Raw genomic sequence first — 40,471 nt, forward strand, 5'->3', positions numbered from 1 at the left:
CGAATAGACCGCACTGATCACCCCAACTGAGGCAATCGCATAGCGCCAGCCATTTTCACCACCGAACATCAGCGCCACTGTTGGCAGCGTCATCGCGGCTGCCGCCGAGCCAAAATTACCCCAGCCACCGTAGATACCTTCAGCGGTACCAACCTGGTTATGCGGAAACCACTCACCAACCAGCCGGATCCCTACCACAAAACCTGCGCCGACAAAGCCCAGTAAAAAGCGGAATAAGGCCAGGGCATCATAGGTATTGGCAAAAGCAAAGCCGATACAGAGCAAGGCCGAGATAAATAACAACACCGAATACATAATACGCGGGCCATATTTATCCACCATCATTCCCACTACGATGCGCGCCGGAATGGTCAATGCCACGTTTAATATCAGCAAAGCCCGGATCTGGGCATCGGTTAACGCCAGCGCTTCTTTGATATGCATCAGTAAGGGCGCATGAGCAAACCAAATCACAAAGGTAAGAAAGAACGCAAACCAGGTCAGGTGTAACATTTTTATTTTTTGTTCAGCAAAATTAAGCAGATTGAGTTTACTGCTTTGCCCTGCCGCAGACGCTGCGCCAGCCATACAGACCTCCTGAAAGAGTCATAGAATGATATTCCAGTACAAGTCTAGGGGTTTTTAGGCCGGAAAAATTGATCTGGCACAACAGCCGCCAGCCCGCGCCGGGCCTGCACTGAGGGCCGCTACCTCCTTTGGAGTAGCCAGCAATTTAGCGCTAAAAGCCGAGCCCAACGCCATCACTACCCCCTATGAGGTAGCCTGCCTTGCCGCAGCCTTAGCCGCAGAACTTAGGGGGTACTGCTTTTTGGCCGGGCAGGCCGCTAAGCTTTTCGCTATGCTAGGCGCAGTGAGTCTTGCGCCTGGTACAGGCGCTTATTTGGGGAGTAACGCATGCAGGCAACCCATCCTCTGGCGCGCCGGGCGCTGCTACTGGCTACCCTGGCTTTTGCCGGCTGCTTTTCGGTGTGGACGCTATACGCGGTGATGGGGTTGGATATCCAACAACAGCTGGCCCTGAGCGCCACCGAATACGGTATTTTACTGGCAGCCCCCATTTTTAGCGGGGCGCTACTACGTATTCCATTGGGAATGCTGGCAGATCGCTATAATGCCCGACTGCTGTGGCTGGGGTTAATGCTCAGCTGCATTCCGGCGCTGGCATTGCTGCCACTGGTAAGCAGCTTTTATGGTTATCTGACCACCGGCCTCTGGTTTGGTTTAAGTGGCGTTTCCTTTACCTTCGGCATCCGCTATGTGACCGACTGGTTTGCCTCGCGCCAGCAAGGCCTGGCGATGGGTCTGTTTGGCGTAGGCAATGCCGGCGTCGCCATCACCTTTATTCTGGTGCCCATTATTGTCGCCTGGTGGGGCTGGCAGTGGGTTGGGCCTGTGTATGCCGTTGGGCTGGCTTTATTGCTGGTGTTATTCTGGTTGTTGTCACCGCCCTCGCCAAAAACTGCAGGCCCCACCGCCAGACCACTGACTCTGCGTCAGTTAGTCAGAGATGCCCGGGTCTGGCGCTTTTCACTGTATTACTACTTTGTATTTGGTGGCTTTTTAGCCCTGTTGCTGTGGTTACCACAATATTATATGCAGGCCTATGCGATGAACGCCCAGCAGGCAATGGCCTTTACGCTGTTTTTTGTCGCGACTTCCAGTATGGTCAGGGCATTAGGTGGCTGGTTTGCCGATCGCTATGGTGGCCGGGCCGTAAACTGGAGTGTGTTCTGGGTCTGCCTGGTGTGCTTGTTCTTTCTGAGTTACCCCCCCACTACCCTGATTATTCATGGCCTGGAAAAAGATGTCCAACTGGAGATCTCCGTTAATGTCTGGTGGTTTACGGCCCTGATCTTTGTCATTGGCGTAGCTCAGGGTTTTGGCCGCGCCAGCGTGTATAAAGTGATTCACGATTACTACCCTAAGCATATGGGTGCAGTCGGTGGCTTTGTTGCCGCCATTGGCGGTCTGGGCGGTTGTACCCTGCCGGTGCTCTTTGGCCTGGCGCAGGATGCACTGGGTATTGTCACCGGCTGCTTTATGATTCTGTATGGCGTGCTGGCGCTATGCATGATCACCATGTTTTTCGCCAATCAGGCAGCGCAATATCAACAGCGCCTGCAGGATGCCCGTAGTAATAATTTTTTATTGGATGACGACGAATGATGCAAATTACCGATCTGGCGACCGAGCAAAAGCTGTTGCCGCTATTGCGCCAGGCATTCCGGCCGCTGTTTTTATTCGGCGCCGCCTTTAGCGCTATCGCCATGCTGTTGTGGGGGCTGATCTTGGGCGGTCAGCTGCAGCTGCAACCTGTTGGTCAGGTATTATTCTGGCATAGCCATGAAATGATCTTTGGCTTTGCCTGTGCCATCGTCATCGGCTTTTTATTAACTGCGGTGCAAAATTGGACCTCACTACGCGCACCGCATGGCCCGACGCTGTTATTGCTAACACTGCTCTGGCTGGCCGCCCGTCTGCTTCTGCTCTTTGGCGAGGCGCTGCCCCTGTGGCTGGTCGCCCTGGTGGATCTGAGCTTTTTACCACTGGCCGCCTGGTTACTGGCGAAACCACTACTGGCGGTACAACAATACCGCAATTTGTTTTTTGTACCAGTGTTACTGCTGCTAACCGCCTGCAACCTGATCATGTATCTGGGACTTTTTCTTGGCCGTTATGACTTACAGCAACTCGGTAGTTTAAATGCCATCTGGCTAATCACCCTGTTAATGGCCATTGTCGGTGGCCGGGTGATCCCGATGTTTACTGCTAATGGCACCAAAACGCCAAAAGTTGAGGCGCTGCTCTGGCTTGACCGCGCTGCTTTGGGCAGCCTTTGGCTGATCTTTGTCTTGCATTTTTTCAGTCTGGCGCCGCTGTTACCCGCTAGCCTGTTAAGCGCCCTCTTTGCCCTGAGTGCGCTGCTGACCGCTATCCGCTGCGCGCGCTGGAAAATCTGGCTGACATTTAAAGTATCCCTGCTGTGGTCGTTACATCTGGCTTATTGGTTTATCCCGCTGGGCCTGGCGTTATTTGCGTTACGTTATGCCGGCTTTGCCATCAGCCAGAGTATCGCACTGCATGCGTTAACGGCTGGCGCCATGGGATCAATGATTCTGTCGATGATGGCCAGGGTCTCGCTTGGCCACAGCGGCCGGCTGTTACAACCAAAGCAGATTATGGCTTGGGCTTTTCTGCTGGTGGCGCTGGCCGGTATCAGCCGTACCTTACTGATTTGGTTACTGCCAGCGCATACGTTTAGTCTGCTCTGGCTGGGGATTGCTTGCTGGGTGTTGGCCTATGCCTGTTATGTGCTGGTGTACTTACCGGTATTAACCACGCCCAGAGCAGATGGCCGGCCGGGCTAGCCGGCCTTACCCATGAAGGGGTAAAGCTGGTGCCGCTTTGATTTATATCAAGCTGCCGACGCAGTGGACTTCTAAACTTCAGCTATCGCAAGTTTTAGGAAGCCACATTATGAGTCATAGTTACGAAACAAAGCCGCTGGTTTATGCCTGTTCTGGTTGCTCCAATGTGGCGCAACTGGCGAACGATCTAGCCGTGGTGATGGATCGGGAAGGCCTGGCGGAGATGTCCTGTATTGCCGGCGTAGGTGGCAAGGTTAAACAACTGGTTAAGGTTGCGCAATCTGGCCGGCCGATTCTGGCAGTCGATGGCTGCCCGCTTAACTGTGTTAAGCAAACGCTGGCCACGGTAGACGTGGTGCCGACCTGGCATCTGGAGCTTACGGCTTTGGGTTATAAAAAGCGCGATCATGAAAACTGTGATCTGGGCGATGCTTACCAGTTGTTGCAAAAAGTGCATAGCGACGTGCTGCCGCAACTGACAAAACAGCAAGGAGCCAGGCATTAACGCCGCCGGCATACCGGACAATCAGGATCCACGGTTAACTGAAACTGCTGCCACTGACCGCTTAAGGCATCAAACAACTTTAACTGGTGATACTCGGGTTCACCAACCGCAGCCAGAATCTTTACCGCCGCCAGGGCCTGCATTACCCCTAACACGCCGACTACCGGCGATAGAATCCCGGCCTCCATACAACTAAGTTGCTGTTCACCAAAAAAGCGGCTTAAACACTGATAGCAAGGATCGCCAGGCTGATGCCGTAAACTCAAGAGCTGGCCCTCAAAGCGAATAGCGGCAGCTGAAACCAGCGGCACACCGGCGTGAACACAGGCGGCATTGATGGCGTTGCGGGTGCTAAGGTTATCAGTACAGTCCAGCACCAGGCTATAGCCGGGAATCAGTTGTCCTAGCGCGGTTTCATCCAGCCGCTGCGCCAAAGCGGTCAGCTTAATGTCACTGTTTAATTGTTGCAGCTGCTGCAAGGCAATACTGACTTTTGGCTGGCCAATATCCTGCTCGCGATACAGTATTTGCCGCTGCAGATTACTGCGATCAATGTTATCGTCATCCACCAGGGTAAGCTCGCCAACGCCACTGGCCACCAGGTAAGGCGCCGCCGCGCAACCCAGCCCCCCCATGCCAACCAATAGTACTTTGCTGGCTAATAACGCTTCCTGACCACGAAAGTCCAGCGCTGGCAGCATTAACTGCCGGCTGTACCTCAGTGCCTGCTGCGGGTTGAGTATCTCAGTCATCTGCTGTCTCCTGTGGCTGTGGCCGCCGCCATAGCCAAACGGCTACCAGCAACAGGCAACCGGGTAAGATAGTTTTTAATAACAAAGGCGCTGTCGACAACCACAGTAGCAGCATACTGGCCAGCATCATGCCGGACGCCAGCCATTTCGCTCGCCGCGACACGGCGCCCTGCTGCCGCCATTGTCGGATCGACGGGCCAAACCTTTGATGCGCCAGCAACCACTCTTCAAACTGCGGCCAGCCCTTACCGGCAGCCCAGGCCGACAACAACACAAAAGGCACTGTGGGCAAACCCGGTAACGGAATACCCACGAGGCCCAAAGCCAAACTGCACAGGGCTAATAACCGGTAGCCAGTAGTTTTTAGCATGGTTATTTTAATCCCAACCGTTGCGCCAGTTTATGCAGATTACTGGCATCCAATTGCAGTGCCCGCGCCGCCTTCGACCAACATTGTTGATGTTGCTCCAGCGCCTGCAGAATCAATTGCTGCTGATACTGGTTTACTGCCTCTTTCAATCCCTGTGCCGGCAAGATTGTCGGTGCCGGCGACAATGGCGCCCTTAGCGTTTGCGGCAAGTCCAGTAACTCTGGCTGCAGGATCACGATATCACTGCGCTGTGCGCCCTGGCTGAGTGCCTTAATTGCCGCCCGGCTGATCACATGCTCCAGCTCGCGGATATTGCCGGGCCAGTTATAACCCAGCAGCGCCAGCTCAGCGGCCGGCGCCAGGCGCAAACTGCGTAAACCCAGCCGGCTGCGGTTTTGCTCTAAAAAATGCCCGGCCAGTAACGGCAAATCTTCGCTGCGTTCACGAAGCGGCGGAATGGGGATCGGATACACCGATAAGCGGTGATAGAGATCAGCGCGAAATTCGCCCTGCTTGACCTGTTGCTGCAAATCACGATTGGTCGCTGCCACCAGTCGCACATTAACCCGCTGTAGCTTATCCGAGCCCAGGCGTTGAATTTCGCCGTTTTGCAGCACGCGCAGTAATTTCGCCTGCACTGATAACGGCAATTCGCCCACTTCATCCAGAAATAAGGTGCCGCCATCGGCGGCATCGAAACGGCCAGCGCGCTCACTCAAAGCGCCGGAAAAGGCACCTTTGCTGTGCCCGAATAATTCACTTTCGGCCAGACTTTCCGGCAGGGCGGCACAATTCACATAGATCATCGGTTTGTCCGCACGCCCGGAGCGACGGTGTAACTGACGGGCAAACAGCTCTTTACCAACCCCGGTTTCACCAAGCAGCAACACCGGTAACTCCGAGCTGGCCACCACATCCAACTCCTGCAAAATACGTTGCAACGCCGGACTCTGGCCAATAATTTCATACTGCTGCGCAGCGACAGTACTGGTGCCGGCGGCCGGTAATTCGCCCTGACGCAAAGCCCGGTTTGCCTGCTCCAGCTCGGTAATGCGAATGGCGGCCTCTACCAGCAAGCTGAGTTGCTGTAACTGTAAAATGGCCAGCGCATCAAAACTGGCCGGCGACAGGGCGTCCAGCGTTAAGGCGCCCCAGCAGCGTCCTTCAACGTATAACGATACGCCCATACAATCATGCACCGGCACCGCTTCACCCGGGGTTTCCGCCAATAATCCATCATAAGGATCAGGCAGCTCGCTGCCAGGTGGAAAGCGCACCGGCTGGCGGCTGGCTAAAATAGCCGCCAGCCGCGGATGTTGTGCCACCACAAAGCGCCGCCCCAAGGTTTCACGCAATAGTCCCTGCACCGCGACCGGCTTTAACTGTGCTTGCTGCAGCTGCAATAACGCAACAGCACCACAGGCAAAATGATTGCGCAAGGTGTTGACCAGCCGCTGTAAACGCACAGCTGCTGGCAGCTCTGTCACTAAGTCGGCAAATAAGACTGCATCCAACATGGTTGTTTTTACCCTTATGGTGAAACTCACCCGAAGCAATTAGGGTTCAATTTACCATTCGCTGCAAAAAACTTATATAAATCAAAGGTGGTAGTTCTGGCATCCCGCTTGCTCTACAAGGATAACCGCCTGCTACAGGCAAACCTTTGATTAGACAGGAGTACGCTATGTTACTGGAACAACCTTTAGGCCAACTGGCCACCCGTATCGCCGGTGCGACGGCCGTCTTCCACCAATTTAAGCTGGATTTTTGCTGCGGTGGTCAGCAAAGCCTCGGTGAGGCCATCGCCAAGCGCGGTTTAAACCAACAACAAGTGTTGGCGGCACTGGAAAAACTACAACGCCAGCCACAGGCCGCTGTTGACTGGCATAGTGAGCCTACGCCAAAACTGGCCGAATATGTACTGACCCGTTTTCATCAACGCCACCGTGAACAACTGCCCGAGTTGATCCGCCTGGCGCGACGGGTTGAAACCGTGCACAGTGACAGCCCACATTGCCCGCATGGTCTGGCCAATCATCTGGCTGATATGCAGCAAGAGCTGGAAAGCCATATGCTAAAAGAGGAGCAGATCCTGTTCCCAATGCTGGTGCGCGGCGTCTATCCGTTCGGCCCAATCAGCGTGATGCTGGAAGAGCATCAGGAGCATGGCGAAGCGCTGGAGAAGCTGGATAAATTGAGCTTTGAACAGCAGTTACCACCCGGCGCCTGTAATACCTGGACCGCACTGTATCTGGGGCTGCGCGAACTGAAAGAAGATTTAATGCAGCATATTTTGCTGGAAAATGAAATTTTGTTTGTCGAACCCAAACGGCCAGGCCACGGCGATCAAAGCTGCTGTGGCAGCTGCCAGTAAGATGGAGCGCAGCGCTGCCCGCCGTTAGTCGGGCAGCTCTGCTAAATGCTGGTGCAGGATACGCCGCAACTCCAAAATGGCGGAGGACGTTTCCTGTACACTATGACCAGAGCGAATCACCATCTCCGACTGGGCACCGGCTAGCGACGCACTTAAATAAGGTACAACACCGTCAGATTGCTGCTCAACCGGTAACGCCGGTTGCTCGACTCCAATAATAGAGTGGTAGCGCACTGCCGGGTTAATCGGCAAACCGGCAGTCGCCTTAATAAAGGGATCCTGATCGCTGAGGTTTTCAATACTGGTAAAGCGCACCGGCCGGCTATTGTCCGAAGTGTCAGGATCGATCAGTAACTCGGTGACCTGCGCCAAACGTTCCAGCACCGTAACCGGCAAGGTGATTAAGCCGGCCAGCCAGCGCGCCAAGCGGTAATCGGCAACGGCGGTACCACGATGCGGTGCGGCAATAAACACCGCCCGACTGACACCCGGCAAAGCCGTTAACGTGAGATCCTCGCGAAAACGTTGGAAAAACTGCTGCCGGCGCTGTGCATCCAGCCGGCGCTGCTCACTAATCGTTTGCAGCAGACTATCGCCGGAATCGGATACCAGAAAGCGCGTTAATAAACCACCCATGCTATGGCCTATCAGCACGATATCGCGCGATGCCGGCGCAGTGCCTGTCGGATCAAAATGCTGTAAGGTACTGAGAATGCGCTGGCGGATGCTCTGTACATTAATAATCAGCGGTAAGTTCGTTGGATAATACAGTTGCCACAGCTGATATTGCTCCCGCAGGGTTTCATCGCCTAACACCTCGTTTGCCGTATTCACCCAGGCTTCCGGGCTACTGGCAATGCCATGCAACATAATGATAATTTTACGATTCGGATCATAGGGCTGCAGCATAAACAACTGCGGCTCGGCCAGCGCATCGCTGGCGCCCATCAAATTCCAGAAGGCCTGCCGCGAAAAGTCTGAGCGCGCCAGCCACAAGCCGTAACCGGCAGTAAAGTTCGCGGCCAGCGGGATCGGATTACCGGCAATCCGCACCTCACGCTGTTGTAATGGGTCGACTAAATGTAGTGTGGCCTGATCACTGGCCAATACCTCATCAAGAGTTGTTCCATCGAAACTTAGCAGTGCCGTCACCACCGGTACCGGCAATTCGCTAAAACCGCGTTCATTGCGGGCAACACTGACATCCTGCCCCACCGCAACCAGTTCAGCGCCTAAGCCATCACGACGGTATTGATTGCGCAGGCCCTTAAATGACAGGCTACTGGCGGCCAGCAATTGCTCTGGCAGCGCTTGTTGTCGAAACCGTTGATGCTGCAATAAACTGCGTACCTGCCAATTCTGGGTTTGCAAACGCACGTCCGGATCCTGTAACCAGCGGCGCTGTGACTGCGCGAACAACAACGTCGCCGCTTGTTGTACCGCAAAATTGTAGTAATCCCGCACCTGGGTCTGGCGATCAGTAAACAGCCGGTTGTATGGCGCGATGCCAGAGTAAAACAAATAGGCATAGGCGTAGCGGGCACTCATCAGATAGGCATCGATTTCCGCCAGTAAGTCTTTGTGCCGGGGTTTTGCATACCAGAGCGCCTGATATAGCCACAGCTCCGCCATGGTCGACAGCCGCTGCTCGCTGGTCAGCCCCATTGCCGTGGTTAACATTTCCGCACATTGCGCCGCCTGACGCCGGCAACTGCTCTCGTCCTGACCAAGAATCTGTAGCACAGTACCGGTATATAAGCTCAGCTCACCGGTGGTCAGGACATCACCACGGCGCTGCTTTACATAATCGCGGCTATCAACATTCGATACTGACACCATGGCGCAGCTGGTCAGCAAATTTAAACCCAATAATAACAATAAGATCTGCCAGTAATTAAACTGCCTGGGGCTAATGCGTAACGCTGCGCCTGTGTAATGCAACAAAATCCCCACCCGGCAACGGCCGGCTAAAATAGAAACCCTGATAATGATAACAGCCCAGTGCGGCTAACGCATCACGCTGCGCGGCGGTTTCTACGCCCTCAGCAATAACGCCCAGTCCCAGAGCCTCGGATAACGCTATCACGGTACTGGCAATGGCGGCATCGTTCGGGTCATTTAAATATCATCAACAAAGCTGCGGTCGATTTTCAGCTGCTCCAAGGGTAACCGCTTTAAATAACTTAGCGACGAATAGCCGGTACCAAAGTCATCCAGCGCGAAGCCAATACCATAGTTTTTCAGCAGATTCATCTTCGCTACCACTTCATCCACCCTTGATACCAGGATGCTTTCGGTTAGCTCAAACTGTAGCCGGTTGCGGGCCACACCGTAGCGTTCTAATGTCTGAATCACCTGCGGTAAAAAGTTTTCCTGGTGAAATTGCCGCGCACTGATATTAACCGATAATTTAAGCTGCAAGGCCTGGTTGTTTTCAGTCCAGATCGCCAGCTGCCGGCATGCTTGTTCGATCACCCAGCTACCAATTTCAAAGATCAGCCCGCTCTCTTCGGCGATGGGAATAAATACCGCTGGGCTGACCGTACCTAATTCCGGATGAAACCAACGTAGCAGTACCTCGGCCCCTAATAATTTACCCTGACCATCATGCAACCCCTGAAAGTACAACTGTAATTGTTGCCGTTTGATCGCTTCGCGCAGCTCGCTTTCCAGCCGGGTGCGCTCAGAGGCTTTGACCTGCATCGCCACATCAAAGAACTTAATCATATTTTTGCCAGCAGCTTTCGCCTGATACATCGCTAAATCAGCCTGCTGCAATAATTCGTCTATCGAGTTGTTATCATCTGAAAACAACGTAATGCCGATACTGGGGCTACTGACATAGCTGAGCTGCTCCAGCTTAAAAGGGGTATTCAGCGCCGTGCGCACTTTCTCGGCAACCAATTCGGCCTGCTGTAACGCGACCTGCTGCACCGGCGAGAGATTATGTAGCAGAATAATAAACTCATCGCCGCCTAAACGCGCCACCAGATCATGCTGCCGTACGCTCTGCTGTAGACGGCTGGCGACCTGGCGTAACAACTGATCACCGGTGCCATGCCCCAGCGAATCGTTCAGATGTTTAAAGTTATCCAAATCAATATATAACAAGGCCCCCAGCTCCTGGCCCGGCTGGCGTTGTTTTAGGGTTTCCGCCAAACGTTGTTTTAACAGGCGGCGGTTCGGCAGCTGGGTTAAAGGGTCATAAAACGCCAGTTTCTCGATCAGCACTTCAGCCCGTTTACGCTCTGACAGATCGCGTACCATGCCAATAAATTTATAGCTATCAACCCGCTGAATGCGGCTGATCCTCAGCTCCATATTGAACAAGCGCCCATCTTTACGCTGCCCTTTCGTCTCGCGACTTTGGCCAATAATCTTCGCCTCGCCGGTGCGTTGATAAGCATCGATATAATGGTCATGAGCGCTACGATAAGGCTCTGGCATCAGCATGGAGACATTTTTGCCAATCACCTCCTGTGGCTGATAGCCAAAAATCCGTACCGCTGCATTATTAAAGGTTTCAATTAGCCCGGCTGCATTAATGGTAATGATGGCATCGATAATGTTATCGACAATTTCGCGGTGCTGACTGGCGTATTCAGCCAGTGCCAGCTCATTCTGGCGGATACTGCTGATATCGTTGATATAGCCATGCCAGAGGATCCCGCCCTCGGCATCGCGCCGTGGCGTAGCATTGCCTTCAAACCAACGATAGTCACCTGCCGGGTGCTGATAGCGGAACTGTAAACTCCAGGGGCTAAGGTACTGTGCCGAGTGCTGAATAGTCTCGCGCAGATCATCAACATCGTCCGGGTGCACCCGGGCCAGCGCAGCTGCACTATCTTGCCCGAGCTGTGGTAAGGCGATACCCAGCGCTTTACCGGCACTTTCCGATACCAGTTGCAGCTGAAAACTGCCCTCGGGTTTACGGTAGAGCTGAAAAAAGAACCCCGGCACATTTTCAGAGAACAAATTCAGTAGCTGCTGTAGCTGTTGTTGCCCGGATACCAGCATGACGTCTCCTTATGCCTGGCTGCGCTGTTTGGCCCAAAATTGCCGGGTTAAGGCATCAAAGCCCTGAGTCACACCATGCATCTCATCACTGGCTGACGCCGTATGCTCAGCATTGCTCAGGCTACGGCTCGCCAGATCGCGGATGCTGGTAATATTTTGATTAATCATCTCGGCGACATAACTTTGCTGCTCTACCGCCGCAGCGATCTGCTGGTTTTGTGCTGTAATGCTGTGGATTGCCGCCAGAATGTGCTCCAGTTGCTGCGCAGTACTGGCACTGAGTTCAGCACAGTGCAACGCCCCTTGCTGACTTTGCGCCAGCGCAGCCACCGCATCGCCGGTGCTTTGCTGCAAACGGGCAATTTTTTGCTGAATATCGGTAGTGGCACTTTGTGTGCGGCTGGCTAACTGCCGGACTTCGTCGGCTACCACGGCAAAACCGCGACCGGCATCACCGGCACGGGCGGCTTCAATAGCCGCATTCAGCGCCAGCAGATTGGTCTGCTCGGCAATACTGCAAATCAGCTCCAGAATTTGATGAATATCCTGACTACTGTGCTCTACCGCCTGCAGCAGTTTTTAGCTCTGGCTAAGTTGCTGCTGCAAATTGGTCGCTGCAGTCTGGCTTTGCGTGGTAACGGTTTTACTGCTTTGTGCCTGACTCAGTGCATTATCTGCCGCATCTGAAGAGTGGCGGGCACTGCCAGCCACCTCCTGCACACTTACCGATAACTGATGGATCGCACTGGCCACCTGTTCGGTTTCAGCAAACTGGGCCTGAATTTCCTGCCGGGAACCATTAACGGAATGCGTGAGCTGGCCAATACCCGCTGCCAGTGCCTTGGCCGAATCGGCGACCCGCCCAACCACGCCGGCAGTTTCGGCTTCCAGACTGCGCAGCACTAATTGCAACTGGCCGATATCATCATTGCGACCGGTATAAACATAACGCGCGACAGCATCATCCGTCAGGTTACGGCTTTGCTGGCATAATTGCTTAAAAGGCTGTAGCCATTGCCAGCACAACAGAGCCGACAAGCCTAAGCCCAGCAGTGGAAACAGGGTCGGTGCATAGCTAACCGGATACCAAAAACCTAACAAGATCGCGGCCAATACCGGCACCACCAGCAACAACAGTAACTGTGTACCTAATGACAGCGCCGGTTTTAATTGTTTTAAACTGCGCCCATTATTCAACGCCTGATACACCCGCTCAGCACGCAGCACCTGCTCGGGTTTGGCTTTACGGCGCACCGACTGATACTCGGTAATCTGGCCGTCATGGCTTATCGGCGTAACATAGGCATCGACCCAATAGTGATCGCCATTTTTGCAGCGGTTTTTCACCACCCCCATCCACGGCTGGCCGCTTTTAATGCGCTGCCAGAACTGCCGGAATACCTCCGGCGGCATTGATGGATGCCGCACAATATGGTGGTTTTGCCCCAGTAGCTCGGCGCGCTCAAAGCCGCTGATCTCAACAAAAGCGGGATTTACGTATTTGATTTTACCCTGTAAATCAGTAGTCGACAGGATATTGGCATCGGCGGGTACGGGTTGCTCCCGGTTGGTTACGGGTAAATTCTGTTTCATACGGCTCCCTGCTGGCGTTCTTATTATTGGCACATAACCACAATCTTGTTGTGGTTATATAATGTCCAGTGAATGCCGTCAATACCCATTTTGGTGAGATCAACCACAATCGGTTTTTAATTCTATTAATAAACCAGAGTGTTAAGATATAACGGCTAAATTATGTTTCACCTTTCTTTGATCCAGATAAAGAAAAAGACTGTCCTGCGACAGCTAAGAGGTCATAGTGCCATTGATCATTTTATTGCCGGTACTGTTGTTACTGGTTGCCCAAGGGCTGACGCCGGAGCTGGCACTCTTTCAGTTACTCCCCTTTCCGCAAACCAGTTATCTGGCGCTGAGCAGTGTCTTGTTACTGGCACTGTTATTACGCCAAACAGAGTGGCTTTACTGGCTTGGTATCCTGGCTACCCATTACTGGCTTGCCAGCTCAACCAACTTAACCGCGGCGGAGTTTGCTAATAGTCTGCCGCTGCTTAGCGCCAGCCTGTTACTTCTTTTGGCGTTAATACCTAAACCCTCACCTTTTAAAGTCAACGGGCTGTTGCTTCTTATCAGCCCGCCATTACTGCTGTTACTCAGTCAGCAGCTGCCATTGGCAACCTGGCTGGCCTCAGCGCAGCTACCTGCCATAGTATTTCAGCCCGTGTTGGCGGCAAGCCCGATTAATTGGTTGAGTGCCTGGTGGTTCAGTATTCTGGCTGGGATCTGGCTTATTGCCATTAACTTAAAACCACCGAAGGCGGCCAATTGGGGGGAGTTTGGTCTGTTCCTGGCCCTGCTACTTAGCACGGTTATTCCGCCCGGTACTGCTGTCGCCAACTGGACGCTGGTTGCGGCCTGCCTGTCGGTGTTGTTGGCCTTAGCCTTCCAGATGTTACACCTGGCATATATCGATGAGCTGACACAATTGCCGCAGCGCCGCGCGCTGATGGCGCACCTGAACCGGCTGGGACGAAACAGCGCGATTTGTATGCTGGATGTCGACCATTTTAAGAAATTTAACGACACTTACGGCCATGATGTTGGCGATCAGGTATTAAAGTTACTGGGCTCTATTCTTAGCAAGGTCAAAGGATTAACCGCCTACCGCTATGGCGGTGAAGAATTTACGCTGGTATTTGGCCATAATAAAAAAGCGCTGCTGGAAGAAAAACTGGAAGAAGTACGGCTGGCAGTTGCCGAGTACCCGCTGGTGATCCGTAACGATAACCGACCCAAAGACAGCAGCAGCGGGAAAAAAGCCCGCGGCAGCAGCGGTGCGGAGAAAACCGTCAACGTTACCATCAGCCTGGGTTGCTGTGTTAAACAAAAAGGCGAAACGCCAATGCAGCTGTTAAAACGTGCCGACGAAGCTTTATATGCCGCCAAGAAGGCCGGCCGCAATACCTTTGTATTAAAGATTTAGCCTTAAAAAAAGCCCCGCTTGGCGGGGCTTGGTTATCAGCTTAAGTTTACTTCTTCAGATCAAAGCGATCTAAGGTCATCACCTTGTTCCAGGCGGCCACGAAGTCGCGGACAAACTTCTCTTTACCATCGTTCGCCGCATACACCTCGGCTACGGCACGCAGTTCAGCGTGTGAGCCAAACACCAGATCAACCGGCGTAGCCGTGTACTTACGTTCGCCACTCTTGCGGTCAAAACCGTCGTATAAGCCTTCCTGCTCAGCTTTCGCCCAGCGGGTAGACATATCCAGCAGGTTAACGAAGAAATCGTTACTCAGCTGGCCTGGCTTATCGGTGAACACCCCGTGCTTGCTACCGCCGCTGTTGACATCCAGCACCCGTAAACCACCCACCAGCACGGTCATTTCTGGTACTGTCAGGGTCAGCATGTTGGCACGATCAACTAGCGCTTCGGCAGGTGAATACATGGCATCGCTGCTATAGTAGTTACGGAAACCATCTGCTTTTGGCTCCAGCACGGCGAAAGACTCAGCATCAGTTTGTGCCTGAGTTGCATCGGTACGGCCCGGAGTAAAGGGTACGGTAACATTAAAGCCGGCGTCTTTCGCCGCTTTCTCAATCGCAGCAGCACCACCTAACACGATCACGTCAGCCAGGGAGACCTTCTTGCCACCGCGTAAGGTTTTGTTAAAGTCAGTTTGCACTTTTTCCAGCACCGCTAATACCTGCGCCAGCTCTTGTGGATCATTGGCGGCCCAGTCTTTTTGCGGCTCTAAACGTAAACGGGCACCGTTAGCTCCACCGCGCATATCGGTACCACGGAAGCTGGCGGCTGACGCCCAAGCGGTTTTCACCAGTTGCTGTACAGTTAAACCAGATGACAGCAGCTTGCCTTTTAAGGCGTTAATATCACGGCTTTCAATCAGCTTGTGATCTACCGCTGGGATCGGATCTTGCCAAATCAACACTTCTTTTGGCACTTCAGCACCCAAATAGCGGCTCATTGGTCCCATATCACGGTGGGTTAATTTAAACCAGGCTTTAGCAAAGGCCAGTTCAAACTGCTTCGGATCTTCTTTAAAGCGCAGCGCAATTTCACGGTAAATTGGATCTTCTTTCAGCGCGATATCGCTGGTAAACATAATAGGTGCATGACGTTTACCTGGGATATGTGCATCCGGTACTAAGTTTGCAGCCTGACCGTTAGCCGGGATCCACTGAATCGCACCGGCCGGGCTCTTAGTTTGTACCCAGTCAAACGCAAACAGGTTATCCAGAAATTGCGTAGTCCAGGCAGTTGGGTTAGCAGACCAGGCACCTTCTAAACCACTGGTCACCGTATCTTCAGAATGGCCTTTACCGCACTTACTGGTCCAGCCTAAACCCTGCTCTTCAATATCTGCAGCAGCCGGCTCTTTACCGGTACACTCAGACGGCTTGTGGGCACCGTGTGCCTTACCAAAGGTGTGACCACCGGCAATTAACGCTACAGTTTCTTCATCGTTCATTGCCATGCGGCCGAAGGTTTCGCGAATTTCTTTCGCTGAGGCCAGCGGATCCGGCACGCCATTCGGACCTTCCGGGTTAACATAAATTAAGCCCATCTCGGTTGCGCCCATTGGCTTTGCCAGCTCGCCTTTTTCGTTGTAGCGTTTGCTGTCGAGCCACTCTTTCTCTGAACCCCAGTTTACAATTTCTGCTTCCCAGTCGTCAGTACGGCCACCGGCAAAACCAAAGGTTTTAAAGCCCATAGATTCCAGCGCCACGTTACCGGTTAATACCATCAGGTCAGCCCAGGAAATTTTGCTGCCGTATTTTTGCTTAATTGGCCACAGCAGACGACGGGCTTTATCCAGGTTGGCGTTATCCGGCCAGCTGTTTAACGGCTCGAAACGTTGCTGACCACCATTGGCACCGCCACGACCGTCGAAAATCCGGTATACGCCGGCGCTATGCCACGCCATCCGGATCATAAAGGGACCGTAGTGTCCCCAGTCGGCCGGCCACCAATCCTGCGAAGTTTTTAGCAGAGTTTCGATATCTGCTTTAACTGCTGCCAGATCAAGAGTTTTAAACTGTTCGGCATAGTTATAGCCGGGGCCGTAAGGGTTATTCTCAATACTGTGTTGGCGCAGTGGGGCTAAGTTTAATTGCTCTGGCCACCAGAACTGGTTGTCAGTCATATTGCCTTTCGCCATGACAGCACCTGAACTCATTGCCAAGGTTACCGCGAGGGTGAGAGCCGATAAAATAGGACCTTTTTTACTTTGCATTTTTGTCACCTCTGGATTACACAGCGCCAAAACCGGCGCAAGTTAAACACCTGATAAGTATTAAAAACTGGTCAACACCCAGCCGGCAGCTTATGCCGGCGCCGCCTTGGGTCTCAGTGTGTAAAGCCTAGTTGAAGTGAAAAAAAGGACAAAATAATTAAAAACGATTGAATCAATCTAAAAAAATGATACTTAAGCAAATGATGAACAATAATGCTGGCTCCAGCCCATTTCTGTTTCAGCGCCTGGCCAAAAAGCAGTATCTTTTTAGCTATCAGCCTGCAATACCACAAACTCCCTGGCACCAAGCTCTTTGGCCAGCGCGCGGATTTCACTGGCCTGTTTTACCGGGGCATAAGCAAAGCAGCTTACCTGTAATCCCGCTTCGGCTGCAGTATGGATAAACTGACACACTTCGGCAAAGCCGTATTGCTGTGGCTGTACTGCCTGTTGATAGGCCGGTGGATTCGCGGCCGGTAAATAGATTTCCAGCCGCTCGACTTCCAGCGCCACTAACTGCTGGCATAGCTGCTCTGCCTCTGCAGCCGGCACCAGGCCATAAGTCACCAGCGTAACCGGCACACCATGGCGCTGTGCTTTAAAAGCCGGTAATACTTGTGACAGCAGCTCCAGGGCCAACAAAGGATCGCCGCTGCCGGCAAAAGCAATACCTTGTAGTTCAAACTCGGTTGAGGCCTGCTGCTCATAGCCATCCTGATAGGCTTGCGCTATCGCTGCCAGCAGGGCAGCGGCATCAGGCTTGGGATTGAGCATCGCCTCAAGCTCACCCTGTCCAGCTAACTGCAGTAAAGACTGCGCCGCCGGCAAGGCTGTGCCACTTTGTAAAGTCAGACGTTGTTGCTGGAAGTAACTCAATATACTCATTTTTTCTATTCCGGCATTAAGCCATATCGGATTAACGGGTAAGTAGCTTGTTCAGTTCTGCTGCCAGCAGCGGCGCCATACTAATGGCATTGCTGGCATGGGCGATACAATCGGTACTCCAGACTTCGCCAACACCGGCGGCTTTAATCACCTCCAACGCATCGCCGGCAAAGAGCGCATGGGTAACGGCCACATCGACTGAGGCAGTGCCAGCAGCTAATAACTTGCTACAGGCGCCCGCCAGAGTCCGGCCGGAGCTGGCGACATCGTCCATTAGCACCACATTGCGGCCCTGCACCCTGATATCGGGTAAGGCAATATCAACCTGCGTATCACCATGCCGCACCTTGTTACAGACTGCATAATCACAGTGAATGTGTTCAGCCGCCAGCGCCACCCATTGCAGGGCTTCGGCGTCGGGGCCAATTAACAGCGGCCGGCTATGTTTGCTGGCAATCAGCTCGGCTAATCGCGGCGCACCGCTGAGTGCTATCGCCGCACCTTGTGGAATGGCTTCGCTTAATTCGCTGATGCGGTGCAGATGCGGATCGACAGTAATAACGCCATCAAACAGCTCGGCTAAAAACTGGCCGATAATCTTTTGGCTGACAATTTCACCCGGATTAAACGCAATATCCTGCCGCATATAAGCCAGATAAGGTGCCACCAGCCAGATTTTCTGCACCCCCTGTAACCGGGCATGGCGGGCGATCAGCAGCAGCTCCACCAGTTTATCGTTAGGCTTATCCAGGCTACGGTACAGCACCAGCTCGCGGGGTACAGCTTCGGCAAACGGCAGGGTAAGTTTTAACTCGGCATCGGGAAAATGATGCAGCTGATAACTGATTAACGGTAAACCGGCGGCGTCGGCTAAACGGTTCGCCGCCTGCACCTCATCCGGTGCGCATAACACAAATACCGACATACTTTAATACTCCAACTGCAGTGGCAGCAGCAACTCAGGGGCGCCAATCCGGTAACCCAGGCTGCGCTGACAAGCCTGGCGGGCAAAGGCTAACTCGGTGGGGTAAGCCGCATACACCCGGTATAGCGCTTGTCCCTGTTCCACCTGCTCACCTAGTTTTACCAGTAAATCGACCCCTGAACCTTTGGCACGTGGCGCCCCGGCCGAGCGGGCGATGCGGGCCAGCTGCACATTATCGATTTCTACTACCGTACCGCTGTGCGGTGCGGCGACATCAAAACTTAACGGCGACAGCGGCGGTTTATCCGGGTCAAAGTCTTTCATACCCTGCGCCGCCATAATGGCCTGCATTTTTTGCCAGGCCCGACCGGAATCCAGAATATCGCGGGCGATAGCAAAGCCGTCACCGCCACGCACATCAGGGTCAAACTCCAGCATTCTGCCGGCTAACCGCAGCGACTTTTGCCGTAAATCATTCGGCGCCAGCGGATGATTCTTAAGCACCCTAATCACGTCGCGGGCTTCCAGCGCCGGGCCGATACCATTGCCAATCGGCTGCCGGCCATCGGTGATCACCACCTCGATCGCCAGCCCCATCCGTTTTGCAACAAACTCAAACAATTTGCGCAGCTTTTGTGCCTCGGGCATGCTGCGCACCTTGGCCGAAGGGCCAATCGGAATATCCAGTAATAAATGGCTGGAGCCGGCAGCGACTTTTTTCGACAAAATCGACGCCACCATCTGCCCCGGCGAGTCGATAGACAACGGCCGTTCAACCGAAATTAACACATCATCCGCCGGGGATAAATCACTGCTGCCACCCCAGGCTAAACAGCCGCGATGCCGGTGTACAATGTCAGTCAGCTGGTCAAAAGGCAGCTCCACCCGCGCCAACAGCTCCATGGTATCAGCGGTACCGGCCGGCGACGTAATAGCCCGCGACGAGGTTTTCGGGCATAGCATGCCATGCGCGGCCACGATCGGCACCACCAGCATCGAGGTACGGTTCCCCGGAATGCCGCCAATACAGTGTTTATCGACGACCGGGTGTTCCTGCCAATCCAGCCGGCGCCCCACTTTACTCATGGCATCGCTTAAAAAGAATACCTCTTCGCGGTCTAACTCGCCCTGATTACAGGCCACCACAAAGGCTGTAAGTTCAATTTTCGAGTAACGGTGGGCGGCAATATCCTGCACTATGCTGGCAAAGTCATCACGGCTTAGCCGTTCACCGGCAATTTTACGGTGCAGCGCCGGGATAGAATGCGGCGGCTCGGCCGGTGATACCGTAACGGCTTCACCATCCAGCGCACCAAGGTTAACAAAGGCCTCTTCCGACAGGCCGAGCTGCTGACAGCCGACAATACTGGCATCGTCTACCACATTAAGGCTGGCTAAAATGCGCTTACCGCGCGCCTGCACCTCAATTTTCGCCAGCGCCTGAAAACCCTCGGCGCGGTAAATGGCACAGTCGCGGTGTAAATAGGCCACGTTTTCGCGGTAGGTATCAATACCTACCCGCTTCAGGCTCAGGGTAGTGGTTTTCGAAGTAGTGGCAAGCTGGGCTTCAGTTGCTGCTTTGGATGCGGTCATAAAAACTCACCAAAAACGATATCGAGTTTAATCTACTCCTGCTGCTATGGCAGTGCCAGTATTTTTGTCGCGCTAAGCTTGTGCCAGATCAGGATATGGCGGCTTACCATTCAGCGACTTGTAGCCGTTGTTTAATACCGACCATTTGTAGTTGCATCGCATGCAGCACTTCGGCGAAATCCCGACAACCCGGGCTGATATTTGGCAGTGATAGCCCTGCTTCGATAAAAAAACGTTGTTGTTCTGCATCAGTTTGCCAGGCTTGCCGCCACCAATCCTGGATATGATTGGCACAATGCTGCATCCGGCTTTGGCTCGGTAGCCGATCGCGCTTTTTACGATTTTCGGCCTGACTGGCCGGCAGCAAATTCCACAGATCATTATTTGGCCAATAGCTGAAGGGTACACAGTGGTCAATATCAAAACTATAGAGTGGTGCCCCACTCCAGACACTGCATACCTGAGCACCGCTGCTGCGCAGTCCTGCAACTTTCTGCCGCACCAGTCGGGTATCATGCTGCTGATCCAGCCAGCGCAGCTGGTTATGGTAGCTTTCGAGAGAGATTTGCCGTTCAGCATTACGTTGATACTTTTGCATCTCGGCAATCCATTGCTGAACCAGTAACGGCTCAATCCAGCAGCCGTACTGGCGGAAGCAATTCCAGAGGTCCTCGCTTAAAACAAAGCAACCGAAACTTGCCAGAAAATCGCGATCAATTAATACATGGCTGCGTTTTGCTACTTTATGGCGCTCCATCCGGAACAGCGTATTACTTTTATCGCCCTGCCAGATATAGGTAACAGGCCCCGCCTTTATGGTGCTAAGCGTATCCGCGAACAGTTGTTGCAACGCCAGAGCTTCCTCGCCGGTATAAAAGTTACCGATCGCGAAATCATCAGCGGTGAGTTTGGCAAGCTTGCCCCAGCCATCCGGCTTTACGAAACCTAAGCCTTTCGCCGGATCAGCGTTCTGTTGCATATCGCTATCGACTAGACGCTTAAACAAGCGGATCCAATATAAGGCAACTAAACCCAGTGCAATGCCTACCTGCCCATCTTGCCGGTCAATAACGGCGCCCGGATGCGCCTCGGCGATCCGCACCAAGGTACGTAATAGCGCCAGCTTGTAAGTCGAAGATTTGTTGTCGTTAACTACGATATGCCGCACTTTACTGAGGCTGCCACTACCGTCATCCGGTAGCATCAGTACCAGCGTCTGCCATGCAACATCAACCCGACCGCCAGCATCGGCAGTTCGCGCGGAGAGATGTTTAAGTACTAAACCAAATTTGCTGGCCAGCTCGTTGATTTCATCTACCGAAACCGGATAGGCAACCCGATGATCGCTAAAGTCGCCATAGCGCAGGCTGAGAATAAAGTGGCCGCCGGGGGCCAATAAGTTGGCTATTTTTCGAAAGGTGCGCTGCCGCTCTGACGGACTGATATGCATCCAGACTGCGCTCAGCAAAATCGTATTAAAACGCAGATTGAGCTGATAGGTCGCTTTCAGCTCCGGCAAACTATCAGAGAGCCATTGCACTTTGGGAGCCAGCGCGGCACGGGTTTTTAACTGCCCCAGCCGGCGCAGATCCTCTGCCGGCTCCACGGCGATAACCTGGTTGCCTTGCGCGGCCAGCCAGAATGCATCCCGGCCACTGCCGGCACCGATATCGAGCACCAATTGTTCTTTCGGCCAGTAAGGTTGCCAACTCTGATGCACCTGCTCAAAACTTAGCGCATCATACTGGGCGGCAAAAAGCTCAGCTTGCTGATGATAAATATCGATAGTTTTGCTCATTGAGGATAGCTAAGCCGTTGTTGTCGCTGCTACTTTAGGTCTTTGTAGCAGCTACGCCCAGTCAGCGCAATCTTAACAGGTAAATTTACCGGCTCACATTAAGAATGCCGCATCTGCTTTGCCGCAAACACACTGGCCAGCACTACCACGGCGATGGCAAGGCCAAAGTACAGGGTTTCCAGCGTAGCGCCGACTTCTACTGCTTGTTCCAGAAACAGAATCACCATTATTACGCTGGCGACCTGCATCAGGGTAATTTTTAGATCATGGAAGTTTTTGATATCCATGGCTTTGAGTAAGCCTTTGTCGAGATTGTCCACATCGCCCAGAAACAGCCGGTACAGGCCGGTGGCAATAATCTGAAAGGTCAATGCGATCAGTAAGGTATCCAGTACTTTCAGCAGTTTTACTGCCAACCTTTTGCCTAAATCGGCGGTATCGGGCAGTTGGCTTAGGGTTTCCCAAATAATGTTATACACAATCACCGCACTGCTCAGATACAGTAAACAAGCGGCGGCAGCACAAACCACTATCGTCAGTAGCACCAGAATACGGCTGCTTTGTAAGATTTTTTCCATCGGTTTTACCTTTAACATAGGCTTGCTCCATTTACTGACGTTAGTGGTAACTTGGAGTGATGGCGGTGTGACAAGTTCCTTGTGATAACGCTCACTGCTCTGATGTCATGGCCGTTTTTAATTGACCACTGGTCGCAATCCACAATACGGCCTCTTGTGCCGCTGCCCTGCTGCGCCTAAGGTAAGCAAAAAACACGATAAACTTCCGGGAACCTATGCGCTTATTTTATACCAGCTTGCTCTCTGCCAGTTTGGCAGCCTTACCTTGTGTTGCCTTAGCTGCTAACATAAGCACCGCCCAGCCGGTGCCGTATTTTCCACAAAGTGATTACCGGCCGGATATCAGCCCAGTGCCGGAATTACTGGGCCATCAGTTTGGCGAGCGCATTTCAGAGCCGGCGGCGATATCCCGCTTTTTTGAGCAACTGGCCAGCCGTTATCCGCAGCAGGTTAAGCTGGTGCACTATGGCAAAAGCTGGCAGGGCCGGCCGCTGTTTTATGCGGTAATTGGCAGTAGCAGCAATATCAGCCAGCTGGCCGAAATTGAAGCCGGGATGCGTAAACTTGCAGCGCCTGCAAGTCTGAGTGAGCCAGAAGCCAAACAGCTGATCGCCAGCCTGCCGGCCAGTGTCTGGATTGCCGGTAGCCTGCACGGCAACGAAATTAGCCCGGCCGATGCGGCCATGGCGCTGGCTTATCATTTACTGGCTGACCAAAGCGCCCTGACCCAGCAAATATTAAGCAACACCCTGGTCTATATTGACCCGCTGCAAAATCCGGATGGCCATCACCGTTTTGTAAGCCGTTACTATGCCACTGTTGGCCTGGAACATTCGCCGGATCGGCTGTCGGCCGAGCACAACGAACCCTGGCCGAATGGCCGTACCAACCATTACCTGTTTGATATGAACCGCGACTGGATTTCGTTAACCCAACCGGAAACCGCCAGCCGTGTTAAAGCACTGCAGCAAATGTATCCACTGCTGTTTGTCGACTCGCATGAAATGGGCGGCGATATGGGATATTACTTTAGCCCCGAGGCCGAGCCCTACAACCCGCATATTCAGGCCAGCCAGCGCCAGGTGCTGAATAAGGTGGGCCAGAATAATGCCAAATGGTTTGACGAGCTGGGCTATCACTACTTTACCCGTGAGATTTTCGATGCCTTTTACCCCGGCTATGGCGCCAGCTGGCCGCTGTATTACGGCAGCGTATCGATGACGTATGAGATGGCCTCGGCACGCGGCCATCATTACCGGATGCAGGATGGCCAGATCCTGACGTTTGCCGATGGTATTCAGCGTAATTTTGTCGCCTTTAAAGCCACGCTGGAAACCGCCAGCCAGCAGGCCAGCACCTTGCTGCAAAATTTTTATCAGTACCGCAAAACTGCGGCGGCACAGGGCGAAAAAGATGGCCTGCGTAGCTTTATTTTTGCTGCCGAGCGCGATCTGGCCGGCCATCAGAAACTGATGGGCGTGCTAACCCAGCATGGCATTAAAGTAGAGCAGGCGCAGCAGGCGTTTCGAGCCTGTGGCAAAGACTATCAGGCGGGCAGCTACCTTATTCGCACCAATCAGCCGAGTTACCATTTAATGCGCACCCTACTCGATAATACGGTGCCGATGGATAAGGCCTTTTTAGAGAAACAGGAGCAGCGCCGCGCCAATAACCTGCCGGATCAGATTTACGATGTTACCGCCTGGTCGTTGCCATTGATGTATAACCTGGAAATGCAGCGCTGTAATCAGGCGCCGCGGGTTAATACCACTGTGGTGGGCCCGGATACCCTGATCGCCGGTAGCGTTAGTAACCCGGATGCACGCTACGGCTTTGTCGTGCCTTGGGGCGATATGGCGGCGGCGCGCTTTTTAAGCGCAGCACTGCAACAGGGGTTAATGCTACGTAGCAGTGATCTGCCCTTTACGCATCAGAATGGTCAGCGTTACCCGGCCGGCACCCTGGTATTAAGCCGTGCCGATAATCCGGCTGACTTAACCACCAAGGTACAACAACTGGCACAGCAAAGCGGCGCCAGGGTACAGGGGCTGGATAACAGCTGGGTAACGGAGGGGCCGAACTTTGGCTCCTTTAATGTGCCGGCTGTGCCAAAGATTAATGTCGCGATGCTGTGGGATGAGCCGACCAATCCGCTCAGTGCCGGCAGTGCCCGCTTTGTACTGGAGCGTGGTATCGGTTATCCGGTCACGGCAATTCGCCCGGCGCAGCTACGCAGTGCCGATCTAAGCCGTTATCAGGTGCTGATTCTACCGGCGACAGGTGCTGGCAGTTATCAGCAGGCACTGGGGAGTGTCGGCAGCGAGAATTTACGCCAGTTTGTGCAGCGTGGTGGTGTACTGATCACCCTTGGCAATGCCACCAGCTATTTGCTGGAGGGCGATAAGCCACTACTGAGCAGCAAGCGCGAGTATCAGGTTAGTGAGCAGGATAAGCCTGCCAGCGAAGCAAGAGTGCCAGGCCGGGTGTTGGCGGAATACCGTGAGTTCGAGCAGATGTTAAAGCCGTATCAGGCCGATCCGGACTGGGTGCCGGGCTTTATTGCCAATGCTGTGGTTGATCAAAACCATTGGCTAACCGCCGGTATCGCTGAACAGGTACGCAGCCTCTATGTTGGCAACCATATTTACCAGCCGCTGCGGATTAACGATGGCCGCAATGTGGTTAATTTCGCCGCCCCTAAAGATCTTCTGGCCGGAGGCTTTGTGTGGGAAGAGAACCGCCAGCAAATTGCCCATAAACCGCTGGTGATGGTGCAGTCGCACGGCCGTGGCCAGGTGATTGCCTTTACCCAGGAGCCAAACTTCCGCGCTTACGTCGATGGTATGCACCTGCTGTATATCAACGCCGTATTCCGCGGCGCCGCACACGCCGGCGCCCTGCGCTAACCCAGTTATCCACAGCACTCCTATCCACAGCACTCCGGTACCGGTCTGACCTCTGACCGGTACCGGAGAATAATATGAACGCCTCCACTAAAGCGTCAGGGGCGGTTATCTGAAAAGATGGATACCCCTGGTCACGGCATCGTGTGCCAAAATGGTCGTTATTAACGACAGACAGCAGGGGTATCCGAGATGAAGCTTAATGTATTCGGCGTTGATATTGCAAAAGATGTTTTTCAAATCCACTGGGTAGACAAAGCAGGCAAAGCGCGCTCAGAGAAGGTGAAACGACAGCACTTTTTGGAGTGGTTCAGCAATAAGACGTCATCACTGATTGCCATGGAAGCCTGCAGTGGTGCGCATCACTGGGGCCGCTGTTTTCAGCAGATGGGGCACCAGGTACGGTTAATTGCTGCCCATAAAGTCAAACCCTTTGTTATTGGCAATAAGAATGACATGGTCGATGCTCAGGCGATTTGGACCGCAGTACAGCAACCCCAGATGCGTTTTGTGGCAGTAAAAAGTGTTGAGCAGCAAGCAGCACTCGCGGCACACCGGATGCGCGAGTATCTGATAAAAACCCGTACGGGTAGCATCAATGCAGTAAGAGGCTTTTTGGCTGAGTTTGGACTGGTCATAGCGAAAGGCAGAGCGGCTTTTAAACGTGAGATAGCCGGCTGCCTGGAGACGTTATCACAAAGTGTTCCCAAGGAATTCGTTGACCGGTTATATGAGCGCCTGGCCTATATCAACAAACTGGATGAGGATATTGCCGGGTTAGAGCAGCACATTACGGCTTACTTTAAGCGTTGTCCGCAATGTCAGCGGCTGGGTAAGGTGCCGGGTATTGGCGTATTAAGTGCGACGGCTATTGTTGCCACCGTAGGTGATGTCAGCCAGTTTAAATCAGGACGTGAGCTCTCCGCCTGGTTGGGCTTAGTCCCGAAACAAACGGGCTCAGGCGGCAAAGTAAAGCTTCATGGCATTAGCAAACGGGGCGATACCTATGTGCGGACCTTATTGGTACACGGCGCCCGCTCGGCCATCACACATAATAAACACCCAAGTGAGTGGTTGCAGGGGCTCCTTATTCGTAGGCCAAAGAATGTGGTACTTCTGGCGTTAGCCAATAAAACAGCCAGAGTTGTTTGGGCATTGTTAAGCAAAGACGTCGAGTACGACGAGAACCTGTATTCACAGGTGAGTTAATCGAAGCCGGTTAACCATAATGATTAACGATAAATGATGTAAAACTGTTTAGCGCGAAAACGTTCGCAACGATTTGTCAGGGCGCCTGACGTGTGATGAAAATTGGTAAGACCATACTTTAGTAACCTGGGCACAGCAAGGGTTTANCAGGGCGAGATCGCGAACGTTTTTTAAACAATAAACGATCAGTTTGACGATCTGATCTAGTTGTGATCATATACTCCTTTTTTGGGAGCATGCCATGTACCTTGAACTCTTTACTACACACTTTGACACCATCATCGACAACCGTCAGTCTGCAAAAGTTACCTATCCTTTATCTGATGTTTTATTCGTGACCTTATGTGGCGTGATTGCAGGCGCAGAGGGATGGTCGGAGATCCATGATTATGCTAAAGGTCATCACGAGTGGTTTCAGAAACAAGGTTTTTTAAGTGATGGCGTCCCGGTAGATGACACGATAGCGCGTATTATTTCCAAAATTGCTCCGGAACAATTCAGGCAATGTTTTATCGACTGGATGCAAGCGGTGCACAAGCTAACGCAGGGAGAAGTGATTGCCATAGATGGCAAAACGCTACGTAGCTCTTATGCACCAGAAGACAGAAAATCGACCATCCATATGGTGAACGCCTTTGCTTGTGCGAACAAAGTGGTGTTGGGGCAGCTGAAGACCGTGGAAAAATCGAATGAAATCACAGCCATCCCAGAGCTGATTCGATTGCTGGATATTGAAGGCGCCCTGGTTTCAATAGATGCGATGGGATGTCAAACGGCGATAGCAGAGCAAGTGATAGAGGGGAATGGGGATTATCTGTTGGCGCTTAAGGCAAACCAGGGAACGTTATACAACGCAGTAGAAGCGTTATTTGCCGGGCAACGAAGTCGCCCTCTTGATGGGATTGTCATAGAAAAGAACCGAGGCCGAATAGAAGCAAGAAGTTACCATGTAAAAGACGCCAGCGAACTGAAGGGAAACTTTAGTAAATGGGTTGGTCTGCAAACCGTTGGAATGAATCTAAGTTACCGGGAAGTAAAAGGAAAAAAATCGGAACTCACTTATCGTTACTACATCAGTTCAGCCAAGCTGAACGAAGTACAGTTAGCCGAGGCGGTTAGAGCTCATTGGGCCGTTGAAAATAGCCTACATTGGGTGCTGGATGTCAGCATGAAAGAAGATGCTTGCCAGATTTATCAGAATCACGCGGCGGAAAACTGGTCAATACTACGGCAATGGTCTTTAAATATGCTAAGAGCAGAGCCATCGAAAGGCAGCATCCCCGCAAAACAAAAACGTGCCTGGATGAAAACGGATTATTTGGAAGATGTCTTAAAAGCTGGTTTCAGCAGCAGAGTGTTTGAAAATTAAACACTCATGCGGGAGCCCTGGGNTTAGATACCGTCCGGAGTGTAAGGACTAAAGTCGCGGAAATCATTAGGGTCAGCGGGGGCGCGCCCCGCATTAATAAGACCGGATATAGTGCCGCAGCCCATCCAAACTCAGCACACGTTAAAAACCCTTGCAAAGGAGGCGTTCATATAGTGCTGTGGATAAATGCCAGACTGGTTAAATCTGTACCGGAGTGCTGTGGATAACTAGCGATACAGGGTTACGGTGGCGGGTCTGGTCCGCTGCCATAAGTCCGGTTGCGCCTGCAGGTGGTCAATCACCGCCTGTGCTGCCGTTTTGCAATCCACTCCGGGTTCACCGCACGGCAACTGCGTCAGCCCCTGATACACCGGGGTAAAGGCTGGCTGGCCACGGCTATCCAGGCTGGCCGTGACCCGCTCGACCACAAAAGCTTTCGGCTGACCGTTTAGCAAAATAATATCGCGTCTGTCTGTCTGCTTCGCCTGGGCTTGCTGTAATTGCTGCCAGCCATCATTGCCGTTGGCCAGATAATTGGTGGTGACCAGCCGGTATTCGCGCTGTGGATCCAATGCCTGCCAGCTTTGGTCCTGCCAAACCTCCACCTCGATGCTGGCGCTGTAATCATCCTCCTGCCGGGCCACATAGCGCAGGCCACTGCCGTAGGGAAATTTACCGGCATGGGCGCCGGGTGGTAGCGTGGCACTGATGGTTTGCTGTAACAGCGCTAACAAATCCGCCCCCGAGACAGTTAGCACACTCAGCGGTGTATCAAAGGGTAATACTTCAAGCCGGATATGCCCTTCATAAATCGTGCCGGCCTCAAGATGACTCCGGATATTGCCCGCGCCAATTAAGCTGAGTTGCACCGGCCCGGCAACCAAGGCCTGCACCGCCGGGGTATTGACATAGTCCAGCATGGCATCGGCAATATGCCCTGCGAGCTCTGAGCCATGCTGATCGCTGCCACCCGTGCCCGGTAAACGCACATGGGCAATACTGCGCTCAGTACTGCTGATGGCCATGCCATAGGCTTGCTGTACCGCCGGCAAATAAACCGTATCCAGCACCTCGCGCAGCAGCGGATCTTCATCGACAATGGCCGTATTGGCCAGCTGCTGTACCTGCTGTAAGGTGCGGCTCAACGCCGGTCCCGTGAGTTTTGCGTCGGCTTGGCGCAAGGCGGAAGGATAATAGTCACGCCCAGCCAACAGGGTATTTTGTCCCTGACAAGCGGTAACCTGGCCCGCCAGGTTAAAACTTACGGTCAGAGCGCCAATCGCCTGTGCATACTGACCAGCCTGCACCACACAGGTTATGCCCTGGCCATCCGGATTGGGCACTTGCTGAGCATAAGGTGGTTGCTGCCCCAGATACCAGTGCCGGAAATCTCCCAATAACGAATGCGAATGGCCACCGACAATCACATCAATTCCATTGACCCAGGTAGCCAGATTCAGATCGCGCTGATGCCCTAAATGCGTGAGCGCGATAATATGCGGCACCCCCAGCGCCGTCAGGTGATCGACGGTTTGTTGCGCCGCAGTAATTTCGGCGCTAAATTCCAACGCGCCGGTGTCCGGCACCATGGTACGCATATCTTCCAGTGCTACACCAAAGATTGCCAGCAAGCGCGCCCCTTCAGCCTGTTCTACCGCTGCGATGGGCTGCCAGCGCTCGCCCTGCTGCCGGTATAGCTGATAAGGCTTAAGGTTAGTCACTCCAGCCAGTAAGGGTTCGGCCCGGGTATCGACATTGGCTGCCAGCAGCGGAAAATTAATTTCACTGGCAAATTGCGCCAGCTTAGGCAGGCCGATATCAAATTCATGGTTGCCCAGCGCCATCGCGTCCAGTTGCATCCGGTTTAAAATATCGATATTGATCTGATGCTCAAACAGCTCGAAATAGGCACTGCCTTTAAAAGCATCGCCACCGTGCAAAAATAATGAGGGGGTGCCCGCCGCCTTCGCTTGTTGCTGCAACTGTCTCGCTTTCGTCAGTAACCGCGGATGGCCACCAATAAAGGTATACAGCGCCTCCCCTGCTGCCAATTCGACCTTGGCTGGCGAAGGGTCAAATTGCGAGTGGGTATCATTAATATGGATAATCGCCAGCTGCCAGTCAGCGTCAGCGTTCACTACTTCATGAACAGCAGCATCAGGGCCGGCAGATCGGGTGCAGGCAGTTAGCCCAACAATTAATAACAAGCCAAACGTGAGGCGAGCAGTCAACATAGCACTACCTTTAGCAGAACAGCGGGAAGATAACCGCCCGGGCAGTGCTAAATATTACCGCCAGGCAGGAGTAATGCGGATTATTGTAACACAGCCGCTAACTGCTCACCGATAGCCTTAATTTGTGCCATATCGCCCTGCTCAGCACCATGCGCTCTTAGCGTACTGAGATGCGCCGGGATTAAATGAAAATGCAGGTGCGGCACGGTTTGGCCAGCTTCAGTGCCATTAAGTTGCATCAGCACCACACCTTTGGCAGCTAATGCCTGCTGTTGTGCCGCCATCACTTTCTGCACCGCCGCTAACAGTGGCTGAGCATATTCCAATGGTAAGTCTGCCAACGTTACCGCTGCGTATTTCGGGATCACCAGCGCATGACCGGGCGCTTGCGGCATAATATCCATAAAGGCCAGGCTATGCTCATCTTCGTAAATCTTAAAACACGGCAGCTCACCGCGTAGAATTTTAGCAAACACATTATCCGGGTTATAGCTCATACCAGGCTCCATCTTGTCGTTTAAAAACAGCAGTTAGCGAAAATTATGCCAGTAACTGTCGGCAAGAGCAGCAAATAGTTTGATAAAAAACCAAGCGCCAGGGCTTTTCAGCACTGGCGCTTATATGACCTTAGGCAAACACCATCATGCCTAAGTAGCGCTAAGCCCCAGATGCCGGGCATGAAAACGCAGATGTTGTTCAATAAAGCTGGCGATAAAGTAGTAGCTGTGATCATAGCCCGGCTGTAAGCGGATTTCAGCCGGCGCCTGGCTTCGCTCCGCTGCGGCCAGCAGTGTCTCTGTTCGAAGTTGCAGTGGATAAAACTGATCCGCCAAGCCCTGATCGACCAGAATCGGCAGCTTAGAACCCTGAGCAGACAATAACAGCGCCGCATCATATTGCTGCCACTGTGAGCGATCCGCGCCCAGATAACCGGTCAGCGCCTTAATCCCCCACGGGCAATCACTGGGATGACAGATCGGCGAAAACGCCGAAATGCTGCGATAACGGTTACTATTACGTAGACCAATTACCAGCGCACCATGACCACCCATCGAATGGCCACTGATGGCGCGATCTGCCGTCAGTGGCAGCTCCGCTTCCAACAAAACAGGCAGCTCCTGCACGATATAGTCATACATCTGGTAATGCCTGGCATAAGGTGCTTCGGTAGCGTTAACGTAAAAGCCGGCACCTAAACCAAAATCATAAGCACCCTCCGGGTCATCCGCCACGCCTTCGCCACGCGGGCTGGTATCGGGGATCACCAACGCCATCCCCAATTCCGCCGCGACGCGCTGCGCCCCGGCTTTAGTGGAGAAATTTTCATCGGTACAGGTTAAACCCGATAGCCAGTACAAGGCCGGCACCCGCTGATGTTCTGCTTGTGGTGGCAAAAATACCGAGAACTGCATCTCACAGTTAAGCACCTGCGACTGATGCTTAAAGCGCACCTGCCTCCCTGCAAAACAACGCTGTTCACTGACCTGGTTCAAACTCATCTTTGCTCCCCGCACGCTAACTTAGAAGTGAATAACGGTACGGATCGACTTACCCTCATGCATCAAATCGAAGGCTGTATTAATCTCCTCCAATGGCATGGTATGGGTGATAAAGGTATCCAGCTCAAACTCACCGTTCAGATAACGCTCAACATAGCTTGGTAGCTCACTGCGGCCTTTTACGCCACCAAAGGCACTACCGCGCCAGACACGGCCGGTCACCAGCTGGAATGGCCGGGTTGAAATTTCCTGGCCCGCACCGGCAACACCGATAATAACCGACTCGCCCCAGCCCTTATGACAACATTCCAGTGCCGAACGCATCACATTAACATTACCGATACACTCAAAGGAGAAATCGACGCCGCCATCTGTCATCTCGACGATCACCTCCTGGATTGGCTTATCAAATTTCTTCGGGTTCACCACATCAGTGGCGCCGAGCTTTTTCGCGATATCAAACTTATCTTCGTTGATATCAATGGCGATAATGCGGCCGGCTTTGGCCATCACCGAGGCAATGACCGCTGATAGGCCGATACCACCCAGACCAAAGATCGCTACCGTATCACCTTCTTTAACCTTGGCCGTATTAAGCACTGCGCCCATACCGGTAGTGACACCACAGCCAAGTAAACAGACTTTCTCTAACGGGGCTTCTTTATTAATTTTCGCCAGCGAAATTTCCGGCAATACGGTGTACTCTGAGAAGGTCGAGGTGCCCATATAGTGATAAATCGGTTTGCCGTCTTTCGAGAAACGGCTGGTGCCATCCGGCATCAGGCCCTTGCCCTGCGTGGCACGGATCGCCTGGCAGAGGTTGGTTTTACCCGATAAACAGAACTTACATTTGCCACATTCCGGGGTATACAGCGGAATCACATGGTCGCCAACAGCAACCGAGGTCACGCCCTCGCCCACCGCCTCGACAATACCACCGCCTTCATGACCTAAGATCACCGGAAAAACCCCTTCTGGATCTTCGCCGGACAGCGTAAAGGCATCGGTATGACAAACGCCACTGGCGACAATGCGCACCAATACTTCGCCTTTTTGTGGCGGCATTAAATCTACTTCTTCAATTGATAACGGTTGGCCTGGTCCCCAGGCAACAGCGGCACGGGTTTTGATCATTTGCATAATGAAGTCCTTGGTGTTGTAACAGAAAAACTACTGCATACACTATAGCGCACTTGTGATTGTTTCCATATAGCGCAGAATGATGCTAAAATACAAATCAGCTTTTCATATATGCAATAATCAATGAGGCAACCAGTGAGTAATTGGCAAGGGATCAGCGAATTTGTAGCGGTAGCAGAACAACAAAGCTTTACCAAGGCTGCCCGCCAGCTTGGTCTTTCTGTGGCACAGGTTAGCCGCAATATTGCTGCACTGGAGCAACAACTGGCGCTCAAACTGTTGTACCGTTCTACCCGCAGCGTCAGCCTGACAGCAGAGGGTTTGTTGTATTTACCGCATTGCCGGCACCTGGTCAGCAGCCTGGCCGAAGCCAACCGCGCTATGGCCAATCTCACTGCGTCACCGCGGGGCCTGTTAAAAGTCACTGCGCCGGTATTTTATGGTGAAACCCGGCTCTCACCGCTATTAAACCACTTTTTACAACGTTATCCGGAGCTGGAGTTAGAGCTGGTGCTAACTAACGATAAACTGGATCTGGTGCAAGGTGGTTTTGATCTGGCTCTGCGCCTCGGGCAACTTAGTGACTCAAATTTGATTGGCCGCCGCTTAGGCAGTCGTCGCCAGTATCTGGTCGCTTCGCCTGCTTATCTGGCGCAGCATGGCACACCGCAAGCGCTGGCTGATTTAGAACAGCATCAATGTCTAATTGGTACAGTCAATATCTGGCGTTTTGCTGAACAGCAAAAAACGCTGCAATTCCGGCCCCGCGGCCGTTTACAGTGTAATAGTGGTTTAGTATTAAAAGAAGCCGCACTGTGCCATCTCGGGCTGGCACAACTGCCTGACTATTACATCAGCGAGGAGTTGGCCAATGGCAGCCTGGTTGAAGTGCTGGCCGCCTACCGGCAACCGGATGACGGCATTTGGGCGCTGTATCCGCAAAACCGCCATCTGTCGGCCAAGGTACGGCAGTTGGTCGACTATCTGGCTGTTGCGCTAAGCACTTAAGCTCCGGCAACTGGCAACGAGCAACTGACCAGAAAAAGTGTAAAAAATTATGTCGATCGCTGCTATTTGCCCTCCTGCAGCGTAAGATGGTCTGACACAGTAAATTAGGGATAATCCGATGTATATGACCAATATTGAAACCGTGCCTGGCAAAACCATTCTTGATTGTTATGGCGTAGTGTCTGGCAGTACGGTGCGTGCCAAGCATGTTGGCCGCGATATTATGGCTGGTATTAAAAATGTGTTTGGTGGCGAGCTGCGCGGCTATACTGAGCTTCTAAACGAGTCACGTGATGAAGCGATCAAGCGCATGCAGGCGCAAGCCGCAGAGCTGGGTGCCAATGCGATCATCAATGTGCGGTTTTCTACCTCCTCCATCGCCGCTGGCGCAGCTGAAATTTACGTTTACGGCACTGCAGTGCGGGTTGGCTGACGATGCTACCATTACTGACTTTTCTGACACTACTGCTGCTCGGCTATCTGTCCGGTCATTGGCTGGAGCGGCGCCATTACCGCAGTATTATTGAGCGGGAACAGCAGCTACAAAACCTGCCACACAGCAACAGTCGTGACTTGCTGCTGCCGATGCAAGACATTACGCGGGTCGAATTGCTTGCCGGCAGTGTGGTGATTTCAATTGACTACTTTAAGCGCGTTGTTGCCATCCTACGCAGCCTAGTTGGCGGCCCGGTGGCCAGCTATGAAACCCTGATTGATCGTGCCAGACGGGAAGCCATACTGCGTTTAAAACAACAATGTCCGGATGCCTGTCAACTGATTAATATCCGGATTGAAACCTCGGCTATCCATAATGCCGCTGGCAATGGTATAGGTTCGGTTGAGCTCCTGGCCTATGGCACTGCCATCTATGGTCGCGTCCAAACAGCCACTAATGCTGCCACCGTATCGCAATTAGCTGCGTCGCAGCAATCGATAACACATTAAGGCTGCCAGATGGCCTATCAGCCGCGCCTGCCGAAATCCAATGTTAACGTCAGCCGCCAGCGCCCGCTGACGGATTTGCTGCTGATCGGCTCCGCCCTGACATTGTTGCTGCTATTACTCTACTGGTTACTGGGCCTGGCGGTAGATAAAGCCATTTCCCAGCTTGATCCTAAACTGGAATATCAATGGTTTGGGCAATGGCAGCAACACAGTGCATCATCGCCCGTGCAGCAGCAATTACAGCAACTAAGCGATCAGCTACAGCAATGCACTGCCCTGGCCTATCCGGTACGCGTCAGTTATCTTGACCAGCCACTGGTTAATGCCGGTGTTTTACCAGGTGGCCGCATGTTGGTATATCGGGGCTTACTGACGCAACTGCACACCGAGAATGCCCTGGCCTTTGTGCTGGCCCATGAACTGGCTCATTTGGAGCAACGCGATCATTTACGGGGTCTGGGCCGCGGCCTGGTACTGGCCGTGCTAAGCGCTACCCTTACCGGTAATGCGAATGCCGGCCAGATCTTTCTACCCGCCACTGAACTTGGCATGGCGCGCCACTCGCAGCAGCGGGAGCTGGCCGCCGATGCCAGGGCGCTGGCGATTTTACATTGTCATTATGGTCATATCGGCGGCGCAGAGCGTTTTTTTCAAACACTGGCGGCCAGCGACAGCAGCCAGCTACCGGACTGGTTTGCCAGCCACCCGGCGCTGCAGAAACGGCTCACCGCGTTACAGACCGAACAGCAGCGTCACGGCTACCCGGTGCAAGCTGAACAGCCGCTGCCAGAGGTGTTACAACAACTGACCACCGCAAAATCAATAAGGATAGAGTATGCCTCGCCTGACGCCCGTTAAGATTGCTATTGTCGTTAGCCTGCTGTTTCTGCTGTGGTTGGCGCTGGGTAATCACTACCGTAGTCAATCTGAAGCCCCGCCAATCAAAACTGAGCAGCAGGCGACAGGCTTTAGCGTACAAACCCGGCTCTCGCAAGCCAAAGACTATCCTGCCCAACTTAAACTCCAAGGCCAACTTGCCGCCTGGCATCAGCTGGAAGTCAAAGCGCAAATCAGCGGCAAGGTTGAGCGCATTCTGGTGGAGCAAGGCGCAGCAGTCAGCCGCGGCAGCACGCTACTACAACTGAGTGATGAGGGCCGGCACAGCCGGGTGCAGCAAGCGAAGGCGCTGTTGGCGCTGCGCCAGAGCGAACTGCAAAGCGCGACAGCGTTAAAGCAACGGCAGTTTGTCTCTGAAACCGAACTGGCACGGTTAACCAACGAATTACGCCTGGCCGAAACCGCTCTCACCGATGCCCAACTGGCGGTACAACATCAAAGCCCGGTTGCCCCCTTTGACGGCGTACTGGGACGACGTCTGATCGAGCCCGGCGCGCTGGTACAGCCCGGCCAAAGTCTGTTTCAGCTGTTAGATATCGTAAAATTGCGCGCCAGCGCCCAGGTACCGCAACAGCAAGTCAGCGAACTGGCTCTGGGACAAGCCGTCAGTATCACCTTATTGGATGGCCGCCAGCTATCAGGCGAGCTCAGCTTTATAAGCCCGGCAGCCGATGTCGCCACCCGCAGCTATTATATTGAGGCCAGCATCGCTAATCCCGAACAGCTGCCTTTGGCCGGTGCCAGTGCCACCTTGCAGATCAGCCTCTCGGCGCGCCAGGCGCATGCACTGTCCCCGGCGCTGTTAAAACTGGATCCGCAAGGCCGGCTTGGCGTCTATACGGTAGAGCAAAGTCGTGTCGCCTTTTATCCGGTGCAGCTGCTAAGTGCCGACAATCAGTTGGCCTGGGTCAGTGGCCTGGCAACAGAGGTTGAGTTGATCACGCTGGGCGCCGGCTTTGTCGAGGTTGGGCAACAGGTCAGTGTGGTGCGCGAGGCCACGCCATGAGAAGCCTGATCGCTGCCGCTATTCAACGCAGCCGTGCCAGCCTGATGCTGCTACTGTTTTTATTTATTGCCGGTATCAGTGCCTATCTGGTGATCCCGAAAGAAGCTAACCCCGATGTCGCCATTCCAATGATGTATGTGTCGATGTCACTGGACGGCATCAGTCCGGAAGACGGTGAGCGGTTGCTGGTCCGGCCGATGGAGCACGAGTTGCGCTCACTGGAAGGCATTAAGAAAATGACCTCGGTCGCCAGTGAGGGCCATGCCTCGGTGATGCTGGAGTTTGATGCCGGCTTTAATGCCGATAAGGCGCTGGCCGATGTGCGGGTGAAAGTGGACGCTGCGCGCGCTAAACTGCCAGCCGAAGCGAAGGAACCCACTGTTAACGAAATTAACGTGGCGCTGTTTCCGGTATTATCCATAGGTCTGTCCGGCCCGGTTCCGGAGTCGGTGCTGGTAGGGATCGCCCGGCGCTTAAAGGAACAAATTGAAGCCATCCCGGAAATTCTGGAGGTAGATATTGGTGGCGATCGGGAAGATGTGCTGGAGATCATCGTCGATCCGCAAGTGTTGCAAAGCTATGGCCTGGATTATCAGCAGCTGTTTCGTTTGGTATCGAATAATAACCGTCTGGTTGCCGCCGGCAGTTTAGATACCGGCGCCGGCCGGATGGCCATTAAAGTGCCGGGTATTATCGAAGATCTGAATGATGTGCTGTCGATCCCAATCAAAGTCAGTGGCGATACCGTAATCACCTTTGCCGATGTCGCTACCGTCAATGCCGGCTTTAAAGATCCGCTTAGTTTCGCCCGCATTAATGGTCAGCCGGCCCTGGTACTGGAAGTGAAAAAGCGCAGTGGCGCGAATATTATCTCAGCCATTGAGCAAACCAAGGCCTTGCTGGCACAGGCAGAGCGCCAGTTTCCGCCCGGAATGCAAATTGATTACATTATGGATCAGTCAAAAGACGTCAAAGAGATGTTATCTGACTTATTGAATAATGTGCTGACCGCGGTAGTGCTGGTATTAATTTTGATCCTCGCCACCATGGGCATGCGCTCGGCGCTACTGGTTGGCATTACCATCCCGGGTGCGTTTTTTGCCGGGATCCTGCTGATTTGGCTGCTCGGCTTTACGATGAATATTATCGTGCTGTTCTCGCTGATCCTGGTAGCCGGCATGCTGGTGGATGGCGCTATCGTAGTCAGTGAGCTGGCTGATCGCCATATTCAGGACGGCCAGACACCAAAAGACGCCTGGCTTAATGCCGCCGATCGGATGAGCTGGCCTATTATTGCGTCCACCTTTACCACGCTGGCGGTGTTTGTGCCGCTGCTATTCTGGCCCGGTATTGTCGGCCAGTTTATGTTGTATTTACCCGCGACCGTGATCCTCTGTTTGCTGGCGTCACTGGCCATGGCATTGGTATTTTTACCGGTAATGGGCGCCGCCAGCCATAAAGCGCCCCAGCGCGCGCCCGCACCAAACCGCGCCAGCCGCTATACCCTGCTCTATCGCCGCATCCTCGGCCGCTTGATCCAACGCCCGTTGTTAACACTCTGCGCAGCCTTAAGCGGTGTGGTGCTGATCTACCTGGCCTATGGCAAGTTTAACCATGGCCTGGAGTTTTTCCCCTCAGTCGAGCCGGAGTCGGCACAGGTATGGGTGCGGGCCCGCGGCGATCTGTCGATCTATGAAAAAGATGCCATCCTGCGTCAGGTCGAACAACGCTTGCTCGGCATGCCGGAAGTCAAAGCCCTCTATGCCCGCAGTCTGGCTGCTGCCAGTGGCGAGCTAACCGCAGATGTGATTGGTACTATCCAGTTTCAGTTTATCGACTGGCACCAGCGCCGCCGCGCTGCGGTGATCCTGGATGAGATGCGCGAGCGCACCGCTGACCTGCCCGGCCTGGTCCTGGCATTTCGCCAGCAACAGGAAGGCCCGGCCGGTGGCAAGCCGATAGAGCTGCAAGTTAGTGCCGAAGACAGCAGCCAGATTGACGCTGCTGTTAACCAGATCCTGGCCCGGATGCAGCAACTTGGTGGCTTTATCGATATTGAAGATGATCGCAGTTTACCTGGCATTGAATGGCGGCTAACCGTTGATCGTGCAGAAGCCGCCCGTTTTGGCGCCGATGTGCTGACAGTAGGTAATGCGATCCAACTGGTCAGCAATGGCCTGCTGCTGGCGAAGTTTCGCCCGGAGTATGCCAGTGATGAAGTGGATATCCGGGTGCGCTTTCCGGCAAACTGGCGCTCGTTAGCCCAGCTTGAGCGTTTAACCGTAGAAACACCGCGCGGTCAGGTACCACTCACCAACTTCGTTAGCTTAGAACCCGGCGAGAAAACCAGTGTGATCCGGCGGATTGACAGTAACCGCGCCGTTACCATTAAAAGCGATCTCGCTCCCGGCTATCAGGTAGCAGAGCGGCTGGCGGCACTGCGCGGCAGTGGCCTGGTCCTGCCTGAGGGGGTTATGATCAAAACTGCCGGTGAAGATGCCGATCAGCAGGAAGCAATGAACTTTTTAATCAGCGCGTTCTTTATTGCAATATTTTTGATGTTGATGATTTTACTGGTGCAATTTAATAGCTGGTATCAAACGCTGCTGATCCTGTCGGCTATCGTACTCTCCACGGCCGGTGTCTTGCTGGGATTACTCGTTAATGCTCAGCCCTTTGGTATCGTCATGGTGGGGATGGGGATTATCGGGCTGGCGGGTATCGCGGTAAACAATAATATCGTCTTGATTGATACCTATAACCAACTGCGGCAACAAGGGCTAAACAGTATCGAGGCTGCGCTGGAAACAGGCACCTTGCGCTTACGCCCGGTATTACTAACCTCTGTTACCACTGTGCTGGGGTTAATGCCGATGGTGCTGGCAGTCAATGTTAATTTGCTGGAGCCCAGCCTGGGTTTTGGTGCGCCCTCCACCATGTGGTGGACGCAATTATCCAGTGCCATCGCCGGCGGTTTAAGCTTTGCTACCCTACTGACACTATTTTTAACCCCGGCGTTGTTGGTACTGGGCGATAAGGTTTTAAAACGGCAGTATTAAGTTTATTGGGGCAGCGTAGAGGCTGCCCCAGCAGATCATGATCTGACCCCGAAGTTTCAACGTTAGCTGCGAACCAATACTCGGTAGCCTACGGCAGGCAACATATCGTCACCGCGACACTGGGTGCGGGCATTGAGTTGTTCAGGGTCGCAACGTCCCTCAACCGTTTCCAGACAGAACTCAAAGCGGGTTTGCAATTTTACCGGCTCAGTTAATAAGCCGGCTGGCAGTTGCTGCCATTGCCACTTTAGGATCGCCGCCTTGGCTTCACGGGCAAAAAAGCGGTTTGAGGCATCCAAGGCAACCACGTCATGCAGCTGATAATCTGGTGTCACAACATACTCAATAGTGGCACAGCCTTCACCACCGGCTCTCGCCTCTTCCACCGGGTACCTCGGTCCTAATCTGGCTAAATCTCTAAAAAGGCCACTAGCGTGCGGTTGCTTGGTTACCGGCAGACTAGCGAAACGCGCATCCGGGCTAGGTTGGGTTGTAGTTTGGCAGGCACTGAGCGTTATTACTGCGCAAAGCAGCAAGCTTAGTTGTTTCATCTTTATTCCTTTAAGGACGGGAGCGTTATAGTAAAAAATCAAAAATAATTAAGACCTTACCTTAAAGTCTTAAAAGATTCAACCTGAAATTAACCTCATCGTTACCAAATCGAGTAGGAGGCGGGATCACTCCCGCCGTCCTCTCACACCACCGTACGTGCGGTTCCGCATACGGCGGTTCATGTTAACACT

General features: G+C 53.3%; 34 protein-coding genes (1 of these 34 running past the window's edge). 14 read left to right on the forward strand and 20 right to left on the reverse strand.

All coding sequences use genetic code 11. The features are described 5' to 3' along the window. On the reverse strand, positions 1 to 588 hold the 5' portion of the coding sequence (locus A9165_RS01720) for a NarK family nitrate/nitrite MFS transporter (protein ID WP_065954702.1). Its footprint begins 909 nt before the window's first position; only the first 588 of its 1,497 coding nucleotides appear in the window; it begins with the start codon at positions 586 to 588; its stop codon lies beyond the left edge, outside the window. 327 nt (positions 589 to 915) lie between these two features. Between A9165_RS01720 and A9165_RS01725 the strand changes: the two genes are divergently transcribed. The 3 genes from A9165_RS01725 (at position 916) to A9165_RS01735 (ending at position 3,894) form a co-directional block, all read left to right on the forward strand. After that, positions 916 to 2,187, forward strand: coding sequence for a nitrate/nitrite transporter (locus A9165_RS01725; RefSeq protein ID WP_065954703.1), 1,272 nt, complete (start codon positions 916 to 918; stop codon positions 2,185 to 2,187). Beyond that, positions 2,184 to 3,389, forward strand: coding sequence for an NnrS family protein (locus tag A9165_RS01730; RefSeq protein ID WP_083216209.1), 1,206 nt, complete (start codon positions 2,184 to 2,186; stop codon positions 3,387 to 3,389). The genes A9165_RS01725 and A9165_RS01730 overlap by 4 nt, the downstream gene beginning before the upstream one ends. A 109-nt stretch (positions 3,390 to 3,498) precedes the next feature. Next, positions 3,499 to 3,894, forward strand: a complete 396-nt coding sequence (locus A9165_RS01735; RefSeq protein ID WP_065954704.1) for a putative zinc-binding protein — start codon at positions 3,499 to 3,501, stop codon at positions 3,892 to 3,894. On the opposite strand, the gene moeB is transcribed toward A9165_RS01735, so the two are convergent. From moeB to norR, 3 genes are read right to left on the reverse strand one after another with little or no spacing between them, the layout of a single operon-like run. Continuing rightward, positions 3,891 to 4,646, reverse strand: coding sequence for a molybdopterin-synthase adenylyltransferase MoeB (gene moeB, locus A9165_RS01740; protein WP_065954705.1), 756 nt, complete (start codon positions 4,644 to 4,646; stop codon positions 3,891 to 3,893). The two genes, A9165_RS01735 and moeB, sit on opposite strands and share 4 nt — an antisense overlap. Further along, on the reverse strand, positions 4,639 to 5,016 hold the full coding sequence (locus tag A9165_RS01745; RefSeq protein WP_065954706.1) for a YbaN family protein: 378 nt from the start codon (positions 5,014 to 5,016) through the stop codon (positions 4,639 to 4,641). Before A9165_RS01745 ends, moeB begins: the two co-directional genes overlap by 8 nt. Before the next feature lie 2 nt (positions 5,017 to 5,018). Then, positions 5,019 to 6,533 carry a nitric oxide reductase transcriptional regulator NorR gene (norR, locus tag A9165_RS01750; RefSeq protein WP_065954707.1) on the reverse strand — a complete coding sequence of 505 codons (1,515 nt, stop codon included), beginning with the start codon at positions 6,531 to 6,533 and terminating at the stop codon, positions 5,019 to 5,021. Between the two features lie 167 nt (positions 6,534 to 6,700). Between norR and ytfE the strand changes: the two genes are divergently transcribed. After that, positions 6,701 to 7,390 (forward strand): iron-sulfur cluster repair protein YtfE, encoded by a 690-nt coding sequence (gene ytfE, locus A9165_RS01755; protein ID WP_008985327.1) that lies wholly within the window; start codon positions 6,701 to 6,703, stop codon positions 7,388 to 7,390. Between the two features lie 24 nt (positions 7,391 to 7,414). On the opposite strand, the gene A9165_RS01760 is transcribed toward ytfE, so the two are convergent. From A9165_RS01760 to A9165_RS17060, 5 genes are read right to left on the reverse strand one after another with little or no spacing between them, the layout of a single operon-like run. Next, positions 7,415 to 9,334, reverse strand: coding sequence for a triacylglycerol lipase (locus A9165_RS01760; RefSeq protein ID WP_255365613.1), 1,920 nt, complete (start codon positions 9,332 to 9,334; stop codon positions 7,415 to 7,417). Continuing rightward, positions 9,300 to 9,476 carry an EAL domain-containing protein gene (locus A9165_RS17050; protein ID WP_255365614.1) on the reverse strand — a complete coding sequence of 59 codons (177 nt, stop codon included), beginning with the start codon at positions 9,474 to 9,476 and terminating at the stop codon, positions 9,300 to 9,302. The genes A9165_RS01760 and A9165_RS17050 overlap by 35 nt, the downstream gene beginning before the upstream one ends. 32 nt (positions 9,477 to 9,508) lie before the next feature. Beyond that, positions 9,509 to 11,407 (reverse strand): bifunctional diguanylate cyclase/phosphodiesterase, encoded by a 1,899-nt coding sequence (locus A9165_RS01765; RefSeq protein WP_255365615.1) that lies wholly within the window; start codon positions 11,405 to 11,407, stop codon positions 9,509 to 9,511. 9 nt (positions 11,408 to 11,416) lie between these two features. Further along, positions 11,417 to 11,983: a methyl-accepting chemotaxis protein gene (locus tag A9165_RS17055; protein WP_369799930.1), complete on the reverse strand. Its 567-nt coding sequence runs from the start codon at positions 11,981 to 11,983 to the stop codon at positions 11,417 to 11,419. Between the two features lie 3 nt (positions 11,984 to 11,986). Beyond that, positions 11,987 to 13,000, reverse strand: a complete 1,014-nt coding sequence (locus tag A9165_RS17060; RefSeq protein WP_255365616.1) for a PAS domain-containing methyl-accepting chemotaxis protein — start codon at positions 12,998 to 13,000, stop codon at positions 11,987 to 11,989. A 226-nt stretch (positions 13,001 to 13,226) separates the two neighbouring features. Between A9165_RS17060 and A9165_RS01775 the strand changes: the two genes are divergently transcribed. Next, positions 13,227 to 14,408, forward strand: a complete 1,182-nt coding sequence (locus tag A9165_RS01775; RefSeq protein ID WP_065954708.1) for a GGDEF domain-containing protein — start codon at positions 13,227 to 13,229, stop codon at positions 14,406 to 14,408. A 46-nt stretch (positions 14,409 to 14,454) separates the two neighbouring features. On the opposite strand, the gene katG is transcribed toward A9165_RS01775, so the two are convergent. The 6 genes from katG to A9165_RS01805 all read right to left on the reverse strand — a co-directional run bounded on the left by katG (position 14,455) and on the right by A9165_RS01805 (position 22,477). Beyond that, positions 14,455 to 16,680, reverse strand: coding sequence for a catalase/peroxidase HPI (gene katG, locus A9165_RS01780; protein ID WP_065954709.1), 2,226 nt, complete (start codon positions 16,678 to 16,680; stop codon positions 14,455 to 14,457). Positions 16,681 to 16,947: 267 nt separating this feature from the next. After that, a complete protein-coding gene (locus A9165_RS01785) occupies positions 16,948 to 17,565 on the reverse strand; it encodes a hydrolase TatD (protein ID WP_065954710.1) in 618 nt (205 codons plus the stop codon). A gap of 31 nt (positions 17,566 to 17,596) precedes the next feature. After that, on the reverse strand, positions 17,597 to 18,490 hold the full coding sequence (locus tag A9165_RS01790; protein WP_065954711.1) for a ribose-phosphate diphosphokinase: 894 nt from the start codon (positions 18,488 to 18,490) through the stop codon (positions 17,597 to 17,599). A 3-nt stretch (positions 18,491 to 18,493) separates the two neighbouring features. Next, complete coding sequence (locus A9165_RS01795) at positions 18,494 to 20,083, reverse strand: thymidine phosphorylase family protein (protein WP_065954712.1); 1,590 nt, start codon at positions 20,081 to 20,083, stop codon at positions 18,494 to 18,496. 103 nt (positions 20,084 to 20,186) lie between these two features. Beyond that, complete coding sequence (locus tag A9165_RS01800) at positions 20,187 to 21,881, reverse strand: class I SAM-dependent methyltransferase (protein ID WP_065954713.1); 1,695 nt, start codon at positions 21,879 to 21,881, stop codon at positions 20,187 to 20,189. Between the two features lie 98 nt (positions 21,882 to 21,979). Beyond that, positions 21,980 to 22,477 (reverse strand): YqhA family protein, encoded by a 498-nt coding sequence (locus A9165_RS01805; RefSeq protein WP_065954714.1) that lies wholly within the window; start codon positions 22,475 to 22,477, stop codon positions 21,980 to 21,982. Positions 22,478 to 22,674: 197 nt separating this feature from the next. On the opposite strand from A9165_RS01805, the gene A9165_RS01810 reads away from it, so the two are divergent. The 3 genes from A9165_RS01810 to A9165_RS01820 all read left to right on the forward strand — a co-directional run bounded on the left by A9165_RS01810 (position 22,675) and on the right by A9165_RS01820 (position 27,940). Beyond that, a complete protein-coding gene (locus A9165_RS01810) occupies positions 22,675 to 25,365 on the forward strand; it encodes a M14 family metallopeptidase (protein WP_065954715.1) in 2,691 nt (896 codons plus the stop codon). A 189-nt stretch (positions 25,366 to 25,554) separates the two neighbouring features. Further along, positions 25,555 to 26,571, forward strand: a complete 1,017-nt coding sequence (locus A9165_RS01815) for an IS110 family transposase (protein WP_008951603.1) — start codon at positions 25,555 to 25,557, stop codon at positions 26,569 to 26,571. A gap of 241 nt (positions 26,572 to 26,812) precedes the next feature. Beyond that, positions 26,813 to 27,940, forward strand: coding sequence for an ISAs1 family transposase (locus A9165_RS01820; protein ID WP_008608682.1), 1,128 nt, complete (start codon positions 26,813 to 26,815; stop codon positions 27,938 to 27,940). A 227-nt stretch (positions 27,941 to 28,167) separates the two neighbouring features. Here A9165_RS01820 and A9165_RS01825 read toward each other — a convergent pair whose 3' ends face one another. The 4 genes from A9165_RS01825 to A9165_RS01840 form a co-directional block, all read right to left on the reverse strand. Further along, positions 28,168 to 30,174 carry a bifunctional UDP-sugar hydrolase/5'-nucleotidase gene (locus A9165_RS01825; protein ID WP_065954716.1) on the reverse strand — a complete coding sequence of 669 codons (2,007 nt, stop codon included), beginning with the start codon at positions 30,172 to 30,174 and terminating at the stop codon, positions 28,168 to 28,170. Between the two features lie 80 nt (positions 30,175 to 30,254). Beyond that, positions 30,255 to 30,671 carry an HIT domain-containing protein gene (locus A9165_RS01830; RefSeq protein ID WP_065954717.1) on the reverse strand — a complete coding sequence of 139 codons (417 nt, stop codon included), beginning with the start codon at positions 30,669 to 30,671 and terminating at the stop codon, positions 30,255 to 30,257. 150 nt (positions 30,672 to 30,821) lie between these two features. Next, positions 30,822 to 31,673, reverse strand: coding sequence for an S-formylglutathione hydrolase (gene fghA / locus A9165_RS01835; RefSeq protein ID WP_065954718.1), 852 nt, complete (start codon positions 31,671 to 31,673; stop codon positions 30,822 to 30,824). Positions 31,674 to 31,694: 21 nt separating this feature from the next. Then, positions 31,695 to 32,813: an S-(hydroxymethyl)glutathione dehydrogenase/class III alcohol dehydrogenase gene (locus A9165_RS01840; protein WP_065954719.1), complete on the reverse strand. Its 1,119-nt coding sequence runs from the start codon at positions 32,811 to 32,813 to the stop codon at positions 31,695 to 31,697. 135 nt (positions 32,814 to 32,948) lie between these two features. Here A9165_RS01840 and A9165_RS01845 point away from each other — a divergent pair, with 135 nt between their 5' ends. The 6 genes from A9165_RS01845 (at position 32,949) to A9165_RS01870 (ending at position 39,728) form a co-directional block, all read left to right on the forward strand. Further along, complete coding sequence (locus A9165_RS01845; protein ID WP_065954732.1) at positions 32,949 to 33,821, forward strand: LysR family transcriptional regulator; 873 nt, start codon at positions 32,949 to 32,951, stop codon at positions 33,819 to 33,821. Between the two features lie 118 nt (positions 33,822 to 33,939). Beyond that, positions 33,940 to 34,254, forward strand: a complete 315-nt coding sequence (locus A9165_RS01850; protein ID WP_065954720.1) for a YbjQ family protein — start codon at positions 33,940 to 33,942, stop codon at positions 34,252 to 34,254. Between the two features lie 2 nt (positions 34,255 to 34,256). Then, positions 34,257 to 34,766, forward strand: coding sequence for a YbjQ family protein (locus A9165_RS01855; protein ID WP_065954721.1), 510 nt, complete (start codon positions 34,257 to 34,259; stop codon positions 34,764 to 34,766). A gap of 9 nt (positions 34,767 to 34,775) precedes the next feature. Further along, positions 34,776 to 35,624: a M48 family metallopeptidase gene (locus A9165_RS01860; RefSeq protein WP_065954722.1), complete on the forward strand. Its 849-nt coding sequence runs from the start codon at positions 34,776 to 34,778 to the stop codon at positions 35,622 to 35,624. After that, entirely contained in the window at positions 35,602 to 36,669 is a 1,068-nt protein-coding gene (locus tag A9165_RS01865) for an efflux RND transporter periplasmic adaptor subunit (protein ID WP_065954723.1), read from the forward strand. Before A9165_RS01860 ends, A9165_RS01865 begins: the two co-directional genes overlap by 23 nt. After that, positions 36,666 to 39,728 (forward strand): efflux RND transporter permease subunit, encoded by a 3,063-nt coding sequence (locus A9165_RS01870; protein WP_065954724.1) that lies wholly within the window; start codon positions 36,666 to 36,668, stop codon positions 39,726 to 39,728. Before A9165_RS01865 ends, A9165_RS01870 begins: the two co-directional genes overlap by 4 nt. Before the next feature lie 62 nt (positions 39,729 to 39,790). Here A9165_RS01870 and A9165_RS01875 read toward each other — a convergent pair whose 3' ends face one another. Then, the gene (locus tag A9165_RS01875) at positions 39,791 to 40,114 is read right to left on the reverse strand and encodes an energy transducer TonB (protein WP_255365617.1); all 324 of its coding nucleotides are present in this window, start codon (positions 40,112 to 40,114) and stop codon (positions 39,791 to 39,793) included. Between the last annotated feature and the right edge of the window lie 357 nt (positions 40,115 to 40,471).

Origin of the sequence: Alishewanella sp. HH-ZS, from assembly GCF_001704375.1 — a bacterium.
GTDB lineage: Bacteria > Pseudomonadota > Gammaproteobacteria > Enterobacterales > Alteromonadaceae > Alishewanella > Alishewanella aestuarii.

Coding starts and splice junctions, on each gene's coding strand:
- A9165_RS01745 (WP_065954706.1), bottom strand. CDS start 5,016: ATGCTAAAAACTACTGGCTACCGGTTATTAGCCCTGTGCAGTTTGGCT.
- A9165_RS01870 (WP_065954724.1), top strand. CDS start 36,666: ATGAGAAGCCTGATCGCTGCCGCTATTCAACGCAGCCGTGCCAGCCTG.
- A9165_RS01840 (WP_065954719.1), bottom strand. CDS start 32,813: ATGCAAATGATCAAAACCCGTGCCGCTGTTGCCTGGGGACCAGGCCAA.
- A9165_RS01820 (WP_008608682.1), top strand. CDS start 26,813: ATGTACCTTGAACTCTTTACTACACACTTTGACACCATCATCGACAAC.
- A9165_RS01800 (WP_065954713.1), bottom strand. CDS start 21,881: ATGAGCAAAACTATCGATATTTATCATCAGCAAGCTGAGCTTTTTGCC.
- A9165_RS01725 (WP_065954703.1), top strand. CDS start 916: ATGCAGGCAACCCATCCTCTGGCGCGCCGGGCGCTGCTACTGGCTACC.
- A9165_RS01765 (WP_255365615.1), bottom strand. CDS start 11,407: ATGCTGGTATCCGGGCAACAACAGCTACAGCAGCTACTGAATTTGTTC.
- A9165_RS01850 (WP_065954720.1), top strand. CDS start 33,940: ATGTATATGACCAATATTGAAACCGTGCCTGGCAAAACCATTCTTGAT.
- A9165_RS01830 (WP_065954717.1), bottom strand. CDS start 30,671: ATGAGCTATAACCCGGATAATGTGTTTGCTAAAATTCTACGCGGTGAG.
- A9165_RS01860 (WP_065954722.1), top strand. CDS start 34,776: ATGGCCTATCAGCCGCGCCTGCCGAAATCCAATGTTAACGTCAGCCGC.
- katG (WP_065954709.1), bottom strand. CDS start 16,680: ATGCAAAGTAAAAAAGGTCCTATTTTATCGGCTCTCACCCTCGCGGTA.
- A9165_RS17060 (WP_255365616.1), bottom strand. CDS start 13,000: ATGAAACAGAATTTACCCGTAACCAACCGGGAGCAACCCGTACCCGCC.
- A9165_RS01730 (WP_083216209.1), top strand. CDS start 2,184: ATGATGCAAATTACCGATCTGGCGACCGAGCAAAAGCTGTTGCCGCTA.
- A9165_RS01855 (WP_065954721.1), top strand. CDS start 34,257: ATGCTACCATTACTGACTTTTCTGACACTACTGCTGCTCGGCTATCTG.
- A9165_RS01805 (WP_065954714.1), bottom strand. CDS start 22,477: ATGTTAAAGGTAAAACCGATGGAAAAAATCTTACAAAGCAGCCGTATT.
- norR (WP_065954707.1), bottom strand. CDS start 6,533: ATGTTGGATGCAGTCTTATTTGCCGACTTAGTGACAGAGCTGCCAGCA.
- A9165_RS01795 (WP_065954712.1), bottom strand. CDS start 20,083: ATGACCGCATCCAAAGCAGCAACTGAAGCCCAGCTTGCCACTACTTCG.
- ytfE (WP_008985327.1), top strand. CDS start 6,701: ATGTTACTGGAACAACCTTTAGGCCAACTGGCCACCCGTATCGCCGGT.
- A9165_RS01865 (WP_065954723.1), top strand. CDS start 35,602: ATGCCTCGCCTGACGCCCGTTAAGATTGCTATTGTCGTTAGCCTGCTG.
- A9165_RS01810 (WP_065954715.1), top strand. CDS start 22,675: ATGCGCTTATTTTATACCAGCTTGCTCTCTGCCAGTTTGGCAGCCTTA.
- fghA (WP_065954718.1), bottom strand. CDS start 31,673: ATGAGTTTGAACCAGGTCAGTGAACAGCGTTGTTTTGCAGGGAGGCAG.
- A9165_RS01825 (WP_065954716.1), bottom strand. CDS start 30,174: ATGTTGACTGCTCGCCTCACGTTTGGCTTGTTATTAATTGTTGGGCTA.
- moeB (WP_065954705.1), bottom strand. CDS start 4,646: ATGACTGAGATACTCAACCCGCAGCAGGCACTGAGGTACAGCCGGCAG.
- A9165_RS01815 (WP_008951603.1), top strand. CDS start 25,555: ATGAAGCTTAATGTATTCGGCGTTGATATTGCAAAAGATGTTTTTCAA.
- A9165_RS01790 (WP_065954711.1), bottom strand. CDS start 18,490: ATGTCGGTATTTGTGTTATGCGCACCGGATGAGGTGCAGGCGGCGAAC.
- A9165_RS01785 (WP_065954710.1), bottom strand. CDS start 17,565: ATGAGTATATTGAGTTACTTCCAGCAACAACGTCTGACTTTACAAAGT.
- A9165_RS01735 (WP_065954704.1), top strand. CDS start 3,499: ATGAGTCATAGTTACGAAACAAAGCCGCTGGTTTATGCCTGTTCTGGT.